Raw genomic sequence first — 56,845 nt, 5'->3', positions numbered from 1 at the left:
GTAATCACAACCCTTACGTCCAGCGGGCTTGCCAGGCGCAAAAGAGCTAACCTACACTAGCGGCAATTCGCTTACACCGCATGACATATGGAATTTCTGACTATGCGCATTCCTCGCATCTACCACCCTGAGCTGATTACCGTCGGCCGCGAAATTGCCCTCTCTGACGATGCCGCCAACCATGTTGGTCGCGTACTGCGCATGGGAGCAGGACAAGCTATTCAGCTGTTTGATGGTTCTAATCAGGTTTTCGACGCGGAAATTACGCGTGCTGATAAAAAAAGCGTGCATGTAACGATATTGCGCGGCGAAGTGGATGACCGTGAATCTCCGCTGCACATACACCTGGGACAGGTGATGTCGCGCGGAGAAAAGATGGAATTCACCATCCAGAAATCCATTGAACTGGGTGTAAGCCTCATTACGCCACTTTTTTCTGAGCGCTGTGGCGTTAAACTGGATGCGGAACGTCTGAATAAAAAGATCCAGCAGTGGCAGAAAATTGCCATTGCTGCCTGTGAACAGAGTGGCCGCAACCGTATTCCGGAGATCCGCCCGGCGATGGATCTGGAGGACTGGTGTGCTGAAGAGGAAAGCGGGCTGAAGCTCAATCTCCATCCACGCGCCAGCGCCAGCATCAATACGCTGCCGCTACCCGTTGAACGTGTTCGCCTGCTGATTGGTCCGGAAGGCGGCTTGTCCGCTGACGAAATTGCCATGACGGCGCGTTACCAGTTTACTGATATTCTGTTGGGACCTCGCGTTCTGCGTACTGAGACAACGGCACTCACAGCCATTACCGCGCTACAGGTGCGTTTTGGCGATCTGGGTTAACGCTAAGCCTGAGCCCTCAGGCTTTTAACGGAGATGAAAATGATCAAGCTCGGCATCGTGATGGATCCCATCGCAAACATTAACATCAAGAAAGATTCCAGCTTCGCGATGCTGCTGGAAGCGCAGCGTCGCGGCTATGAACTCCACTACATGGAGATGAACGATCTTTACCTGATCAACGGTGAAGCCCGCGCACGCACCCGCATCGTTAACGTCGAGCAGAATTACGACAAATGGTATGAATTCGGCACCGAGCAGGATATTGCCCTTGCCGACCTCAATGTCATTCTGATGCGTAAAGATCCTCCGTTCGACACCGAATACATCTACTGCACCTATATCCTTGAGCGCGCGGAAGAGAAAGGAACGCTGATCGTCAACAAACCGCAGAGCCTGCGCGACTGTAACGAGAAGCTCTACACTGCATGGTTCTCTGACCTGACGCCTGAAACGCTGGTGACCCGCAACAAGGCACAGCTGAAAGCGTTCTGGCAGAAACACGGCGACATCATCATGAAACCGCTGGACGGCATGGGTGGCGCATCTATTTTCCGCGTGAAAGAGAGCGACCCAAATATTGGGGTGATTGCCGAAACGCTGACCGAGCTGGGCACGCGTTACTGCATGGCACAGAACTACCTCCCGGCCATTAAAGATGGCGATAAACGCGTTCTGGTGGTGGATGGTGAACCGGTGCCGTATTGCCTCGCGCGTATCCCGCAGGGCGGCGAAACCCGCGGTAACCTGGCGGCCGGTGGCCGCGGTGAGCCGCGCCCGTTAAGTGAAAGCGACTGGGAAATTGCCCGCCGCGTTGGCCCGACACTGAAAGCCAAGGGCCTGATTTTTGTCGGCCTGGATATCATCGGCGATCGCCTGACCGAAGTGAACGTGACCAGCCCAACCTGTATTCGTGAAATCGAAGCGGAATTCCCGATTTCGATCACCGGAATGCTGATGGACGCCATCGAGAAACGTTTACAGAAATAACCTTTCAATACTATTAGTGACAGCACCCCGGTTTGTCCGCATACTGGGGCTGTCGCTTTTTAAACCAGGAAACAGTACCTCTGACAATGAATTTACAGCATCACTTTCTTATTGCCATGCCTGCTCTCCAGGATCCGATTTTTCGCCGCGCCGTGGTTTATATTTGTGAATACAATGAAGACGGCGCGATGGGCATTATCATCAACAAACCGCTGGAAAACCTGCAGGTTGAAGGGATTCTGGACAAGCTGAAAATTTCGGCTGAAGAGCGTCTGCCGGAAATCAGGCTTGATAAACCGGTGATGCTGGGCGGGCCACTCGCAGAGGATCGCGGTTTTATCCTGCATACGCCGCCGGTCTTCTCTTCCAGTATTCGCATCTCTGACAACACCGTCATTACAACCTCTCGCGACGTGCTCGAAACGCTGGGTACCGCTGAGCAGCCGTCGGAAGTGCTGGTGGCCCTGGGCTACTCCTCCTGGGAGAAAGGCCAGCTTGAGCAAGAGATCCTCGATAACGCCTGGCTGACCGCGCCTGCGGACATGAACATTCTGTTTAAAACCCCTATTGCCGATCGCTGGCGTGACGCCGCGAAACTGATCGGCATTGATATCCTGACTATGCCTGGCGTAGCGGGGCATGCCTGATGAGCGGAACACTTCTGGCCTTCGATTTTGGCACCAAAAGCATAGGCGTCGCCGTGGGTCAGCGAATCACGGGTACCGCACGTCCACTCACGGCCCTGAAGGCCAGTGATGGCACACCGGACTGGAACCTCATCGAGCGCCTGCTAAAAGAGTGGCAGCCGGATGACGTCATCGTTGGGTTACCGCTGAACATGGATGGCACTGAACAACCGCTTACCGCCCGAGCGCGTAAGTTCGCCAATAAAATCCATGGCCGCTTTGGCGTCTCCGTGAAGCTCCACGACGAGCGTCTGAGCACCGTTGAAGCACGTGCAGGTCTTTTTGAACACGGCGGCTTCAGGGCTCTCAACAAAGGCAGCGTTGACTCCGCGTCTGCTGTCATCATTCTCGAAAGCTATTTCGAACAGGGTTATTGAGCGCCGGGGCCTGGAGTTGCCCCTGCGCCCGTCTTTCAGCCAGGCTCTGGTCAAAGTTCTGCATCCCCGCCTGCTGGCCGGTTTGAATAATACCGGGCAATTGCCACGTTTTTCCTTCGCGAATGAGATTCGCCGCCGCCGGAGTATTCACCAGCAGCTCATAAAGCGCCACGCGCCCGCCCTGCGCATCGGGGAGGAGCTTTTGCGCCAGCACCGCCCGCAGGCTGCCGGCCAGCTGATTACGCACCGGATCTTTCTCCTGCGCCGGAAACGTATCGACCAGCCGCTCAATCGCCTGCGCTGCCCCGCGGGTATGCAGTGTCGCGAGCACCAGATGTCCGGTTTCCGCCGCCGTCAGCGCGAGGCGGATCGTTTCACTGTCGCGCAGCTCACCCAGCAGTATGACATCAGGATCCTGGCGTAACGCCCCGCGCAGCGCGTCGGCAAATGACGGGCTGTGTTGGCCAATCTCGCGCTGCTGGATCAGGCACCGTTCGCTCTGGTACAGAAACTCCACCGGGTCTTCGAGCGTCAGAATATGCCCGTCAGTATGGTGATTAAGAAAATCCACCATCGCTGCCAGCGTAGTGGACTTACCGCTGCCGGTTGCCCCGGTGACCAGAATTAGCCCGTTGTCACTGGATAACAGCTCAGGAACAACCCGTGGCACCCCCAACGCGGAGAGTTGCGGGCAGACCCCGGGTAACAGCCGCAGCGTCATTGAGACGCCGCTTGTCTGTTTAAACGCGCTTCCGCGCAGGCGCTGATTGCCCGCCAGGGTAACGGCAAAATCCACCTGTCCGTTCGCCCACCACGTTCCCTGCTGTTCATCGTTGAGCCACGCTTTTAATAGCGTATCGACTTCGGGAGGCGGAAACGGCGCGGGTTCAAGACGACCGGATCTGCGCCAGCGCGGTGGCGAATCACTGCACAGGTGTAGATCGGAGACATTATGCTTTACACTAAGGGCCACAATTTCTTCCACATCCATACAATACTCCTCGGAAAATGAACGACATTGCGCACAACCTGGCACAGGTCCGGGACAAAATCTCAGCTGCAGCAACACGTTGCGGCCGTGCTTCAGAAGAAATTACGTTACTTGCAGTGAGTAAAACCAAACCTGCGAGCGCCATCGCAGATGCGATTGAGGCGGGTCAGCATGCGTTTGGTGAAAACTACGTGCAGGAGGGCGTGGATAAAATTCGCTTCTTCCAGGAACAGGGGAAGACGGATCTGCAATGGCACTTTATTGGCCCCTTGCAGTCGAACAAAAGCCGTCTGGTCGCTGAACATTTCGACTGGTGCCATACCATTGACCGTTTGCGTATTGCTTCGCGCCTGAACGACCAGCGCCCTGAAGCGTTACCGCCGCTGAATGTGCTGATTCAGGTCAACATCAGTGACGAAAACAGCAAGTCCGGTATAGCGCTGGAAGAACTGGATGCGCTGGCAGCAGACGTCGCGGCACTGCCGCGCTTAACCCTGCGCGGGTTAATGGCCATCCCGGCACCGGAGTCAAGTTATGAAAGGCAGTTTGCCGTGGCACAGCAAATGGCTGTAGCATTTGAGGCGCTTAAAGCGCGCTATGAAACGGTAGACACGCTTTCTCTGGGCATGTCGGATGATATGGAAGCCGCCATCGCGGCAGGCAGCACTATGGTACGCATCGGCACGGCAATTTTCGGTGCGCGCGATTACACCCAATAATAAGGAAACCTGAGGAACGCCATGAAGACGTTGACTTTCCTGCTTTCAACGGTCATTGAGCTGTATACGATGGCGCTGTTACTGCGCGTCTGGATGCAGTGGGCCCGCTGTGATTTTTACAATCCGTTCTCGCAGTTTGTCGTGAAAATCACGCAACCTATCGTAGGACCGCTGCGTCGCGTCATTCCGGCGATGGGCCCCATTGACAGTGCTTCTCTGCTGGTCGCGTTTATTCTGAGCGTTATCAAAGCGATTGTGCTGTTTATGGTTATCACCTTCCAGCCGATAATCTGGATTGCCGCTGTTCTGATCCTGATAAAAACCGTCGGTCTGCTGATCTTCTGGGTACTGCTGGTCATGGCGATCATGAGCTGGGTGAGCCAGGGCCGTAGCCCGGTGGAGTACGCGTTAATTCAGCTGGCTGAACCGCTGCTGCGTCCAATCCGTAACCTGCTTCCATCTATGGGCGGCATCGATTTCTCTCCGATGATCCTGGTTCTGCTGCTGTACGTCGTGAATATGGGGATCGCTGAGCTGTTACAGTCCACGGGCGATATGCTGCTGCCGGGGCTGTGGATGGCGCTATGAGTGCAGTGAGCACCTGCGCTGACGGGCTGGTTTTACGGCTGTATATTCAGCCGAAAGCCAGCCGTGACAGTATTGTTGGACTGCATGGCGACGAGCTAAAAGTCGCCATCACTGCCCCACCGGTTGATGGCCAGGCGAATGCGCATCTGACCAAATATCTGGCAAAACAGTTTCGTGTCGCCAAAAGCCAGGTGATCATCGAGAAAGGTGAACTTGGGCGGCATAAACAGGTAAAAATTCTCAACCCGCAATCTATCCCGACGGAAGTCGCGGCGCTGACAGAGCAGGATTAAACCATGCAGAAAGTTGTTCTCGCTACCGGTAACGCCGGTAAAGTGCGCGAGCTGGCCTCGCTATTAAATGATTTTGGACTGGATGTCGTTGCACAGACCGAACTGGGTGTGGATTCCGCCGAAGAGACAGGGCTGACGTTTATCGAAAACGCGATCCTGAAAGCGCGCCATGCCGCACAGATTGCCGGTTTGCCCGCGATTGCCGACGACTCCGGTCTGGCGGTAGATGCCCTTGGCGGTGAGCCGGGTATCTACTCCGCACGCTATTCAGGTATCGATGCCACCGACCAGCAGAATCTGGAAAAGCTGCTTGTCGCGCTGAAAGACGTGCCAGATGATAAACGCCAGGCTCAGTTCCACTGCGTACTGGTCTATCTGCGTCATGCCGAAGACCCTACACCAGTCGTCTGCCACGGCAGCTGGCCGGGTGTGATTACCCGTGAAGCGGCAGGCAGTGGTGGCTTTGGCTACGACCCGGTTTTCTTTGTCCCGTCTGAGGGCAAAACCGCTGCGGAACTGTCCCGCGAAGAGAAAAGCGCGATTTCCCACCGTGGACGCGCCCTGAAACTGTTACTGGAAGCACTGCGTAATGGCTAATTTGCCGCCTCTGAGTCTTTATATTCACATCCCGTGGTGCGTGCAGAAATGCCCGTACTGCGATTTCAACTCGCACGCGCTGAAAGGTGAAGTGCCGCATGATGACTATGTTGCGCATCTGCTGGCCGACCTGGATGCCGATGTACCTTACGCACAGGGACGTGAAGTTAAGACCATTTTCATTGGTGGCGGTACGCCGAGCCTGCTTTCTGGCCCGGCGATGCAAACGCTGCTGGACGGCGTGCGTGCGCGCCTGAACCTGGCCGCGGATGCTGAAATAACAATGGAAGCCAACCCCGGCACCGTTGAAGCCGACCGTTTTGTCGATTATCAACGTGCAGGCGTAAACCGCATCTCGATCGGTGTCCAGAGCTTTAGCGAGCCGAAGCTGAAACGTCTGGGACGCATTCACGGCCCGGAAGAGGCAAAGCGCGCGGCAAACCTGGCCACTGGCTTAGGCCTGCGCAGCTTTAACCTGGATTTGATGCACGGTCTGCCGGACCAGTCGCTGGAGGAAGCGCTGGACGATCTGCGTCAGGCGATCGCGCTTAACCCACCGCATCTCTCATGGTATCAGCTGACTATTGAGCCAAACACGCTGTTTGGTTCCCGTCCGCCGGTGCTGCCGGATGATGACGCCCTGTGGGATATCTTTGAGCAAGGTCATCAGCTTTTGACCGCGGCAGGGTATCAGCAATACGAAACCTCCGCATACGCGAAGCCGGGTTACCAGTGTCAGCACAACCTGAACTACTGGCGCTTTGGTGATTATCTGGGGATTGGCTGTGGCGCACACGGTAAAGTGACCTTCCCTGACGGGCGCATCCTGCGTACCGCCAAAACGCGTCATCCGCGTGGTTACATGGAAGGCCGCTACCTTGAACGTCAGCATGATGTTGAGGCGGCGGATAAACCGTTTGAGTTCTTTATGAACCGCTTCCGCTTGCTGGAACCCGCACCACGTGCGGAGTTTGCGCGTTATACTGGATTGCCGGAAGCCACGATTCGTCCGCAGATTGACGAGGCGCTGGCGCAGGGATATCTCACCGAGTGTGAGGATTACTGGCAGATCACCGAGCACGGCAAACTGTTTTTAAACTCCCTGCTTGAGTTGTTCCTCGCAGAAGATTCCTGAAGGCTGATTCAGGATTTTGCACCCCATTCTGCCGGCTGAGGGAAAGGCTGGCAGAGTGTGGGGATGGATATTACTCGTACTGATGCAAAACAGCTCAGACGGGAGCTGACAAAAGAAGAAAGACGGCTTTGGTATCTACTGCGCAGCCGCCGCTTCGAAAATTATAAATTTCGTCGACCACATCCTGTAGATCACTACATTCTGCATTTCACCTGCTGTGCGGCTCATCTGGCTATTGAACTGGATGGCGGGCAACTTGATGAAAAGCAGGAATACGATCGTCAAAGAACGTGCTGGCTTAACGAGAAAGGCTGGTATGTCATTCGATTTTGGAACAACGAACTCTGTAATAACGAAGAAGCGGTGTTAGAAAAGATCCTTGAAACACTGCAAATGCTGCAACCCTCACCCCGGCCCTCTCTCTAAAAGGGAAAGGGAGCAAACCATCCCCTCGCCCCTTTGGGGAGAGGGTTAGGGTGAGGGGAAATTACTTCAGCGTTCCCACGAGCGCCTTACGGCTATCTTCCAGCGACACCACGCGTTTACAGACGTCTTTGCCGAACTGCTGGAAATCGTCTTCCTGGTTCTTCCACTCGTTCTGAATCGAGGTCTGCAGCCCACCCAGGCTACCGAGCACGCCCTGCAGTGGGTTACCGCCGCCTTTCAGCACCGCTTTAGCCCCCATCTCGTTAATGCTGTCCTGCAGGATGCCACCCATTGCCTGGTTCACCAGCTGCTGACCGTCGGCACGAACCTGATCGATTGCCTTGTAATGGAACGTCAGGCCGTCGGAGCGATGCTCAATAATGCGGTTCATCTGCTCTTTCAGCTGTTTGTCGAGCTTCGTCAGGCGGGTGCGCATGTTACTGCTCTCACCCACCTCTTTGGTGATGATCTTATCCAGCGCGACGCGGCTCTTCTCTACGCGCGTCAGGGCACCTTCATCAATCCACGGCAGCGCGGTACGCAAATCGGCCTGGTAGTCTTTCGCCTGCTCACGCTGAGCGGGGGTCAGGTTGTACTGTTTACCGTTAAATGTGACGTTCCCGTCCGGCGTAATCACCAGATGACCGTTCTCGCCTTTGACCTGCACGGTTTGCGGGCTTAACACCACGTCATCACGCGGGGTGACGCTACATTTATACTCCGCATGAGCGGTGAATCCGGTTGCCATTAAGGCAACAGCCAGCAACGTTTTGCGCATCTTAAACACTCCCTCAGACAAAATGGGCCAGCTAATGCTGGCCCCTTACTGCTTAATTAGTCCCACCAAACGTCAAAAAGTTCGCTGACGCGGACATCTTCCAGTTTGTGGTCTTCAAGCCATTTGCGCACAAGCGCCTGATGTTCTTCGGTGCATTTACCGACTTCCTGGGTGCAGATCAGACCCTCCCATGCCAGGTAACCGCTACCATCAAAGGCCAGCTTGTTTGGCTCGATCACTTCATTAATGAACGCATCTACGTCCTGATCGATCTGGTCTACGCTGGTGCCTTCCGGGAAACGCCACGCAACGGAGAAGCCCACTTCCTGGAATTCTTCGATGTGCATTTTTTTACGCAGACGACGGCTACGATTCTTTGCCATTATTTCACCCTCTCGAACATTAAGTCCCATACGCCGTGACCAAGACGATGGCCACGCTGTTCAAATTTTGTCACCGGACGTGAATCCGGACGCGGTACATAGTCGTTGCTTGCAGACTGGTTTTTATACCCGTCCAGAGACGACATGACTTCCAGCATATGTTCCGCATAAGGTTCCCAGTCGGTCGCCATATGGAAGACACCGCCCAGTTTCAGCTTACTTTTTACCAGCTCAGCAAACGGCGCCTGAACGATACGGCGTTTATTATGCCGTGCTTTGTGCCACGGGTCAGGGAAAAAGAGCTGAACCATCGTCAAAGAATTGTCAGGAATCATTTTGTGCAGCACTTCAACCGCGTCGTGACACATAACGCGCAGGTTCTCAACGCCCTCTTCATGAGCCGTTGCCAGACATGCGCCTACGCCTGGCGAGTGCACCTCAATACCGAGGAAATTTTGCTCCGGGCGCGCGTGGGCCATGGTAACCAGTGAAGACCCCATACCGAAGCCAATCTCCAGTGTTACCGGCGCGTCGCGACCAAACAGCTCGGTAAAGTCCAGAGGCTGCTCGCTGAACTCAACGCCCATCACCGGCCAGTAGTTGTCCAGCGCATGTTGCTGCCCTTTGGTCAGGCGACCCTGACGGCGGACAAAGCTGCGAATACGGCGCAGCGGGCGACCGTTTTCATCAAATTCCGGTGAAATGACGTCGTTTTTCATAAAAGAGTTGTCTGCTTGTGAGAATGTTCGGGAAACGGGCATTATCCAAAGTTAAGGCTTCTATGCAAGCATGGGAAAGATCCGGTTTACAGCAGATTGACGCTGTGCTGCAATCGGCGTCCCTGATTATGCGAATCGATGACCATGCAAGCCTCTCAATTTTCAGCCCAGGTGCTGGACTGGTACGACAAATACGGGCGTAAAACCCTGCCCTGGCAAATTGAAAAAACGCCTTACAAAGTATGGCTCTCCGAAGTGATGTTGCAACAAACGCAGGTCGCCACGGTGATTCCTTACTTCGAGCGCTTTATGGCACGTTTCCCAACGGTGACCGACCTGGCCAATGCGCCATTAGACGAGGTGCTGCACCTGTGGACCGGTCTCGGTTACTACGCCCGTGCGCGCAATTTGCATAAAGCCGCGCAGCAGGTGGCGACCCGACACCACGGCACATTTCCGGAAACCTTCGATGAAGTGGCTGATTTGCCCGGCGTCGGACGTTCAACCGCTGGCGCAATCCTCTCCCTGTCTTTAGGTAAACATTTCCCGATCCTCGACGGCAACGTGAAGCGCGTCCTCGCACGATGCTATGCCGTTGACGGCTGGCCGGGAAAAAAAGAGGTCGAAAAACGGCTGTGGGAGATCAGCGAAGCGGTTACCCCGGCAAAAGGCGTGGAGCGCTTTAACCAGGCGATGATGGACCTGGGGGCCATGGTCTGCACGCGATCAAAACCGAAATGCGAACTTTGCCCGGTCAATAATCTCTGCGTGGCTTATGCGAACCACGCATGGGCGCAGTATCCGGGCAAAAAGCCAAAGCAGACGCTGCCAGAGCGCACCGGCTACATGCTGTTGATGCAGCATGGCGATGGCGTCTTTCTGGCGCAGCGGCCGCCGAGCGGCCTGTGGGGTGGTCTATACTGCTTCCCACAGTTTGAAGATGAAGAATTGTTACGGGAATGGCTTAAACAGCGCGGCATCGCTGCCGATAACCTGACGCAGCTGACCGCGTTTCGTCATACCTTTAGCCATTTCCATCTGGATATTGTACCGATGTGGCTTCCCGTGTCCTCAATCACCGCCTGCATGGATGAAGGAACGGCTCTCTGGTATAACTTAGCGCAACCGCCATCAGTCGGGCTGGCGGCTCCCGTGGAGCGCCTGTTACAGCAATTACGTGCCGGTGCAATGGTTTAGCATCAGCCACCAACAGAGGAATGAGTATGGCCAGAACTATTTTTTGTACTTTCCTGCAGCGTGACGCTGAAGGCCAAGATTTCCAGCTTTATCCGGGCGAACTGGGTAAGCGCATCTATAACGAAATTTCCAAAGAAGCCTGGGGACAGTGGCAGAAAAAACAGACCATGCTGATCAACGAGAAGAAACTCAGCATGATGAACCCGGAGCACCGCAAACTGCTTGAACAGGAGATGGTGAACTTCCTGTTCGAAGGCAAAGACGTCCACATCGAAGGCTATACGCCGCCGGAAAAATAACAGCGTGCGGGGGCAACTCCGCCGTACAAGCAAACACAACACGCACTCCCGGAATGATGAAAAAATTTTTAGCGCTAGCCCTTGTTGCGCCGTTGCTTGTCTCTTGTTCTTCCAAAAAAGGCGATGATTACAACGAAGCCTGGATAAAGGACACCAACGGTTTTGACATTTTGATGGGGCAGTTTGCCCATAACATCGAAAATATATGGGGATTTAACGAAGTTCTTATTGCCGGACCTAAGGACTACGTTAAGTACACCGACGCCTATCAGACCCGTAGCCACATCAACTTTGATGAGGGGACTATCACGGTTGAAACCATCGCAGGCACCGAACCTGCCGCACGGTTACGTCAGGCGATCGTGAAAACCTTGCTGATGGGTGACGATCCAGGCTCAATCGATCTCTACTCCGACGCCGATGACATCACCATCTCCAAAGAACCGTTCCTGTACGGCCAGGTTGTCGATCAGACCGGACAGGCCATCCGCTGGGAAGGGCGTGCCACAAAATTCGCCGATTATCTGCTGCAGACGCGCCTGAAAAGCCGCTCTAACGGCCTGAAGATCATCTACAGCGTCACCATTAACCTCGTGCCGAACCACCTCGACAAACGTGCGCATAAGTACATTGGCATGGTGCGTCAGGCCTCGCGTAAGTACGGCGTGGATGAGTCGCTGATCCTGGCGATCATGCAGACCGAATCGTCGTTTAACCCGTACGCGGTAAGCCGTTCCGACGCACTGGGACTGATGCAGGTCGTGCAGCACAGCGCAGGTAAAGACGTCTTCCGCGCTCAGGGTAAATCCGGTACGCCGAGCCGCAGTTATCTGTTCGAGCCGCAAAGCAACATTGATACCGGTACCGCCTACCTGGCGATGCTCAACAATGTCTACCTGGGCGGGATTGATAACCCGACATCACGTCGCTATGCGGTGATCACCGCGTATAACGGCGGAGCGGGCAGCGTCCTGCGCGTCTTCTCGAGTGACAAAGTGCAGGCGGCGAATATCATCAACAGTATGGCGCCGGGGGATGTCTATTCCACGCTCACCACCCGACACCCGTCTGCGGAATCGCGTCGTTATCTGTATAAAGTGAACACGGCGCAAAAAAACTACCGTCGACGCTAAACCCTTTACCCTGCCCTCTTCCTGTGGGAGAGGGCCAGGGTGAGGGCATCAGACCGCACCTTCCCCGCTCCCACCCATACGAAAATGTTATTTGCATCACAATCCAAACTGCAAATTAATGTGGATTGCATTTTTTTGCGGGAGGTAACAAAACATAACCTCGCCTGCTGATAGAATTGCATCAAATAACAACCCTGAATGTTCCTATAACAACATATCTCCCGCTCACTTGTGAGGAAAGTAACATGAACCTTAAGCTGCAGCTTAAAATATTGTCGTTTCTGCAGTTCTGCCTGTGGGGTAGCTGGCTGACTACACTCGGCTCCTATATGTTTGTGACGCTCAAGTTCGATGGTGCGTCTATCGGTGCCGTCTACAGCTCGCTCGGCATTGCGGCTGTCTTTATGCCAACGCTGCTGGGTATCGTGGCGGATAAATGGTTAAGTGCGAAATGGCTGTACATGCTTTGCCATCTGGTGGGTGCGGGGACGCTGTTTATGGCAGCCCAGGTCACCACGCCGGGGGCGATGTTCATGGTGATCCTGTTTAACTCGCTGGCCTACATGCCAACGCTTGGCCTGATCAACACCATCTCCTACTACCGCCTGAAATCTGCCGGTATGGAAATCGTCACCGATTTCCCGCCAATCCGTATCTGGGGCACCATCGGCTTTATCATGGCAATGTGGGGCGTGAGCTTCGCAGGCTTCGAACTGAGCCATATGCAGCTCTACATCGGGGCGGCACTCTCCGTGGTGCTGGCGCTGTTTACCCTGACCCTGCCGCATATTCCGGTGTCTAACCAGCAGAAAAACCAGAGCTGGAGCACCATGCTCGGTCTGGACGCCTTTGCGCTGTTTAAAAACAAACGCATGGCGATCTTCTTTATCTTCTCCATGCTGCTGGGTGCGGAACTGCAGATCACCAACATGTTCGGCAACACCTTCCTGCACAGCTTCGACAATAACCCGCTGTTCTCTGGCAGCTTTATCGTTGAACATGCGTCAGTGATGATGTCCATCTCTCAGATCTCTGAGACGCTGTTCATCCTGACCATCCCGTTCTTCCTGAGCCGCTACGGCATCAAGAACGTCATGCTGATCAGTATCGCTGCATGGATGTTGCGCTTCGGTCTGTTTGCCTACGGCGACCCAAGCCCGTTCGGTACCGTGCTGCTGGTTCTGTCGATGATTGTTTACGGCTGCGCCTTCGACTTCTTCAACATCTCTGGTTCGGTGTTTGTGGAAAAAGAGGTGAAACCTGAAATTCGCGCCAGTGCTCAGGGTATGTTCCTGATGATGACCAACGGCTTCGGCTGTATTCTGGGCGGTGTGGTGAGCGGTAAAGTGGTTGAGATGTACACCACTAACGGCATCACCAACTGGCAGCCCGTGTGGCTTATCTTCGCCGCGTACTCATTGGTACTGTTCTTCGCGTTTATCGCACTGTTCAAGTACAAGCACGTACGCGAACCGCACGCTGCGCAGCCTATCGCGCATTAATGATGATCCCCTCTCCTTTCAGGAGAGGGGTAATTTCGCCAGCACCCATCCTACCGACAATAAATCCGCACTGCCGCCCGGGCTTAAATTCCGTTCAATGAGCGCATTGTCCATCTGTATTAATGCATCACGATCCCAGCCACGCGTCAGTAATGCCCGCGCATACCCCTGCACATAACGCAGCCCTTCCATACCGCCGCGCGACACCAGGTTACTGTCCTGATTTATCGCCATCAGGCGCAGCAGCAGGTCATGCAGCGCGTGCCCGTTCCATTGCGCCAGCACTGCACGCACCGTAGCAAAACCGCTTTCCGCTTCGCCCCGCGCGCCGGTTAACCCATACCGCTGAAACTGCCGCTCCCCTGCCGTCGCCTGTCCACTGCGCGCTGCCAGCTCACGCGCCACCAGCCCGCGACAGAGGTGACTCACCTCACTACAGAGGCTCTCAGCCGTGGCGTGTTTCACACGTCCGGCGGCAAAGCACAGCAAACCGAGGGCAAAAATGCCGCCTTTATGCGTGTTCACCCCGCACGTTGCAGCGTACATTGCCTGTTCACAGGCAATGCCCACCGGGCGAATGATCCGTATTTGTTCTGCCGCGGGTTTATCCGCATGGGTATGACCCAGCTCTGCAAAGCGCGCAAACCACGGGGTGATGGCTGCAATACTGCGGGCAAACAGCGCATGGTCCATATCGCGGTGTGCACCGTTGTTGAGCTTATCCACCAGACCCGGCTTGGGCGTCAACGCCAGCTCCTGCCATAACGCCTCTTCGGCGAGCCCTGGCACATCGCATGGCTGCGGGTTAGTCGCGAGCAAACCAGTCATCGATCATCTTCTCCACGCGAGCCACCACCTGCTCTACAGGATGCTTACGCGAACGGGAACAGGCGTGGGCAGGCTCATCACATACCAGACAGCGCCGGAGGTGTGCCCCTAAAGACTGGCGCCCCACATGCCCCTGTGCCGGGCAGATCACATCCAAATCCCACAGCCTGCCGAGCGGGTGAGTCTGCTCCAGATCCGTACAGTGCGCTTTGATTTCCGCCGCCGGATGCGCCACGCACCAGATTGCTTCTGGCCCGGTGGGCAGCCACAGCACCTGGCGGTCCAGCACCTGCCAGCGGTTTTCCCACAGCAGCTGGTCGCACATCTGCAATGCCACGCCCATCGTATTGCGATAGCGCAGGCTGTCTTTGATCTCCCCGGGGGTGACGAGCGTGAGAGAAATCACCGGTTGTTGATAGTGCGTGAGCCAGTCAGTCTGGCGTGCTGCACGGCGCTCTTTCGCCGCCAGCAGCTCCTCCAGGCTGACACCCGCCCGCACGGGTGTCGCTACAGTCATCATTACTCCTTCACCTGTCGAACGGTGTCGATGACGCTGCCGTCGCGGTAGCGGATCACACCAACGATTTTGTCGGTAAACTCAATGGGTTTTGGTACACCGGTCAGTGATATCGCCCGCTCGAAAAGCGCGTTGATATCGACAACGTTGAGGCCTGCGGCAAGCAGTCGTTCGCGGATTTCCGGGCGTGCCGGGTTAACCGCGATGCCGTGATCGGTAACCAGCACGTCGATGCTCTCCCCGGGCGTCAGCCGGGTGGTCACCCGCTTCACGACGGTTGGAATACGGCTACGCAGCAGGGGGGCGACCACGATGGTCAGGTTCGCCGCCGCGGCCACATCACAATGTCCGCCGGATGCCCCACGCATTACGCCGTCAGAGCCGGTAATAACATTGACGTTAAAATCGACGTCAATTTCCAGGGCGCTGAGGATCACCACATCAAGCTGGTCGCAGCTTGCTGCCTTGCTGCCGGGGTTGGCATAAACGTTGGTGGAGATCTCCACATGATTCGGATTTCGTGCCAGCGAGGCCGCGGCCTGGCCGTCGAAACACTGGGTATCAAGCAGCTTTTCGATCAGGCCTTTCTCGTGCAGATCCACCAGGCTGCCGGTAATGCCCCCGAGCGCGAAGCGCGCCTTCACGCCGCTGCGCTCCATTTTCTCCTCCATAAAGCGGGTACAGGCGGTAGCCGCCGCACCGGAGCCGGTCTGCATGGAAAAACCGGGTTTGAAATAGCCTGAATGTTCAATCACATCCGCCGCGTAGCGGGCAATCATCAGCTCACGCGGATTACTGGTCACGCGAGCCGCACCGACGCTGATTTTCGCCGGGTCACCCACGCTCTCCACCTGCACAATGTAATCCACCTGATCCTGCACCAGGCTGGCGGGCATATTCGGGAACGGCACCAGCGCTTCGGTCAGCAGCACCACCTTACGGGCGAAATGCGCATCCACCATTGCATAGCCAAGCGAGCCGCAGCACGATTTCCCGTGCGTGCCGTTGGCGTTGCCAAATTCATCGCTGCACGGCACGCCAAGAAACGCCACGTCGATATTCAGCTCACCGTCCTGCAACAGCTTCACGCGCCCGCCGTGGGAGTGAATTTGTACCGGCTCGGCCATCAACCCGTGTGAGATAGCGTCCGCCAGCTTGCCCCGCATACCGGAGGTATAAATCCGGGTGATAACACCGCTTTCGATGTGTTCGATCAGCGCGTCGTTACAGGTCATCAGCGAGCTGGAAGCCAGCGTCAGGTTTTTAAAGCCCATACGCGCAAGCAGCGCCACGACGGTATTGATCACCCGGTCGCCTTCGCGAAACGCATGGTGGAAGGAGACGGTCATCCCGTCCTGTAACCCGCTGCGTAACACCGCCTCTTCGACCGAAGCACAGAGCTTACGGGTGTGTTTTTCGTCAGGGCTGTTCAGCCATGGCGTTGCGCTGTGGGCGGCCTCAAACGGTTTTAAGTCCCGCAGATGGGGGAAATTCACATGGAGAAGTTCTGTCTGATTCATTGTGTAATCCTTAACGACGCACGCCGGAGGCCGCCGCGCGTTCCAGCACCATCTGCGCGTGGTTAATAATAGGGGCATCGACCATTTTGCCGTTGAGCGACACGACGCCCAGGCCGTTACGCTCCCCCTCTTCTGCCGCTTCAATCACCCGTTTCGCGTGATCCACTTCCTGCTGGGTTGGGGCATAGGCGTTATGTAACAGGTCAATCTGACGTGGGTTAATCAGCGATTTACCGTTAAAGCCCATCTTGCGGATCAAATCGACCTCGCGCAGGAAGCCAGCTTCATCGTTAACGTCCGACCACACCACGTCGAAAGCGTCGATACCCGCGGCGCGGGCGGCGTGCAGCACGGCACAGCGGGCATAAAATAGCTCAGTGCCATCCCCGCGTTCCGTCTGCATGTCCATCACATAGTCAAAGGCGGCCAGCGCGATCCCAATTAAGCGCGGAGAACTGCGGGCAATGGCCACGGCGTTAATCACTCCAATCGCCGATTCAATAGCCGCCATGACGCGGGTCGAGCCCGGCTCGCGCCCGCATTCACGCTCGATACGCGCCAGATGCCCTTCCAGCTCATCGATATCCTCTGGGGTGTCGGTTTTCGGCAATCGAATCACGTCCACCCCTGCCCGCACGGCGGCTTCCAGATCCAGCAAGCCAAACGGCGTGCTCAGCGGGTTAATGCGCACCACGGTTTCGATATCCTGATACATCGGGTGCTGCAGGGCATGAAACACCAGCATGCGCGCGGTATCCTTCTCGCGCAGGGCGACGGCGTCTTCAAGGTCAAACATGATGGAGTCCGGGCGGTAGATAAATGCCGTAGAGAGCATGGCGGCGTTTGCGCCCGGCAGGAACAGCATACTGCGGCGGAGTTTGCTCATTTCAGCGCTTCCCAGTTGAGTGTCGGCTCATCGGCCGCGCGCAGGAGCGCGCTTTGCAGGCGGGCGCGGATCACACAGTCCAGCGCCCCTTTGTCTTCAACAATAATTAATCCCTGGTGCACGTTCATGGCGCGCAATGTGTCGTTAACGACCTGGCGAATATGTTCGCCAAACTGCTTAATCACTTCACTGTGGATGATAATTTCCAGCTCACCCTGAGCGGGGGCAATTTTTACCATCAGGTCGCTGGACTCCTGCGTACCGGCCAGCGCCTCCCTTACAATTTTCATGATAAATTCCTGATAGTTATGCGACTTCCGCACTCGCACGGTAATGCGTTTCGAGGTGCGCGAAGGTGGAGTCCGGGACAATCTCCCGGATCCGGGAAAACTGCTGTGTCTTAAGCAAGCGGCGGACTTCCGACGCGGAAATAGCGTTGCCGGTGACCTTGATGCGCGGCATTTCCACCACGTCAATCTGCGAGGCCAGCAGGTCGTGCAGCGTCTGGTTGTATTGACGGGTGATATCGCAAAACGGCTCCGAACCGATAAAGCGATGCGTAATACCCAGCGCCGGGGCGATGAAGTCCCGGAAGATCAGCACATCGATTTCGCTCCACGCCTGCTGTACTTTGCCGGTCTCTTTCAGGAAGTAGGCCGGGAACGTGGCGCGGGAGATGATGTACTGCGATCCTTCATGCACAATCACGTTCGGCAGATGCGCCACGCCCGCCCGTACCATCTCTAGCCGGGCGCTGAACGGGAAGAACGAGGCATCCTCGCGCACCACAAACAGATGCAGCGCATCGCACTGCCCCGCGGCCTGCTCGACCAGATGCCGGTGGCCGAGGGTAAACGGATTCGCATTCATCACGATCGCGCCAATCTTCTTCCCGGCCTTGCGCTGACACTTGAGCGCGCGGCAGTAGCGCTGGATCCCCTGCGGGGTGTTCTCCATCAGCACCGCGTTGTTCCCGCTCTGGGCAATCGGCCAGAAACCGCTGCGGCCAAAGCGCTCCTTGTTGCACGGACGGGTGCAGAGGAAGAGGTGAAAATGGCCGCGCTCCAGCGCCGCGTTTTCCACCTCTGCCAGCAACCGTGCGCTGAGGTTCTCCCCACGAAGCTGCTCGTTTACCGCCACGCACTTGATGACGTTAGCGGCAAGCCCGGCACAACCCACCAGCTGCGTGCCGGACCAGGCTTCGACAAACAGCGTGATGTCGTTGTCCAGGCCAAGGCCGCTGTCTGCCAGCAGGTAACGGATCTGGCTTAAGCGTTCCGGGTGTTTCGCCACAAGGGTGTGGCGAAAATCGATAGTGGGTTGACTGTTCATGCCGTTTTACTCAGTGTGCTGCCGCAAGCCCGGTGGCGGGCGCTTCCATGATCACATTGCTCAGATGACCGATATGCTCGATCTCCACCTCAATGCGATCGCCCTCTTTCATGAACAGCGGCGGGTTGCGCTTTTTGCCCACGCCGCCAGGGGAGCCGGTGATGATCACATCGCCCGGGCTGAGGCGGGTAAAGGTGCTGATGTATTCGATAAGCTCCGCGACCTTGTGGATCATGCTGCTGGTGTTGTCTTCCTGCACCATACGGCCGTTAAGCCAGGTGCGGATCGCCAGCTGGTGCGGGTCCGGGATCTCATCAGCTGTCGCCATCCACGGGCCAAACGCTCCGGTCTGACGCCAGTTCTTGCCTGCCGTAAACCAGGTGTGCTGCCAGTCGCGGGCGGAGCCGTCCATATAGCAGCTGTAACCTGCCACATGGCGCAGCGCCTCATCACGGCTGATGTTCTCTCCGGCTTTGCCGATGATGACCGCCAGCTCTCCTTCGTAGTCGAATTCACTGGAGTGACGCGGCTTCAGCACCGGTTCGTTGTGGCCGGTCTGCGAATCCGGGAAGCGGACAAACAGCGTCGGCGCCGGGTTGTGCTGGTCAAACTCTTTGCGTTTGTCGGCGTAGTTCATGCCCACGCAGAGGATTTTTTCCGGCTGCTCAATCACCGGTAAGAAGGTGATGGCATTCAGAGGGACATCCACGGCGTCGTTGAGATAACGGGTGGCCTCAGCCAGCCCGTTGCCCTGCAGCAGCGCTTTGAGGTCGCTGTAGCGGTCGCCGAGACGGCGACCTAAATCAATCACACCTTCGGCCTGAACGATGCCGTAGCTGCGTGTTCCCTGGTATAAAAAGCTTGCGAGTTTCATTGTTCTTTCCTGAAGACTTAAACGAGGAAGTTGCCCAGTATCAGCAGAGAGATGGAGACGTTAATCGCACCGCCGATACGGGTAGCAATCTGGGCGAAGGGCATCAGGCTCATACGGTTGCCTGCGGTCAGAATCGCCACGTCACCGGTACCGCCCTGACCGCTCTGGCAGCAGGAGACGATGGCGACATCAATCGGGTGCATGCCAATCTTTTTGCCCACGAAGAAACCGGTCGCCACCAGCGCGGAGACGGTGCTGACAATCACCAGCAGGTTGGTCAGCGTGAATGCGGCGACCAGCTCATGCCAGGGGGTAATGGCCACGCCCACGGCGAAGAGAATGGGGTAGGTTACTGACGTCTGGAAGAATTTATACACCACCTGAGAGCCTTCCAGCAGACGTGGAGAAGCACCATTACAAAGCTTGACCAGCACCGCCATAAACAGCATGCCAACCGGCGCAGGCAGGCCAATCAGCTTGTGGCCGAGCATCCCCAGCATGTAGAGCAGAACGGCCAGCAGTGCGCCAGAAGCGATCGTTGTGACGTCTGCTTTACCGGAGAACGCAGGCTGTGCGGTGGTTTCATCGGTATTCGCACGGTTAGGCATCAGCTGGCCTTCGCCGGTCAGGTGCGGGTAACGTTTACCGAGCTGATTGAGGCAGCCGGAGATGATGATTGCCGTCAGGCCGCCGAGCATAACCATAGGCAGAACGCGACCGAGCGCCACGCCCTGGTCCATATGCAGCAGGGTGGCATAGCCGATGGAGAGCGGGATCGCCCCTTCCCCAACACCGCCCGCCATAATCGGCAGAATGATAAAGAAGAAGATCTGGAATGGCTCAAGGCCCAGCGCTATCCCTACGCCCATGCCAACAATCATGCCGACAATTTCGCCGCACAGCATCGGGAAGAAAATGCGCAGGAAGCCCTGAATCAGCACGGTGCGGTTCATGCTCATGATGCTGCCGACAATGATGCAGCAGATGTAGAGATACAGAATGTTGGTGGATTTGTAGAACTTCGTGGTGGACTCTACCACCACATCCGGCAGCAGACCGTAATAGACCAGTGCCGAAGGAATAAAGGTGGCGCAAATCGCCGCCGCACCGAGTTTACCGACAATCGGCAGGCGCTTGCCAAACTCACCGCAGGCAAAACCGAAGAACGCGAGCGTGGCGACCATCACCACGATATCGCTGGGCAGTTTGCCGCCGAGGCAATCAATGGCAATCAGCGCGCCGGCCAGGACAAACAGTGGCAGAGGGATAATTCCGATTTTCCACGTATCCATAATATGCCACCAGCGCTCTTTGAGTGATGGTCGCTGAATATCAATCGGGTCGTGGGTAACAGAGAAAGAATCGTCAGTTGTGCTCATAATAAGCCCCTTAGTTATTTTGTGCGTTCAGCTTAGAGTCACAAAGGCTTACTTTATGTGAGGGATGGCATATTAAAAGCGAAGTTTTTATGGCAGCTATGGTTTTAATGGTTTCTTTTATTTAATGTGATTTACGCCTTATTTATTGCCGTGGTTTTTATGGTTTCTTTTCTAAAACGAACAATCAAATAACATTTCTCCAGACGGCTTCAGGCGCATAGGCTATTCGGAAAATTCTTTTACAGGGCCTGCTGTGCAAGGGATCACAAGTTTTCGGCAAACCGGGCATCCGCGCGAAAAAAGATGATATATTGGCAACCTTTGCTGCTACCTCGCGTGATAGTTATGAAAGTATCGTTTCAGATTAAGCTGTTTATTTCGCTGGTCGCCTTTTTCTCAGTACTTTTTGCGTTACTGGGCGGATATTATTACGTCGATGTCGGCAAGCAGCTTTATCAGGAAATGAGCGCACGTGCCAAAATACAGGCGGAAGAGATCGCACTTATTCCCTCATTACGTGATGAGGTTGAACAAAAAGATATCAAAGCCATCCATGATTTTATGCAGAAAATTGCCGCTCACAGTGATGCCAGCTTTATTGTGATTGGGGATAATAAAGGTCTGCATCTTTTTCATTCGGTCTTTGCCGACAGAGTGGGCAAGACGCTTATCGGTGGAGACAATGAGGAGGTCCTGCAGGGAAAAAGCACCACCACCATCCGCAAAGGGGGGTTGGGTATTTCGCTGCGCAGCAAAGCGCCCATCTTCAACGATGCGGGGCAAGTGGTGGGGATTGTCTCGGTGGGTTATCTCACCAGCTACCTTGATACCATTACCGTCAGCAAAGTGGTCAATATTCTGCTGGCCGCCGTGCTGCTGTTGATTGCGCTCTTTATCTTCTCCTGGTTCTTTACCCGCAGTATCAAGAAGCAGATCTTCTCCCTGGAGCCACGGGAAATCGGCCTGCTGGTGCGCCAGCAAAAGGCGATGATGGAGTCTATCTATGAAGGGGTGATCGCCATTGATGATGAGCTGCGCATTGAGGTGATCAACCAGGCGGCGCGCAAGCTGCTTGGCCTGAGCCAGCCAGCCCGTGAACTGCGCGGGCAGCTGATTAGCCAGGTTATCGACCCTGTCCCGTTCTTCTCAACGCAGACGATGCTGGCGAAAGATACCCATGATGAAATTTGCCGTTTTAACACCCTCACGGTGATTGCCAGCCGGGTGCGTATCATGCTTGAGGATTCGCTGCAGGGCTGGGTGATCACTTTCCGCGATCGGAATGAAATAGACTCGCTTAGCGCCCAGCTCAGCCAGGTTAAACGCTATGTCGATAACCTGCGCATCATGCGTCATGAGCAGTTGAACCGCATGACCACTCTGTCCGGCCTGCTGCACATGGGCCGCTATGAAGAGGCGATTGGCTATATTCAGGCGCAGTCGGAACACGCTCAGGAGCTGCTGGACTTTATCTCTTCCCGCTTCAGCTCCCCGACCCTGTGTGGCCTGCTGCTGGGTAAAGCCGCCCGCGCGCGGGAGAAAGGGGTCGAGCTCAGTTTTGACCCGGCCTGCCGGCTGGACAGGCCGTTCCCGTCGCTGGCTGAAGAAGAGCTGATCTCAATCATCGGCAACCTGCTGGATAACGCCATCGAAGCGACGCAGCGCTCACCGCTCCCCCATGCACCGGTCGAAGTGCTGATCAAACTGAGCGAGCAGGAGCTGATTATCGAAGTGGCCGACCAGGGCGTTGGCATCAAACCGGAGATCCGTGACAGGATATTTGAACGCGGCATCACCACCAAAACACGCGGCGATCACGGGATTGGCCTGTATCTGATCGAAAGCTATGTTACGCAGGCTGGCGGCGCGATAGAAATTGCCGATAACACCCCGCGCGGCGCCATTTTCTCACTGTTTATTCCCGCCCGGCGTCCCGCCCAGCAACTGGAAGATACCGACTATGCAACATGAACTTATCGACGTATTGATTGTTGAAGACGAGAACGAACTGGCGCAACTGCACGCGGAACTTATCGGTAAACATCCGCGCCTGAGGCTGGTAGGGATCGCCTCGTCTCTCGCTGCCGCCCAGGTCCAGCTTGAAAGCAAGCAGCCGCAGCTTATGCTGCTGGATAACTATTTGCCGGACGGTAAAGGGATCACACTGATCAATGACCCCATGCTCACCCGCGCCAACTGTTCGGTGATTTTCATTACTGCTGCCAGCGACATGGACACCTGCAGCCAGGCCATCCGGAATGGCGCCTTTGATTACATCCTGAAGCCGGTCTCCTGGAAACGCCTCAGCCAGTCGCTTGAACGCTTTGTGCAGTTTGCCGAACAACAGCGGGTCTGGAAGATTGTCGACCAGCAGAACGTCGACTCGCTCTACCAGCTGCAGGCGAAAAACTACCGTCTGGATAACGGCAGCAAAGGCATTGAGGAGAATACGCTGGCACGGGTGCAGACGTTGTTTAACGACAAGGCGACACACTGTTTTTCCGTCGACGAGGTCGTGCAGGAGACAGGATTAAGTAAAACCACCACCCGACGCTATCTGGAGCACTGCGTGGAGGCGGGGTTTCTGAGCGTAGAGATGTTGTACGGGAAGATTGGGCATCCGCGGAGGATGTATAAGAGAAGTGCGGTGTGAGCCCTGACCCTCTCTTTAGGGGAGAGGGCCAGTATTACGGATGACGGCGACTATGACAATACATACCCGTACAGTCGCTTAATCCCGTCGGGATCCTTTTCGCTGTAAACGCCCTGCAGTTCCGGCGAGAAACCTGGCAGCAGGTTGATGCCCTCCTCCAGCGCCAGGAAGTAACGCTGTACCGCCCCACCCCAGATTTCACCCGGCACCACGCACAGTACGCCTGGGGGATACGGCAGCGCGCCCTCGGCGGCAATGCGTCCGCCGGCATCACGGATGCGCACCAACTCCACGTTCCCGCGAATATACGCCTGATTCGCATCCTGCGGATTCATCGCCCGTTCTGGCAGACTCTCTTTACGGAACATTGCCTTCTGCAGATCTTTCACGTCAAAGCTCACGTAGAGATCGTGCATCTCCTGGCAGAGCTGGCGAAGGGTGTAATCGCGATACCGTACCGGGTATTTCTGGTAGATGGTCGGCAGGACGTCAGCAAGCGGCGTATCGTCTTCAATATGCTGTTCAAACTGACCCAGCATCGCCACCAGCTGCGCCAGCTTCTCACTGCTTTCGGCAGGCGTCAGCAGGAAGAGGATCGAGTTGAGATCGCACTTCTCCGGCACAATGCCGTTTTCACGCAGGTAGTGCGCAAGAATGGTCGCCGGAATGCCAAACTCGGTATATTCCCCGGTTTCCGCATCAATACCCGGCGTGGTCAGCAGCAGCTTGCACGGATCGACGAAATACTGCTCGCTGGCATAGCCTTCAAACCCGTGCCATTTAGCCCCCGGCTCAAAGCTGAAGAAGCGGCGCTCGCTGGCGATGGCGTGTGTGGGATGATCCTGCCACGGACGCCCGGCCACCATTGGCGGAATAAACGGTTTGATCATATGGCAGTTGGCAATGATCGCCTTGCGGGCCTCAATGCCCAGCTCAACACACTCCGCCCAAAGCCGGCGCCCGCTCTCCCCTTCATGGATTTTCGCGTTCACATCAAGAGCCGCGAACAGCGGATAGAACGGACTGGTCGAGGCATGGAGCATGAACGCATTGTTGAGGCGCTTGTGCGGACAGAAACGCGCCTGGCCGCGAATGTGATTATCCTTTTTATGGATCTGCGAAGTCTGCGAGAACCCGGCCTGCTGTTTATGCACCGACTGCGTCACGAAAATGCCCGGATCGTTCTCGTTCAGATCCAGTAACAGCGGCGAGGTTTCCGCCATCATCGGAATAAACTGCTCGTAGCCCACCCAGGCCGAATCAAACAGGATGTAGTCACAAAGATGGCCGATCTTGTCGATCACCTGACGGGCGTTGTAGATCGTGCCATCGTAGGTACCAAGCTGAATGATCGCCAGACGAAACGGGCGTTTCTCCATGGCCTTTTCCGGCGCAACTTCACGGATCTGATTTCGCAGGTACGCGTCGTCAAAACACTGCGCGTCAATCCCGCCAATAAAACCAAACGGGTTACGCGCTGCTTCGAGATAAACCGGCGTGGCGCCCGCCTGGATCAGCGCACCGTGGTGGTTGGACTTATGGTTGTTGCGATCGAACAGCACCAGGTCACCGCGGGTCAGCAGCGCATTGGTGACCACCTTATTTGCAGCGGAGGTGCCGTTCAGCACAAAGTAGGTTTTATCAGCATTAAAGACTTTTGCTGCGAACTTCTGGGCATGCTTGGCGGAGCCTTCGTGGATCAGCAGATCGCCCAGTTTCACATCGGCATTGCACATATCGGCGCGAAATACGTTCTCACCGAAGAATTCATAGAACTGCCGTCCCGCAGGGTGTTTTTTAAAAAATGCACCGTGCTGGTGTCCCGGACAGGCAAAAGTACTGTTGCCCATCGCCACGTACTGGCTCAGGGTGTCAAAAAATGGCGGCAACAGATTCTCTTCATACCGGCTGGCCGCCGTCTCCAGTTCCAGAAACTCCTGAGCTTTACCTGATATCACTGCCGTTGCGCCATCAGGAACGTCTGACGGCTCTTGCGAGTAAATAAACACCGGAAGCTGAAAGCCCGTGCGTTTAAGCAATGCCAGAACGCCGCTGCAACTTTCCGCGGGGGTAATGACGACTGCCGCCACATCCGTAAAATCAGTGTTATCCAGCGTCACCTTTTCGCGGTGCGTAGACACAGTAGAGACCAGCTCGCGGCTGACGGCGATTTTCATGGTTTTCATAAGTGCAGTTACCCTCACCGAACGGTGAGACAGGAGTAGATAATATCGATACGGGTGAGCGTTCGCGCAGCGACAGACAACATCATCATTGGCGGCTCCGTACACAGGAAGGAGAAATTTCGCGCAATCATGTCACCTTTTATTTTGAGGTGCAAGAAGCAATCAGTATGCGTTAACCCGCCTAAACCTAAGCTTAACAGGCCCCTGGCGTGTCATAATCCTGCAATACCCATGATTAACTAACAGGAGTTCACGGTGGTTATCGGACCCTTTATCAATGCCGGTGCCGTATTGCTGGGCGGCGTACTTGGCGCCGTATTAAGTCAGCGGTTGCCGGAGCGTATTCGCTCTTCCATGCCCTCAATATTCGGCCTGGCCTCGTTAGGTATCGGCATTTTGCTGGTGATTAAGTGCGCCAACCTGCCGGTGATGGTGCTTGCTACCCTGCTCGGCGCGCTCATTGGCGAGTTCTGCTATCTGGAAAAGGGTATTAACAATGCGGTCAGCAAAGCCAAAAACCTGATTGCCCACCCGGGCAAGGCGAAAAACGGCACTCACGAGTCGTTTATTCAGAACTACGTCGCGATAATTATTCTTTTTTGCGCCAGCGGCACAGGCATTTTCGGTTCAATGCAGGAAGGCATGACTGGCGACCCCAGCATATTGATTGCGAAGGCGTTTCTTGATTTCTTCACGGCCACCATTTTCGCCACGACCCTCGGCATCGCCGTCGCCGCGATTTGCGTGCCCATGCTGCTTATCCAGCTGGCCCTCGCTACCTGCGCCACACTGATCCTTCCTCTCACCACGCCGGCAATGATGGCCGACTTCACCGCCGTCGGTGGCCTGCTGCTGCTGGCGACAGGGCTGCGGATATGCGGAATAAAGATGTTTGCGGTGGTGAATATGCTGCCCGCGTTGTTGATTGCAATGCCGCTATCCGCGCTCTGGACGCACTTTTTTGCTTAAGTTTACGGCGAACTGGTGAGAGAGTGTGCAGTCCGTTACGAAAACAACAAATTTCGTTGACGGCAGAGGGCATATCAGGTTTAATGCGCCCCGTTGCCCGGATAGCTCAGTCGGTAGAGCAGGGGATTGAAAATCCCCGTGTCCTTGGTTCGATTCCGAGTCCGGGCACCACTCTTCAGAAAACCCGCCCTCGTGGCGGGTTTTTGCTTTTGGGGTAAAGCAAAGCTAGGGATCGTTCCCATCCGAATCCAGCAGTTTATTTTTAAAGATAAACAAACAAGCCTCGTTGAAGTTCTCTGCCCCCAGCCGTTCTGAGAGCGCGGTCCGTTTACGATAGAGGCTTTTAATCGACGTATTCAGTTCCTGTGCCACCTCTTCCATCGCCATGCCAGCCCTGAGCAACCGCAGCATAATGGCTTCATGCGTGCTCAGCCGTAAGTTCAGCAGCCACTTTGTTGTCAGACGTTTGCCCTTCATGTTGAGCACCAGGTTGAATAACGACGCCATATCGGGTGCCGTGAGCGACGTGTTCATAAACAACTTCATGCTGAGCAGATTCTCCTCGCGATGCCGCATATCGAGCATAACGCAGCAGATTGTTTTTTTCGTTCTGGCCGGATGGCGTATCAGGTAATCATATAAACGCAGCGGTGCACGGCTATCAATCAATACAGAATATTCATCTGCGCCGTTATCAAATATCTTTCTGTCAATGGAGTCCAGCAGGATTATATCCGGAAAAAATATCCTCATCCCCCTGACAAGGTAGCGATCCTGTGTCACTAACACTATTGAAGTTGCCACTAACCATCCCTTTTAGATTAAAGCAAGAACGACCCTTCGGAAAGAAGTCCGCCTTCGTTTTATAGCGCTTTTATATTAACGATAAATGTATTCTGGCTTTGATTGACCCTCAATTCGCACATTCATTGATACGTCTTCCCATAGACTATCATTCAATGGCTGCCATTAATTATAAGTAAAAAACAATCTCAGAAAAGTCACTTTTATGGATATTAAGAATTTTTGTCATGAAACTTCCCAAACATGCACCGGAAAGTACTTTAATTCACACCAATAAGGCGCATTAAAAATATAAACAAATTTGTCACAATATAAATAAAAACCAACCAAATCATAAAGTTATAAATATAAATTCATTTCAAAATAATCGTTTAGGACAGCTCATTACAGAATTATCTCAAAACAACCACCCTGCTTTTCAACATATTTATCTGCCAACATATCGGGTGTACATTACCAGCCACTTAGCCCTGACCATAAGGACCCATAATTACCTTTAAGTAAGTACCCCATAACGTAACTGCATTCAGATTAAACGTTCTCATTTATGGCCTTTAACCCCGTGCTTAAAGGCAGCCGTGTTATGCAATGGATTTATGATAAACAAATGGCAAATAGATATGGAAAGATCACTTCGCTTCAATACGTTATTCTTTTACCGCACTCCCGCTTTATTGTTTCTGTTATTACTTTTCCCCTTTCTGGTTCAGGCAGCAGAATCAGTATATGAACAACAGATTCAGCAGGCGCGTAACGGTAATTACGCACCTTTTCTGCAATATCTTCAGCGTTATCAGCAGCAACATGCCCTGACGCCTGAGCAAGTTGCGGACTGGTTGCAGGTGGCGTCCTGGGCGGGTCGTGATGACGACGTTATTCAGGTCTGGCTGCGTTACAAGGTCTATATGCCTCTTCCTGCCCGTGGCGTAGCTGCTGCTGCTCAGGCAAGGCGAAACCAAAAGGCGTGGCAACCTGCGTTAATGCTCTGGAAGGAGGCGTGTAACCTTGCACCGGATAACGACGATTATCGCATCGGCTACATCAAAACCCTCGCCGACGCCCGCATGGATACACTGGCTCTGCAGGAAGCCCGGCAACGGGTGGCGGAAAAGCCCTCTCTGGCTCACCTCCAGACGCTCTCTTATGTCTATTCACGCCAGGGGAAAAACCAGGAGCGGCTTTTGGCAGACATCCGTGCGTTGAATAGTGTGCCAGCGGATGACGCCCTTCGTACTGAGTTGATTGATGCGCTAACAGACAACCGGGCCGACACGCCTGCCCTGCGGCTTTCACAAACGGTGACGCTGCCCCCCGCGCAACGCCGCCGTCTGGCACTCAACGCCGCCGCCGAAATGGTACGCCTCGCCGATGTGCCTGCCCGTACTGAAACAGAGCGTTTGCAGCTCGCGCAAGCGGCGCTGAACCGCTATGACGAGCTGCTGTCCCGCTGGCAAAACGAACCCCAGGCAGCGGAGGACGTTATCCGGGCCCGTGTCGATCGGCTTGGCGCGCTTCACGCCCACGGTGATTATCCACAGGTCATCAGGGAATATCAGGCGTTAACGTCAGCTCAGCATCCCGTGCCGACCTGGGCAATTGGCTGGGTTATCTCCGCGTATCTGGAGGAGAAAAATGCCGATGCCGCCCTCTCGCTTCTCAAACGTTATCCAGACTATGCGCCGGATCCGCAGGACGACGATCATGCGCTTTTCTACGCCTGGCTGGATACCGGGCAGTATCAGGCCGCTCGCCAGTATGTTGAGAAGATAAGCCGTAACACGCCCTGGACCCGCTACGATTTCGGTTCGCCAACCCCGCAACCCAACGATCAATGGCTCATCGGGCAATCGCTCACCTTTAACTATTTGCTGATGACCAATGCCCTTCCGCAAGCCGAAAAGCTGGCGCAACGTCTGGCTGCGTCAGCGCCGGGAAATCAGGGATTACAGATTGACTACGCCACCTTACTTCAGGCGCGGGGTCTGCCGCGGGCGGCGGAGCAAAAGCTCAAAATGGCCGAGACGCTGGAGCCATCCAATATCGAGCTGGAACGGCAGCAGGCCTACGTCGCAATGGATCTGCAGGAGTGGCGACAGATGGATTTACTGACCGATGACGTTATCGCCCGCGCGCCTGTCGACGGGAGCGCCCGACGTCTGGACAGGCTCAGAAACGTCCATCATCTGTCCGAACTGCGTCTGAACGCGGGCAAAGGACTGCACTCTGATAACCCCGTCAGCGGCACACACGATCTGAGCTGGGATGCCACGCTCTACGGTCCGCCCGTCGCGGATAACTGGCGGCTTTTTGGTGGAACCCGATTTGCGCAGGGCAATTTCGACGAAGGCAAAGGCAGCAGCCGCCACCTGTTTGCCGGCGTCGAATGGCGGCCTCGCGACCTTCTGGTCGAAGCAGAACTCTCCGGTAACCATTATCACGGTGCAAACAAGCCCGGTGCTCGCCTCTCGGCGGCGTACAGCCTGAACGATAGCTGGCAGGTGGGTGGAAACCTTGAACGTCTTTCACGCACGACGCCTTTACGGGCACTGCGTAATGGCGTCAGCGCAAACCGGGGAGAAGGCTGGGTCCGCTGGTATCAAAACGAACGCCGTGAGTACCAGTTTAACGCCTCTGCCAGCCACTTTTCCGACCATAACCGCCGCCAGGAGTTCGCCCTTACGGGTAAAGAGCGGCTGTGGCAGACACCCACCCTGACGCTGGATCTCGAACCGGGTATATCAGCGAGTACTAACACCCTGCGGGACACGCTCTATTACAACCCGGAGCGGGATCTGTCCGTAACGGCAGCCCTGTCCGTCGATCATCAGATGTACCGCCATTACGACACGCTCTGGAGCCAGCAGGTCGTTCTCGGCGGCGGGGAATACTGGCAGAAAAATCAGCCTGCTGGTGCCATCGCCCTGCTGGGTTACGGGCAGCGCATTCAATGGAACAACGTCATTGATAGCGGCGTGATGCTGAACTGGGACAAGCGCCCTTTCGACGGTAAACGAGAAAGCAATCTCTCCGTCACGTTTGATGCGAATTTACGCTTTTAAGGATGAATATGCTGAACAAACGTTTTTCTGTGAGCCTGATAATTATCGGCTGGTTATGCCTCAGCGCGAGCGTCTGCGCTCAGGCCCTCTCGTTTATGTCCCCCCAGGAACGGCCACAGCCTGAGGCGAGTAAACCCTGGCCAAAAAACCATTTTCTGGTTCTGGCCTACCATGACGTTGAAGATGATGCAGCCGATCAGCGCTACCTGTCCGTTCGTACCAGCGCCCTAAACGAGCAGATCGGCTGGCTTGTGCATCACGGTTATCACGCCATTAGCGTGCAGGATATTCTGGATGCGCATGAGGGCAAAAAAACGCTGCCGCCCAGAGCCTATTTACTCAGTTTTGATGATGGCTACAGCAGTTTCTACACCCGCGTCTGGCCACTTCTTCAGGCCTGGAACGTCCCTGCGCTGTGGGCACCGGTGGGCAGTTGGGTAGATACGCCAGCGAATCAGCAGGTCAATTTCGGCGGACTGATGACGCCCCGCGAGCGCTTTGCAACCTGGGATATGGTGCGGGAGCTAAGCCAGTCTCCGCTGGTTGAGATTGGCTCGCATACCTGGGCTTCGCATTACGGCATACCGGCTAACCCACAGGGAAGCCGTGAACCCGCCATCGCCAACCGCTTTTACGATAAAGCGACGGGGCGTTATGAAACCGATCGGCAGTTCAACCAGCGGATCGCTGATGACGTGCGCAAAGTTACCGACAAAATTACCCGGGTGACAGGAAAAGCGCCCCGCGCCTGGGTCTGGCCCTATGGCGCCGCGAACGGCACATCGCTCGCCATCGCCAGAAAGCAGGGTTATCAACTGGCCTTTACCCTTGAGGATGGGCTGGCGGATGTGCGCGATCTCGGCAATATTCCGCGTCTTTTGATTTCCGGAAATCCCTCGCTCAAATCCTTTGCCAGCACGGTCAACCAGATTCAGGAGGCCGATCCCGTGCGCGTCATGCATGTCGATCTCGATTATGTCTACGATCCCGATCCGGCCCAGCAAACCAACAACATCAATAAACTTGTCCAGCGGGTTTACGACATGAAAATCAGTCATGTTTTCCTGCAGGCGTTTTCCGATCCGCTGGGCGATGGCACGATCAAAGCGCTCTACTTCCCTAACAGCCGGCTTCCGGTGCGCGCCGATCTGTTTAATTTTGTCGCCTGGCAGCTGCAAACCCGTGCAGGCGTAAAAGTCTATGCGTGGATGCCGGTGCTCTCTTTCGATCTCTCACCCGCACTCCCGCGGGTACAGCGCTGGGATCGTCAAACGGGCCAATTGCACGAGGCTACCGACCCCTACATCCGCCTCTCCCCGTGGAACCCCGAGGTTCGTCAGCAGGTCACGGAAATCTATGAAGATCTTGCCCGCTACGCCAGCTTCAATGGGATCTTATTTCACGACGATGCGGTGCTGACAGACTTTGAAGATGCCGGCCCGGATGCCCTGCGCGCCTGGAATAACCGCAGTATCGCCGCAATGCAACACGATCCGGCCACCCTTCACGCCTGGAGTCGCTTTAAAAGTCAGACGCTCATCGGCTTTACCCGCAGCCTTAGCCTGGCGGTGAAAAACATACGCGGCCCGCAGATTAAAACCGCGCGGAATATGTTCGCCCTGCCCATCCTGCAGCCCGAGAGCGAAGCGTGGTTTGCACAAAATCTGGATGATTTTCTGATGACCTACGACTGGACGGTTCCGATGGCTATGCCGCTGATGGAATCCGTTCCGGCCGAGGAAAGCGATGCCTGGCTCACGCGGTTGATCGCCGCCGTTGCCGCACGGCCCGGTGCGCTCAATAAAACCATTTTCGAGCTACAGGCCCGGGACTGGGAGCAGAAACCTCAACGTGCCGTGCCCGACACGCGTCTGGCGCAGTGGATGCGCGTTCTCCAGCTGAACGGCATCAAAAATTATGGTTACTACCCCGACGATTTCATCAACAACCAACCTGATATTTCACGCATCAGGCCTGAATTTTCTTCGTACTGGTACCCTGACAATGACTGATCGCATTATCGCATTCTCTATTTTATGCCTGGTATTCGGGTTGCCTCTGGGCGTGGCTGCCCTCTTTACCGGAGAACTGATTCTGGATTTTGTCTTCTTCTGGCCACTGTTCATGTCCGTGCTCTGGATAACCGGGGGGCTCTATTTCTGGTTTCAGCTTGAACGGCACTGGTCATGGGATAAGCAGACGCCCGCTCCCACGTTAGACGGCGATCCGTTAATTTCAATCCTGATCCCGTGTTTCAACGAGGAAAGAAATGCCCGGGAGACCATTAGCGCCGCGCTGGATCAGCGCTACCCCCATATCGAAGTTATCGCGATCAACGATGGTTCTTCCGACAACACCGCAGAGGTGCTGCAGCAGCTGGCGCAGGAACAGCCGCGCCTGCGCGTCATTCACCTCGCAGAAAATCAGGGAAAGGCGGTGGCGCTTAAGGCCGGTGCGGCGGCGGCGCGCGGCGATCTGCTGGTCTGTATTGATGGCGACGCCCTGCTCGATCGTGATACCGCAGCCTATCTGGTAGAGCCGCTGATTAAGTATCCCCACGTCGGGGCCGTCACCGGGAATCCGCGTATTCGCACACGATCAACGCTGATTGGCCGTATTCAGGTAGGCGAGTTCTCGTCGATTATTGGTCTCATCAAACGGACGCAGCGGATCTACGGCAGGGTCTTTACCGTCTCCGGGGTTATTGCGGCCTTTCGCCGACAGGCGCTGGCAGATGTGGGGTACTGGAGCCCGGATATGATCACCGAAGATATCGACATCAGCTGGAAGCTTCAGCTTCGACACTGGGATATCTTTTTTGAGCCGCGGGCGCTGTGCTGGATCCTGATGCCAGAGACGTTAAAAGGTCTGTGGAAACAGCGTTTACGCTGGGCGCAGGGCGGTGCAGAGGTCTTTCTGGTTAACCTTCGCAAGATCGTGCGCTGGGAACATCATCGCATGTGGCCGCTGTTTTTAGAGTACGCGTTGTCAACGCTGTGGGCATTCGCCTATGCGGTGACCGTGTTGCTGTTCATTGTCAGCCATATCATTAGGTTACCCACAAACCTGACCGTCGAGAGCCTGTTTCCTCCTGAATTTACCGGGTTGCTTCTGGGGGTCATGTGTCTGATGCAATTCCTCGTCAGTTTGTATATCGAGCGGCGCTATGAAAGAAACGTGGCGAGTTCGCTTTTCTGGGTGATCTGGTTCCCGATGGTGTACTGGATGATTGGTCTGTTCACCACCCTCGTCGCCTTTCCAAAAGTCATGCTTAAACGCCAACGTGCACGTGCGCGCTGGATCAGTCCGGACCGGGGAAAAGGAAGCATTCAATGAACGAAAATACGCTAATTCTGACTGAACATCGGCTATTGCCCCGTCTTTTTGATGCGGTGCTGACGCTGCTGGCATGGGGAGGTTTTCTGTTTTTCCTCTATGCCAATCTGTGGATGCAGGTAACCGAGGAGAGCAACTACCGCTGGGGCATTATTATTGCCTCGTTTAATACGGTGCTGATCTATTTGCTGATCGCCGCGCTTAACGGCTGGTTGCTCATTCTGTGGTATCAGTACAATCGCCGTCGCGCTCAGGTAAGGCGGCGGCGTCCCGATACCTGGCGTCACGATGAGCTGGCGAGAAGCTTTAACGTCCCCCCGCAAATCATTTCAGAGATGAGTCAGTACAATTTGCTGACGGTCTATCATGACCAGATCGGCCGCATCATTGACCTGAAGATAAGTCAGCAGCACGACGAGCATCCCTGAGCCGCCAGAAAACGAAAAACACCCGCAAGGAACACTGCGGGTGTGTGTTGACAGCCGGAACAGCTTACTTGTCTTTCACCACAATCAACGGTTCGATGTCGCTCTCTTTCTTCACCACCAGCGAATCATCCCCGCGCAGACAGGTGCCGCCGTAGTTACCGCCCACGGTAAACGTACAGACCTGGATATGCTTGCCATCCACCTTCGGCAGGCACCACAGCTGCTGGTAGATATTTTTGCGATCGACAAACTTGCCGCTCGACTTGTCCAGCACTTCATCCCCGGCGCTAATCAGATCGATATTGCTGCCGCAGCGTCCGGCAATCGGTTTGATGGCGTAACCGGTCTGTTTCAGCAGGTCGTTAACCTCGAAATCGGTATCGAGCAGATAACGGTGATTCGGGAACAGCTGCCAGAGCACCGGGAGGATCGCCTTGTTGCCGGGAATAACCGTCCACAGCGGTTCGAACACCAGCACTTCCGGACGCAGCAGGACGTCAATCAGCCGTACGTCACCTGCCGGATACCCGGTGCGGATCGGCACGGCGGCGTATTCGGTTTCGCTCACCTCGCGGATCTGCTCTATCGCCGTCTCCCACGCCCAGGTTTTCCACACGCAGTTAACGTGACGGCCTTCGTCGTCAATCAGTTGCCCGGCCGCATCCCAGCTGAGAGCGTTAAGCCCATGCAGAATTTTGGTTTCAAACCCGGCCTGCAGCAGAGAGCGCTGAATAAAGAGCGCGTGATAATCCTCTTCGACGTCATTGTCCTGCATGATGTGCACGAACGGACGCGCATGGCTGTGCTTCCACGCGCCGGTAAGTTCTTCCAGCAAACCTTCCGCCGGATTGTGGCCGTTACCGCGATAACCGTTCTTCACCCACTCTTCGAGGATTAATCCCCCTTCCGTGTGGCAGGAGGCGGAATCGGCGTTGTACTCGTAAACCTTGATGCCACGCTCATCCATACAGAAATCCATACGACCGGTGATCATATGGTGACGACGCCACTGCCATGAGAGGCGCAGACGCGGCCAGAGGATTTTAGGGATGTCAAAAAGCGCCAGTAAGTTATCGTCTTTCAGCACTTTGTCGGTCGCGTGCAGGTACATCAGGTGCAGTTCATTGGTCGCTTTGATCAGCTCCTGCTCGGCACTTTCGGTGATGGTAAAATACTGGCAGGGATCTTTATTGATAAAGTGGCCGTTTGCGCGGACATATGCCTGCTGCAGGGCGTCGTTTTCGTTGAGCCATTTCCCGTCAAACTGACGTTTATTCTTCAGCCGCGCACCGCTGATTTTGAGCAGTTCACCGTCGAGTTCCGGCTGCGGGATGCTGTGCTCCGTGTCGTCCGTCTGGATCATCCAGCCGAGAATTTCGGTATCGTTAAAGGTGTCATGCAGCGTGTAAGTACCGTTCTCAACGGTCATTCGCAGCTCGCGCGTCCACTGCTGCCCGAGCGGGAGCGGAGAGTGAATAACGTTCTGCTCGGCAATGCGCACCTTATCGTCCAACAGTTGCGTGATCACAGCAACGTGGCCGGTCTCATGAAACTCCCCGCCCTTTTGCCAGATAAGCAACGCCCCGGCCTGCGGCGCGCGTTTCGACCCATTGGCAAAGGCCTGAAGCGGCAGGATGTTATCGTTCACGACCTGGCGCAAAAAGCGCAGAGAGAAGATCTCCCACGCCATACCGACGTCGGTGAAAACACATCCATAATTGAGGAACAGAAAACGGCGGGCGAACTCAACACACTGCCACTTGTGGCCCATGTATTCATTGCCAATATAGCTGCGAAAATCCGCGTCTTCCGGATAACGACGCGGATCGAGACTGCCGTAGTTTGAAGAGTAAATCGCCACGCCACCCGGCGCATAACCTAATAACGTCCCGAATGGCGCGTCACTGCTTAACTTTCCTTTACGCATGTATCCAACCTAAGACGGGCAGGCGGCAATGTTGAAAGGGTTGTCGTCGTCTGCACGTTGTAATTAACCTGACAGAGGTGGGATTTATCATACACCCGTTCCGCTGTCTGTGTAGCGTGGCGCGAAGGGGAAATGTATTGCGCTCAGTTCGCTAAACCCTCCCATGAACTCCTGCTACACTCCCTCAACACATCACAAAAAAGGCAGGCCAACATGTCAGACGAAAATACCTATCAGCCACCCAAAGTGTGGGAATGGAAAAAGAACGGTGGCGGCGCGTTCGCCAATATTAACCGTCCGATCTCCGGTGCGACGCATGAGAAAGAGTTACCCGTGGGTTCGCATCCGCTGCAGCTCTATTCTCTGGGCACACCAAACGGGCAGAAAGTGACCATCATGCTGGAAGAGCTTCTGGCGCTTGGCGTGACGGGTGCCGAGTACGATGCATGGTTGATTCGCATTGGTGAAGGCGACCAGTTCTCCAGCGGCTTTGTTGAAGTGAACCCGAACTCGAAAATACCGGCGCTGCGTGACCACTCCACGACACCGCCCACGCGCGTATTTGAATCCGGCAGCATCCTGCTCTATCTGGCAGAGAAGTTCGGCCATTTCCTGCCAAAAGATCCGGCGGGACGTACAGAAACCCTGAACTGGCTGTTCTGGCTGCAGGGCGCGGCCCCGTTCCTCGGCGGCGGTTTCGGCCACTTCTATAACTACGCACCGGTGAAGATTGAGTACGCGATTGACCGCTTCACGATGGAAGCCAAACGCCTGTTCGACGTGCTGGATAAACAGCTGGCGCGTAGCCGCTACGTGGCCGGTGAAGAGTACACCATCGCCGATATGGCGGTCTGGCCGTGGTTCGGCTGCGTGGCGCTGGGTAGCGTGTATAACGCCGCCGAGTTCCTCGACGCTGAGAAGTACACCAACGTTCAGCGCTGGGCGAAAGATGTGGCACACCGCCCTGCCGTGAAGCGCGGGCGTATCGTTAACCGCACCAGCGGCGAGCTCAACGAGCAGCTCCACGAACGCCACGCGGCGAGCGACTTCGAGACCAATACGGAAGACAAGCGTCAGGCGTAATGCTCTGCCGGGCGGACCACCGCCCGGCAACAGGGATCCCTGCAAGGGGCATGATTTGCTTAAGGGTTGAGCCGGTATTACTGGCACTATGCGGACGTTTTTCTCAGATCAGATGACGAGAAAAGCGGACTCAACCGACAGCAGTCACAAAGGATTTGTTATGAAATTGATGAAAACAGCGCTGATTATCAGCACCCTGATCTTTTCCACTTCTGGTATGGCGATAGATAAAACCGCCGCCGGTGCAGTGGCCGGTGCGGCAATTGGCGCAGCCACGGGCAAAGATTTGAAATCCACGGTAGGCGGTGCGGTCGTTGGCGCGGGTACCGGTGCGATGTTCAAAAACGGCGACAAAGGTAAAGCTGCGCGTAAAGGCGGTGCGGTGGGTGCCGTGGTGGGTGCAGGTGCTGCGGCGGTGACAGGCAACAGCGTACTGAAAGGGGCCGCCGTCGGGGCCGGCTCTGGCGCACTGATTGGTGAAGCCACTCACTGATAAACGGCGGGCGGCGCTCCGTTTGGCTCGCCTGCATTTAACCGAAAAAAAGGCCGCACACGGCGGCCTTTTAGCAGCGATTATGCCGAGAGACGGAACTTCTGTACCGACCGCTGGAGCTCTTCGGTCTGACGTTCAAGCGCGGAGGCCGCTGCCGAGACCTCTTCCACAAGCGAGGCGTTTTGCTGTGTCACGCCATCCATTTGCGTGATAGCAATACCCACCTGCGAAATCCCCTTACTTTGCTCCTCAGAGGCAGACGCGATTTGCTTCATGATGGTCGTCACTTCCGTCACATCACGCAAAATGGCATCCATGGTGGTGCCCGTGTCGCCCACCAGCTTTGCGCCCTGCTCTACGCGGGAAACGGAATCGGTAATCAATCCCTCAATTTCTTTTGCCGCGTTGGCGCTGCGGCTTGCCAGGTTACGCACCTCGCCGGCCACGACGGCAAACCCACGTCCCTGCTCGCCCGCGCGCGCCGCTTCCACGGCAGCGTTGAGCGCCAGGATATTGGTCTGGAAGGCAATGCTGTTGATCACATTGGTGATTTCAGCAATCTTCTTCGAGCTCTCAGAAATACCGCTCATGGTGGTCACCACCTCTTCCACCAGCGAGCCGCCGCGGCTGGCCGTTGTTGACGCCACATCCGCCAGCTGGCTGGCCTGACGCGCGCTTTCCGCATTCAGCTTCACGGTGGCGGTCAGCTGTTCCATGCTGGCCGCCGTCTCTTCCAGTGCGGCGGCCTGCTCTTCGGTACGGGACGAGAGATCGTTATTACCGCTGGAGATCTCCGTCGCGCCGCGCCAGATATTCTCGCTGCCGGAGCGAATAGAGCTCACCGCTTCTCGCAGGCTATCCTGCATCGCGCTCAGCAGGGGAACCAGTTGCCCCACGCAGTTGCGACCGAACGGTTCAATCGGTTGACTGAGATCGCCCTGGGCAATCTGGCGGAACTGCTGGCGAATGCGAGCCAGCGGTTTTACCAGCATCGCCACCAGGTAACGGTCGGTGAAGAGCAGGATTAACAGGCCAATAATCGTGGCGGTGATAATCACCGTGCGGGTCATGCTGGTCAGGCTGTCTACGACGACTCGGGTGCTGTCGAGTGCCCGGGCGGCCGCGTTGTTAAAGTTCTCCGCAGCAGCACCAAACGCACGACTCAGCGGAGGGGTGATGTTATTCGCCTGCTGACGGTAGCCCTCCAGAGAGGACTGCTTCGCCTGCTGCATTTGCGGCGTTACGCCCTGCTCAAGCAAAGCCTGCCAGCTACCGATCACCTGAGCTGAAACTTGCTCATCCATCGGTCCTGGTGAGATTGCCTTCATCTCAGCCAGTTTCTTCCCCATATTGTCCAGCGCCTGCTGGGCAGGGGCCAGGTCCGGTGTGCCACCCGCGGCTTTCACTTCCATCGCGCGACTCAACCGGGTTACAAAGCGAAAATACTGATCGTTACCCTGACTGAGTATGGTCATCTGTTTGACCAGCTGGCGATCCACCTCATTGCCCTCTGATACCCGTGACAGAGACCAGGTGCTGTAAAGCCCCACGCCCGCCCACATTAAACAAAAGATCCCGAGAATCGTCAGCATGACGAAACGGATCGTGAAATTACGCAACATATTCATAAGTCTTCCTTGCCGTGAGGGTGAATTCGCCCAGAGGCGAGTCTTACCCTCGTTATCGGCAGGAATGAGCAAATTCATCACCTTTCACGCATTATTTTTATTAAAATTTTTACTGCCCCTGCGTTCATTCAGAAAAAAGAGACATTTTAGAAGGGGAAAATTACCCTGCTAAGAATGTGTTTTACTTTGTCAGTGGATAAATAAATGTAAAACTGCAGCGCATTAAATTAACGGCCATACCTCCTGAGGAGTACATCATCAACAGGTTGCGTCAATCAATAGCGCTACCCTTTCGCGAAAACCCGCTTAATTTGCAGGGTAACTATTCAGTTCTATTTATCACACAAATATATTAACACCTAATTATCAGATCTCCTGATTTAAATACCCCAATAACTTACTCCTTATCTTTTAAATTTCATTACATCCTTTACTTATGAGAAATTCCTTAAATTAAATAAATTCCTTTACAAGGATGTCGACGATTTTTTATTAACGGAGTTTCAGATGCGTAAATTTATGAACCGCACATTGCTTTCGCAGTGTGTCTTAATGGCTTTAACCTCTTTCGGTACCCAGGCAGCAATGACGACAGCGACACCGTGTGAGGATGGCGTGACGACGCAAACCTGTGGATTAACGAAATATACCGATGACAGCTTTTATCAAAATCCCGGTGTAACAAATGCGGTTATGGCCGACGCCACGGCGAATAATATTTTCATGGATGGTCATCGAGGGGATGGCGACACGCAGTCATTAACGGTATCCGGAACGGATATGTCAGGCCACTATATCCAGGGAAGCAACGGCGGTATCGCGAATATCACCCTGAATAACGGCGCTACGGCCGATATGATTGAAGTCGGTAGCGGAGGCGCGACCACCAATACCACCGTGACGGTTGATGGCGCGACGCTGAACGGTGAAAACAGCACAGGCAATTACCAGGGTGATAAAACCTATATGATGGGCTCAGCGATTTATCTCGATCCACTGGATAAAGGCTACCACACCGTCAATATTGAGAACGGGAGCGCGCTGCACGGCAGCATTGTAAGCGCCGGCGCTGGCGAACAGGATATTACCCTCAGCAACAGTACAATGGATAAGGGCGGTATTTATGCAGGGAGCGATCAATCAAATACCCGCATTACGCTGACCGGAGCCACCGTCGATGCCTCGCAGAGTGAAATCGCGCAGAACATGGAACATTTGGCCGAAAAACTCAGCGAGTATAAGCCGTTCAGTGACATCAACCTGGATGGCGTGGGCGATCTTGCCATCGCTATGTACGGCACCCAGGCCGATTCCCTGGCCCTGAATAACAGTACCGTCACTGGCGATATTGGCGTTATTAATGAAAAGGGGTCGACATCACTTACGTTTACTAATAAGAGCGTCGTGAATGGCAATATTACCCTGAACGGCAGTTCAGCGAATTCTGTTCTGGTGGATAACAGCACCATTAATGGCGCGGTAAATACCGATCAAAACAGCGGCAATACCACCATCACGCTGCAAAACAATACCACCGTAAATGGTGATATTACAACCGGTGCGGGCGATGATACGGTCGTGCTGACCAATAATTCTCATGTTAACGGCAATGTTGATGGCGGTGACGGTAGCGACACGCTGTCAATGGATGCCGGCAGTTCTGTTTCTGGTGAAATTAGTCAGTTCGAGACGGTGAACACGACCAGCAATAACAGCATCGCCATTGATAAAATTAACGATGCCACCAGCTGGAGTTTGCAAAATGGCTCAACGCTTGTCGCTACTACCACCGGCAGTAATGCGATGGTAAATATGAGCACCGACAGCTTTGTTGATTTCGGCAATATCACCGGGGTTAATAACGCCGTTGTCGTCAACAGCATTACTCCCTCGGCACAAAATCAGCAGAACGTGATTCTGGGTACGTTCACCACTTCAGGCACCAGCACCCCGCAAAATTATGCGGCGGCCACCTTCACAAATGGCCAACAGAATGTTGAAAACCGTAGCGGCGCTTATAACTATGACAACAGTCTGAATATTGTGGCCGCAGATACCGCGCCGCAGACACGCCTTACCGCCGATAATACGCAGTCGTGGAATATCGAATTTAACAGCCAGAAGGGCAGCCTCGCGAGCGACGTTCAGGGCCTTGTTGCCGGTCTGGACGCTGCCGAGCAGGCCGGACATCAGGTGGCTGATGATATCAGCAACCATATGAATCAGGTGCATCTGGCTAACCTGCTCGGCAAGCAGGAGGAAGGTGCGCAGGTCTGGGGTGATTTCCTCTATCAGAATGGCAATTTCAGCAATGATGTTGACTATAAGAGCATCACCCAGGGCGCTCAGGGTGGCGTGGACTGGACGGCGCATCTGGACAACGGTGATAGCGTCACTGGCGGTATTGCACTGGCATGGACACGCAGCCGCGTGCAGGATACCCATGACGGCGCTGATAGCTTTAATGACAGCGTCTACGGTAATTACTACAGCCTGTACGGTGGCTGGCAGCAGGCGCTTAACGGCAGAACATGGGGTATGTTTGCCGACGGTAGCTTCAGCTATGGCGATATGCGGTACACCCTGTCTGCGAATAACGTGACGGGGAATACCAGCGGCATGACCGAAGCACTGCACGGTTCGACGGATGGCACCCTGTATATGGCGCAGGCGCGTACCGGTGTGAACGTGTTGCTGCCAGGTGAAACCCTGCTGCAACCTTACGCCACCTTAGGCTGGGATCAAACCAAAGCAAACGGCTTCTCCGACAGTGAAGTGACCTTCGCCGACAGTCAGGTCTCTTCCTGGAACAGTGGGGTCGGGTTGAGACTCACCACAACGCTTCGCGATCTGAACAAGAACGTGCAGATGATGCCGTGGATCGACGCACGCTTCCAGAAAGAGTTCAGCGACGATACTGATATTCAGGCGGCGGATTACCACACCACCTCCGGCCATAACAACACGATGGGGATCTTCGGAGCAGGCATCAATGCAACCATCGCGCATAACTTCACGCTCAATACCGGGGTGTATGTCGGCACCGGTGACGTGGACAACGATGCCAGCGTGCAGGCGGGGATGAGTTACAGCTTCTGACGAGTGAACGCCCGGTCAGTCTGATGCTGCCGGGCTTTAATCATTCAGGGTGGTCAGGCATGTCATCGCTTATCAACAGGATTTGTGATTTGATAAGCACAGAATGAAAACGTTGTTTCGAAAATTCATCGACAAGAAAGGAGACATCATGTCCTGGCACCCTTACCCCGCCCGCTACGAAAATATGCAGTACCGCTACTGTGGAAAAAGCGGCCTGCGCCTGCCGGCGCTGTCGCTTGGTCTGTGGCATAGTTTCGGCCACGTACAGCCTCTCGACTCTCAGCGGGCGCTGTTGCATAAAGCCTTCGACCTCGGCATTACCCATTTCGATCTTGCCAACAACTACGGCCCGCCGGCGGGAAGCGCGGAAGAAAACATGGGTCGTCTGCTGCGGGAAGATTTTGCTGCGTATCGCGATGAACTGATCATCTCAACCAAAGCAGGCTATGACATGTGGCCGGGGCCGTATGGGTCGGGCGGGTCGCGCAAATACCTGCTCGCCAGCCTCGATCAGAGCCTCAAGCGCATGGGGCTGGAGTATGTGGATATTTTCTATTCTCACCGCGTGGATGAAAATACGCCGATGGAAGAGACCGCCGCTGCGCTGGCCCAGGCCGTGCAGAGCGGTAAAGCGCTGTATGTCGGTATCTCCTCCTACTCCACGGAGCGCACCCAGAAAATGGCGGACCTGTTACGTGAGTGGAAGATCCCGCTGCTTATCCACCAGCCGTCCTACAACCTGCTCAACCGCTGGGTCGATCACACCGGCCTGCTGGATACGCTTGAGAAAAACGGGGCGGGTTGCATTGCGTTTACGCCGCTGGCGCAGGGTCTGCTGACCGGAAAATACCTGAACGGTATTCCTGAAGATTCTCGTATGCAGCGTGAAGGCAAGAAGGTGCGCGGTCTGACGGAAAACATGCTGACTGAAGCCAACCTGAACAGCCTGCGTTTACTGAATGAGATGGCACAGGCCCGTGGTCAGACGATGGCGCAAATGGCACTGAGCTGGCTGCTGAAGGATGAACGCGTGACATCCGTGCTGATTGGTGCGAGCCGTCCGGAGCAGATCGAAGAGAACGTGCAGGCCCTGAATAACCTGCGCTTTAGCGACGATGAGCTGAAAAGGATTGACCAGCATGTTGCGGATGGGGAATTGAATTTGTGGCAGGCATCGTCGGATAAATAGCGCGGTCTGTCGCACTCACGCCCCCCCTCTCCCCTGGGAAGAGGGGGGGGGAAATTACTTCTTACTGATCTTATCCAGATACCCCATCACGAACGCAGACAGCACAAACGTCAGATGGATAATCACATACCACATCAGTTTGTTGTCCGGGACATTCTTGGCGTCCATGAATACGCGTAGCAGGTGGATAGATGAGATCGCCACAATCGACGCGGCCACTTTATTCTTCAGCGACGAGGCATCCATTTTGCCCAGCCAGTTGAGCTTCTCTTTGCGCTCGTCGATATCGAGCTGAGAGACAAAGTTCTCATAGCCGGAGAACATCACCATCACCAGTAATCCGCCCACCAGCGTCATATCCACCAGCGAGAGCAGAACCAGAATCAAATCTGCTTCGGCAATGGAAAAGATGTTCGGCAGAACATGCAAGATTTCCTGGAAAAACTTAATCGTCAGCGCAATCAGCGCCAGCGAAAGGCCAAAATAGACGGGTGCCAGTATCCAGCGAGAGGCGTACATCGCGTTTTCAAAGAAGCGTTCCATAAAGTCCTGTCTGCAAACGAAACCAGCGCCCAGTATATCTCAACGGCGCTGACTGTTTGCAACAACTCACTCGTTGTACGTTCAGACATTGTCAGGATTGACGTCCGGGCGCGCATACTCCGGCCAGACCAGCACCACCAGTTCCGGATACGCCTCCAGGCTGAACTCACGAAAACACTGGCGCAGGTTTAATACGTCCAGATCGGAACAGGAGACCTTCTCACCGTTAAGGCAACGCTTTTTGATATTGTCATAATATTTATACACTGCGGAATTCAGGTCGCTGCAGCGGCGCTGCGCTTCAAACAACCCAGGCGTGTCATTAATTTCCGACATTTTCATTCGCTTAATTGTCGCGTGCAAAAAGTCGATATATTCATGGTTCACCCGCCAGTACCAAACCGGTGTAACCGAGTTCATCAATACGGAGAAATGGTCTTCACCTTCCTCTTTTGTCATCAGTTCAGGTAGCGGAGGTTCACTGGCGTCTTTCGACACTTGCGTTTTATTGAACTCCTGCATCAATAAAAGAACACCAGCGGTCAGTAATAGTAATGTGATGACCGTAAAAAAAATGCTGTTCATGGGTAGGCTCCATTTTTTTTGATTTTAAAATTGCCTCATGATATTGTCAACGAATCTCACGCCTTTACCAACCCCACCCTGTTGTAATTAAAGGAAATTAAAATGCTGCCCGACTACCTCGTCCCGGCTAAGTACCACATTGCGCCTGTGGAACAGCAAACGACGGAAGCAGAAAAAGAGGCTAATTTCACTCAGGGGAAAAGAAAGCTCTCTGATTACGAGTCTGACATATTAATAGGCGTTTCTCGCACCGGTAAATCCCGTAATATGTTACTGGAAGAGCACGACCGTCATATAAAGGACCGGTTATTTCGCGCCGTTAAAATAGAAGCCTTTGTCCACCTACTGAATGACCTGCAGGCCGAAGGTGAAATAGATGCTCAGAAACTAAGTCAAATAATCGCGGAAAAAACCAAAGAAATAAACGAAGCCGGCAATGAAATTTGGCTTAATCTAATTACGCGTGAAACCAACAACCCTATTTTTTATAAGCTGGGGGAAGAGTAACGTGAAAGAAATTAAAGATAACGACGTTTATTTGGCTTTAGATAACAAAAAAAGTGATGAATTTATCTTAAAGCAAAATCTCGATGCACTGCGAAACACAAAAAATGCCGAGATGACGCGAATAACTCAGGACCTGGTATCGATCCCGGCGACGCTGGTACGCCTGAAATGGCATAATCGCCGCGAGATTTATCCTCTGCAGGTGAAGGAAGAGATATACGGCGCGGTGATGAATACCCTCATCGAACAGCGGCCTGAGCTGAAAGAGAAGCTTCTCGGGCGTCTGGAGGCCAATTATCAGTATCTGCTCGCCAGAGAAGTGGCCACCCTGCGTCTGACGCGCAAACTATCCGACGGCGAGTACCGCACGTCAAACGTCACCTGCGTTGCGCTTGATGAAGACGCGCTGGCGTCCCACGCGCCTGCGCCCACTGAGACAAAAAACTGATCGCCCGACACGCATAAAAAAAGCCGGCTTTCGCCAGCTTCTTTGTTATTTCGCGGCCGCTTTCTCTTCGCCGACCAGCCCAATCTTGAGATAACCCGCCTGATGCAGCGTGTCCATTACCTTCATCATGGTTTCGTAATCGACGGTTTTATCCGCGCGGAAGAAAACCGTGGTGTCTTTCTTGCCGCCGGTGAGCTGATCCAGCGCCGGGATAACAGACTGCTCCGTCACCGGGTCATTGCCGAGGAACATCGATTTATCCGCTTTCACCGACAAATAGACAGGTTTCTCAGGACGCGGCTGCGGCTGGCTGGAAGAGGCAGGCAGATTCACCTTCACGTCGACCGTCGCCAGCGGCGCAGCCACCATGAAGATAATCAGCAGAACCAGCATGACGTCGATAAACGGCGTCACGTTGATTTCATGCATTTCGCCGTTATCGTCCAGATTTTCGTTAAGACGCATCGCCATACAATCAACCTACGCGCAGTTTAGACGCCGCATGCACCGGTTTAACGGAGCTGGCATTAAGGTCAAGATCGCGGCTTTGCAGCAACAGCACCTGCGCGGCGACGTCACCGAGCGTGGCTTTATAGTTGCCAATCATACGCGCGAAGATGTTATAGATGACGACCGCCGGAATGGCCGCGACCAGACCGATTGCGGTCGCCAGCAGCGCTTCGGCAATCCCCGGCGCAACCACCGCCAGGTTGGTGGTCTGCGTCTGCGCAATGCCGATAAAGCTGTTCATGATGCCCCAGACCGTACCGAACAGACCGATGAACGGTGAGATCGCCCCGATAGTGGCCAGATAACCGTTACCGCGGCCCATATGACGGCCAACGGCAGCAACGCGACGCTCCAGGCGGAAGCCGGTACGTTCTTTAATGCCTTCGTTATCTTCACTGCCTGCGGAGAGTTCCAGCTCGTTCTGTGCTTCGTTGACTAACAGGGTGGTCAGGCTTTTTCCATGGAAGGATGAGGTCATGTCTAAGGCCTGATCCAGGGAGCGGGCTTCAGCCAGTTGCTGTTGCTCCCGCTTGAGGCGACGCTTCTGCGACAGCAGTTCGACGCTCTTACTGAAGAAGATAGCCCAGGTGATCACGGACGCCAGAACCAGGCCGATCATCACAATCTTAACCACGATGTCAGCATGATGATACATGCCCCAGACGGAGAGATCCGTCTGCATCAAATTATTACCCACTCTGTATCTCCAGGACGCAAATCACAAAATCTGACCGTAATAATATCAAAACGTCGTCGAATTGATAGTAGTTCTCATTAGTATTTACATACTGCCGTAATTTTCGTTCACTTTCCTTGCGCTTACGCAGTAAAAATTTCTTATGCGTATTTTTGCTAATATTTTCTGCTTATTCGATAAGCCCCCGGGTGCAGATTTTTACAATCGTGGTAGTCTGGACGTCCAGACGTATAAAAACAGGGTTAGCGAACATGACAAAGAAGCATCTTGATACCACGCTGGTACAGGCAGGACGCAGCAAAAAATACACTCAGGGATCGGTCAACAGCGTGATTCAACGCGCCTCCTCACTGGTATTTGATACCGTCGAGGATAAAAAAATCGCCACGCGCAACCGCGCCAAAGGCGGGCTGTTCTATGGCCGTCGTGGCACGCTAACCCATTTTTCACTTCAGGAAGCCATGTCCGAACTGGAAGGCGGCGTGGGCTGCGCCCTGTTCCCCTGTGGTGCGGCGGCAGTCGCCAATACCATTCTGGCGTTTGTGGAACAGGGCGACCATATCCTGATGACCAATACCGCTTATGAACCAAGCCAGGATTTTTGCACCAAAATCCTCAGCAAGCTCGGCGTGACCACCAGCTGGTTCGATCCGCTGATTGGCGAAGGTATCGCTGAACTTATCCAGCCGAACACGCGCATTGTGTTTCTGGAATCCCCAGGCTCTATCACCATGGAAGTGCACGACGTCCCGGCTATTGTGAAAGCAGTGCGCAGCAAAGCCCCCGAGGCAATCATCATGATCGACAACACCTGGGCGGCGGGCGTCCTGTTCAGGGCGCTGGAATTCGACATTGATATCTCTATTCAGGCCGCGACCAAATATCTGATTGGCCACTCTGATGGCATGATCGGTACTGCGGTATCCAACGCGCGCTGCTGGGATCAACTTCGGGAGAATGCCTACCTGATGGGCCAGATGGTGGATGCGGATACGGCCTACATGACCAGCCGCGGTATCCGTACGCTGGGGGTGCGCCTGCGTCAGCACCATGAAAGCAGTCTGAAGGTGGCCGAATGGCTGGCCCGGCAGCCGCAGGTCGAGCGCGTTAATCATCCGGCGCTTCCGGGCAGCAAAGGCCATGAATTCTGGCAACGTGACTTTACGGGCAGTAGCGGGTTGTTCTCATTTGTTCTTAAAAAACGGCTCAGTAACGACGAACTGGCGAACTACCTGGATCATTTTACCCTTTTCAGCATGGCTTACTCCTGGGGCGGGTTTGAATCCCTGATCCTGCCTAACCAGCCGGAGCAAATTGCGGCCCTGCGCCCCGGTGGAGAAGTGGATTTCAGCGGCACGCTGATCCGACTGCATATTGGTTTAGAAGATGTTGACGATTTAATTGCGGATTTAGCGGCAGGGTTTGAACGTATCGTGTAGAGTGCATGCTGAAAATGTACTCCCTGGACGCTTTTGTGAACACTGCCACCAGAAAAGTCTGCATTAGTTGCGCCCGCGATCAAACCCCACGGGCGAATTAGGGAGTACAATAGCGCTATATCTGCATCTGCTGTTCCACAGGAAAGTCCATGGCTGTTATTCAAGATATTATTGCGGCGCTCTGGCAACACGATTTTGCCGCGCTGGCGGACCCTCACGTTGTAGGTATCGTCTATTTCGTGATGTTCGCAACCCTGTTTCTGGAAAATGGATTACTGCCAGCCTCATTTTTACCCGGTGACAGCCTGCTTTTACTGGCCGGGGCGTTAATCGGTAAAGGCGTCATGGACTTCACGCCGACGATGGTCATACTTACCTCCGCTGCCAGCCTCGGTTGCTGGCTGAGCTATCTGCAGGGCCGCTGGCTCGGCAATACGCGCGTCGTGAAAGGCTGGCTGGCGCAGTTACCGCATAAATATCATCAACGTGCGACCTGCATGTTTGACCGCCACGGTCTGCTGGCGCTGCTGGCCGGGCGTTTTCTGGCGTTTGTTCGCACGCTGCTGCCGACCATGGCAGGCATTTCCGGGCTGTCAAACCGCCGCTTCCAGTTCTTCAACTGGTTGAGCGCCCTGCTGTGGGTAGGCGTGGTGACCACGCTTGGCTACGCGCTGAATATGATCCCCTTTGTGAAACACCACGAAGACCAGGTAATGACCTTCCTGATGATTCTCCCGCTTTTCCTGCTGGTCGCGGGACTGCTCGGGACGATTGCGGTCGTGATTAAGAAGAAATACTGCAGCGCGTGATATAAAAAAGCCGGGTGACGTTACGCTTACCCGGCTGGACTCTCCCCTCAGGTCCCCTGCATCATTCTGATGCGCGACGCATCTTCCCCCGGCGTGACGCCGAAGTAACGCTTAAACTCCCGACTAAACTGCGACGCACTTTCATAGCCCACCCGCATCGCCGCCGCGCTGGCCTTCATGCCATCGTGGATCATCAGCATACGAGCCTTATGCAGCCGATAGGTTTTGAGATACTGCAGCGGCGAGGTGCTGGTCACCGACTTAAAATTATGATGAAACGCCGAGACGCTCATGTTTGCTTCCGCCGCCAGCTGGTCAACGCTCAGGTTTTCCGTGTACTGGCTTTCGATACGCTTGAGCACGCGGCTAATCAGGCTGAAGTGTGTCTGGCGGCTGACCAGCGCGAGTAATGCCCCACCGCCCGGCCCCAGCAGCACATGGTAAAGAATTTCGCGGATAATCTGTTTGCCCAGGATGCGTGCATCCAGTGGCCGTTCCATAACGTCGAGCAGACGCTCAATGGCGCAGAGGATCTCCTCGGATAACGTCGCGGAGTTAATCCCGCTCGCGGGCATCGACGGCCGGAACAATGCGTCCTCGCCAATCTCCATCAGCAGCTCCTGCAGCTGAAGGATATCGACATTTAAACGAATGCCCGCCAGCGGTACCGCTTCTGTCGCGAAAGTTTCACATTCGAAGGGTAAAGGTACTGTGAGCAGCAGATATTCATTGGTGTCATACCGGAACACGCGCTCATTGATATAGCCAATTTTATGGCCTGAAAAGAGAAAAACGATGCCCGGCTGGTACATGACCGGTGTGCGTGTCCCTGGCTGCGTCCCATACAGAAGACGAATGTCAGGCAACATGTCACCGACGCCATTTTCTTTATCAATCAGTCTTTTAATCTGCGCAGTAAGCTGGAGGCAGATCGCTTCACGGTTCATTTTACGTTACTCCGGCTACGGTTTCCGACGTTGACAGTGTGCGCAGTTTACCGTGTTTTCTCCAGCGCTCTGTAGAAATGGGCAAGACATCGGCAGGAATGTGCATTGAGAGGATAGCCCCGGACGGCCACAATGTGCAGCATCAGGTAGCCTTCAGCGCCACCACGGTTTTTCACCCACATAAGGGAACGAGCAATGAATAATTTTAATCTCCACACCCCAACCCGCATTCTGTTTGGTAAAGGCGCTATCGCCGACCTGCGCGCACAGATCCCCGCTGACGCCCGCGTACTGATCACCTACGGTGGCGGCAGCGTGAAAAAAACCGGCGTACTGGATCAGGTTTACAGCGCGCTGGAAGGTCTGGACGTGCGTGAGTTCGGCGGTATCGAGCCTAACCCGTCTTATGAAACACTGATGAACGCGGTCAAGATCGCCCGTGATGAAAAAGTCACCTTCCTGCTGGCAGTCGGCGGCGGCTCAGTCCTGGATGGCACCAAATTCATCGCCGCTGCGGCGCACTACGCGGACGGTATTGACCCGTGGCACATTCTGGAAACCCGCGGCAGCGATATCAAAAGCGCGATCCCAATGGGTTCCGTGCTGACCCTGCCCGCGACCGGTTCTGAATCCAACAAAGGTGCCGTTATCTCCCGTAAAACCACGGGTGATAAGCAGGCCTTTATGAACGATCACGTTCAGCCTGTATTCGCCATCCTCGATCCGGTTTACACCTACACCCTGCCTGCACGTCAGGTCGCGAACGGTGTGGTCGATGCGTTTGTGCACACCGTTGAGCAGTACGTTACCTACCCGGTAGATGCCAAAATTCAGGATCGCTTCGCGGAAGGCATTCTGCTGACGCTGATTGAAGACGGCCCGACAGCGCTGAAAGAGCCGGAAAACTACGATGTGCGCGCCAACGTGATGTGGGCGGCAACCCAGGCGCTGAACGGTCTGATCGGTGCCGGCGTGCCGCAGGACTGGGCAACCCATATGCTGGGCCACGAACTGACGGCCATGCACGGTCTGGATCACGCGCAAACGCTGGCCGTCGTCCTGCCTGCACTGTGGAACGAAAAACGTGATACCAAACGCGCCAAACTGCTGCAGTACGCTGAGCGCGTGTGGAACATCACCGAAGGTTCTGACGATGTGCGTATCGACGCGGCTATCGAAGCAACCCGCAGCTTCTTTGAAGGTCTGGGCGTGCCAACGCGTCTGTCCGGCTATGGTCTGGATGGCAGCTCCATCCCTGCCCTGCTGGCGAAACTTGAAGAACACGGTATGACCCAGTTGGGCGAGCACGGCGACATTACGCTGGAAGTGAGCCGTCGTATCTACGAAGCGGCACGCTAAGCGTTTTTGACATCCCGCCTTTCGTTTTTTGACATTTCGTCCAGACTTAATGCACATCACATCGTCGGGGGTTCCCTCCGACGATGAGCACCTGAAGGAGGAAAAATGGCAAACCAAACCGTAATCAAGCTGCAGGATGGCAACGTGATGCCCCAACTGGGGCTAGGTGTATGGAAAGCCGGTAACGACGAGGTCGTCTCCGCCATTCATAAAGCACTGGAAGTCGGCTATCGGTCGATTGATACCGCCGCCGCGTACAAAAATGAGGACGGCGTGGGTAAGGCACTGGCCAGCGCTGGCATGTCCCGCGACGACCTTTTCATTACCACCAAACTGTGGAACGACGATCAAAAACGCCCCCGCGAAGCCTTGCAGGAGAGTCTGGACAAACTCCAGCTCGATTTCGTCGATCTCTATCTGATGCACTGGCCAGTCCCGGCTATCGATCACTATGTTGACGCCTGGCAAGGGATGATTGAGCTGCAGCAGGCAGGGCTGGTGAAAAGCATCGGCGTGTGTAATTTCCAGGTTCACCACCTGCAGCGCCTGATTGACGAGACGGGTGTCGCGCCGGTTATCAACCAGATTGAGCTGCACCCGCTGATGCAGCAGCGTCAGCTTCACGCCTGGAACGCCACGCACAAGATCCAGACCGAGTCCTGGAGCCCGCTGGCACAGGGCGGTGAAGGGGTGTTCGACCAGAAAATTATTCGCGATCTCGCGGATAAATACGGCAAGACGCCGGCGCAAATCGTTATTCGCTGGCATCTGGATAACGGCCTGGTGGTGATCCCGAAATCGGTCACGCCATCGCGTATCGCTGAGAACTTCGACGTCTGGGATTTCCGCCTGGATAAAGATGAACTGAGTGAAATTGCGAAGCTGGACAAGGGCAAGCGTTTAGGCCCGGATCCCGATCAGTTTGGCGGGTGAATAAAAAAACCCCGGCTCGCCGGGGTTTTTATTTTTTACGCTTTACGTTTCACGGGTTTCTTCGCACTGGCGTTACCGTTTGAACGCTGATGCACAATCGGCGTGTGCTTGGTCAATGCCGGGCGCGTATGGCGGTTCTGGCGGCGCGCTTCACGCATCTCGTCAAGCGTAGGCGCAGGCACCAGGCAGTCGCGGCGCGAGCCGATCAGGTGCTTTTTACCCATATCTTCCAGCGCCTGACGGATCAGCGGCCAGTTAGCCGGATCGTGGTAGCGCAGCAGTGCTTTATGCAGACGGCGCTGTTTATCCCCTTTCGGCACCACTACATCTTCACTCTTATAGCCAATTTTACCCAGCGGGTTCTTGCCGGTGTAATACATGGTCGTTGAGTTTGCGAGCGGTGATGGATAGAAGTTCTGCACCTGATCCAGACGGAAGCGACGCTGTTTCAGCCACAGCGCCAGGTTCACCATGTCCTCATCGCGCGTGCCAGGGTGCGCGGAGATGAAGTATGGGATCAGATACTGCTCTTTACCCGCCTGCTTCGAGTAGGTGTCAAACAGCTCTTTAAAGCGATCGTAGCTGCCCATACCCGGCTTCATCATCTTGGACAGCGGGCCTTCTTCGGTATGCTCAGGGGCAATCTTCAGGTAGCCACCCACGTGATGCGTCGCCAGCTCTTTAATGTAGCGCGGATCTTCCACGGCGATATCGTAACGTACCCCGGAGGCGATCAGGATCTTCTTGATCCCTTTCAGGTCACGCGCACGACGATAAAGGTTGATCGTCGGTTCATGGTTGGTATCCATGTGCTGACAGATATCCGGATACACGCACGACAGACGACGGCAGGTCTGTTCCGCGCGCGGTGACTTACAGCGCAGCATGTACATGTTCGCAGTCGGGCCGCCCAGATCGGAGATCACCCCGGTGAAGCCAGGCACGGTATCGCGAATGGCTTCGATCTCATTGATGATCGAATCTTCGGAGCGACTCTGAATAATGCGCCCTTCGTGCTCGGTAATGGAGCAGAAGGAGCAGCCGCCGAAGCAGCCGCGCATGATGTTTATTGAGAAACGGATCATCTCATACGCCGGGATTCGGCTCTCGCCGTATGCCGGATGCGGCACGCGTTTGTACGGCAGCGCGAAGACGCTGTCCATCTCTTCGGTGGAAAGCGGGATTGCCGGCGGGTTGATCCAGATAAAGCGCTCGCCGTGCTTTTGCATCAGCGCACGCGCGCAGCCCGGGTTGGTTTCGTGGTGCAAAATACGGGACGCATGCGCGTAGAGCACTTTATCGGCTTTGACCTTCTCAAAGGAAGGCAGCAGCACGTAGGTTTTTTCCCACGGTTTCGGGCGCGGCGGCTGAACAACGATAGCTTTCGTTTCAGCTTTCTTTGGCTCTACCGGTTTGTTATCCGCACACGGCAGATCGTCGCCGTACGGGTGCGGGATCGGGTCGATTTTACCCGGCATATCAATGATACGGGAATCCACCCCGCTCCAGCCCGGCAGCGCCTCTTTCACCATGATCGCGGTGTTGCGCACGTCGCGGATGCTGCTCACCGGCTCACCCTGTGAGAGACGGTGCGCCACTTCCACCAGCGGACGTTCACCGTTACCGTAAATCAGCATATCGGCTTTGGAATCCACCAGCACCGAACGGCGCACGGTGTCTGACCAGTAGTCGTAGTGCGCGGTACGGCGCAGACTCGCCTCGATGCCGCCCAGGATAACCGGCACGTCTTTCCAGGCTTCTTTGCAGCGTTGGGTGTAGACCAGCGTCGCACGGTCAGGACGTTTACCCGCGACGTTATCCGGCGTGTAGGCATCGTCATGACGCAGCTTACGGTCGGCGGTATAGCGGTTGATCATCGAGTCCATGTTGCCTGCGGTCACGCCGAAGAACAGGTTGGGTTTCCCCAGACGCATAAAGTCGTCTTTGCTGTTCCAGTCAGGCTGGGCGATGATCCCCACACGGAAGCCCTGCGCTTCAAGCATACGGCCACAGATAGCCATGCCAAAGCTCGGGTGGTCGACATAGGCATCGCCCGTCACCAGAATGATATCGCAGCTGTCCCAGCCCAGTTGGTCCATCTCTTCCCGGGACATCGGCAGGAACGGTGCCGGTCCAAAGCAGGCCGCCCAGTACTGGGGCCAGGAGAAGAGGTCACGATCCGGCTGGATCAGGGAAATTGCGCTCATAGTGCTTCCGAAGAAAAAATAGACAAAAGGAGCGGGATTATACGCTGTTAGTCCGCCGGATTTGAAGAAAAGGATGCAAGAAGTAAACAGAAAATCCTGGAAGCCGTTAAAATACAGCGCACTGTTAATTTTGGATCATAATATCCACTATATCTTGCGGTAATCAGTTACCGGGATGCATTCTGGCACGGAGTTTCTTTGTGAAGTTCAACGATTCGTTACATGTGTCCCAGCTGCGGGTTGTGCTTCACCTCTGCGGTTTTCTGGTTCTTCTGTACAGCCTGTCCATGCTGCCGCCGATGGTTATCGCCCTGCTGAATAAAGAGCGAACCTACTTTGCTTTTTTAACCACCTTTTTGACCTTTTTTACCCTTGGCGGACTTACCTGGCGGGCAACACGTCATTCCGGTATACAGCTGCGCACCCGTGACGGTTTCGTGATTATCGTTCTGTTCTGGCTGCTGTTTTCATTGATTAGCGCCATGCCGTTATGGATGGATGACGGTCTGCAACTCTCCTTTTCCGATGCGCTCTTTGAAGGGGTCTCAGGGATCACCACCACCGGGGCGACGGTGATTGGGGACGTCAGTGCCCTGCCGAAGTCGTACCTTTATTACCGCGCTCAGCTCAATTTCATTGGCGGATTAGGGGTCATCGTACTGGCCGTCGCGGTCCTGCCGCTGCTCGGTATCGGTGGCATGAAGCTGTATCAGTCGGAAATGCCTGGGCCGTTCAAGGAGGAGCGCCTGACGCCCCGACTCGCCGATACCGCGCGTACGCTGTGGGTAACCTATCTGGCGCTGGGACTGGTCTGCACGCTGGCGTACTGGCTGGCGGGCATGCCCTTTTTTGACGCCGTCTGTCACGGGCTTTCCACCGTCTCATTGGGTGGGTTTTCAACCCGAAGTGAGAGCATCGGGTTTTACGACAGCCACGCGATTGAGCTTGTCGCCGGGGCTTTTTCACTGCTTTCCGCGTTTAACTTTACCCTCTGGTATGTCGTCATCGCGCGCCGCACGCTGAAACCGATTCGGCGCAGCCCGGAGGTGAAATTCTTTCTCGGTGCCGCCACCGTCATTATCGCCATTACCGCCTGGCAGGTGTGGCACGCGGGGATGTACAACGGTACCGACAGCCTGGTACATGCCTTCTTTCTGGCCAGCTCCATGATGACCGACAACGGTCTTTCGACGGCCGATTACGCTCACTGGCCTCCCCACACCATTTTCCTGCTGCTGAGCGCCAGTTTTTTTGGCGGCTGCGTCGGCTCTACCTGCGGCGGGATCAAAGCGCTGCGTTTTCTCATCATGTTTAAGCAGTGTATTCAGGAGATGAATCAACTCGCGCATCCGCGCGCGCTGCTGAGCATTAAGGTCGGCAAAAGCGTCGTGAATGAGCGCGTTCTGCGCTCGGTGTGGAGCTTCTTTTTTCTCTACGTGATGATAACGGGCTTTTTCGTCTGGGCGCTGAACCTGCTGGGATACGATCTGTTCACGTCATTTGCCACCGTTGCGGCCTGTATTAACAATATGGGGCTGGGGTTCGGCGAAACGGCGTCAACCTTCGGAACGCTAAAAGACGAGGCCAAGCTGTTGATGTGTGCGGCGATGATTATGGGGCGTCTGGAAATTTATCCGGTACTGATCCTGTGCTCACGCTTTTTCTGGCGGGCATAAACATTCCCGGCGAACCGGGAATCGTATCGTGGTTTAGGGTGCCGGGTTGACCAGCATCTGGCCGACGGATCCCCTGTCCATCATCTCCAGCGTCTGGCTGTGGAACAGGAACGGGAAGTGCGGCCACGAAGGCTGTCCGTAGTAGACCAGCAGTTCAACCTGCCCATCCACCCAGACGGTATCCTTCCAGCCCCTGTCTTCGGGGAACGGCATCGCGCCATTGACGTTGCGGATCAGGAAACTCACCCCTTCGATATGGAACGACTGCGGCATGTCCGAGCGAACCGTCCAGCGCTCCCAGGTACCCTGCTGCGCGGTAATATCGATACGATTAACGTCCCACAGCGTACC

56 protein-coding genes and 1 tRNA gene (2 of these 57 only partly in view) are annotated in these 56,845 nt (G+C 55.0%); 34 read left to right on the top strand and 23 right to left on the bottom strand.

Translation table 11 applies throughout. The features are described 5' to 3' along the window. From endA to ruvX, 5 genes are all read left to right on the top strand, one after another. On the top strand, nucleotides 1-50 hold the 3' portion of the coding sequence (gene endA / locus L466_RS17110; RefSeq protein ID WP_020883698.1) for a deoxyribonuclease I. It extends 658 nt beyond the left edge of the window; only the last 50 of its 708 coding nucleotides appear in the window; the start codon falls outside the window, past its left edge; it ends in the stop codon at nucleotides 48-50. 52 nt (nucleotides 51-102) lie between these two features. Continuing rightward, a complete protein-coding gene (gene rsmE / locus L466_RS17115; protein ID WP_020883697.1) occupies nucleotides 103-834 on the top strand; it encodes a 16S rRNA (uracil(1498)-N(3))-methyltransferase in 732 nt (243 codons plus the stop codon). Nucleotides 835-873: 39 nt separating this feature from the next. Further along, the gene (gene gshB / locus L466_RS17120) at nucleotides 874-1,821 is read left to right on the top strand and encodes a glutathione synthase (protein ID WP_020883696.1); all 948 of its coding nucleotides are present in this window, start codon (nucleotides 874-876) and stop codon (nucleotides 1,819-1,821) included. Between the two features lie 86 nt (nucleotides 1,822-1,907). After that, on the top strand, nucleotides 1,908-2,468 hold the full coding sequence (locus L466_RS17125) for a YqgE/AlgH family protein (RefSeq protein WP_020883695.1): 561 nt from the start codon (nucleotides 1,908-1,910) through the stop codon (nucleotides 2,466-2,468). Next, entirely contained in the window at nucleotides 2,468-2,884 is a 417-nt protein-coding gene (gene ruvX / locus L466_RS17130) for a Holliday junction resolvase RuvX (RefSeq protein WP_014171567.1), read from the top strand. Before L466_RS17125 ends, ruvX begins: the two co-directional genes overlap by 1 nt. Here ruvX and L466_RS17135 read toward each other — a convergent pair. Further along, nucleotides 2,850-3,875 carry a type IV pilus twitching motility protein PilT gene (locus L466_RS17135; RefSeq protein WP_032678947.1) on the bottom strand — a complete coding sequence of 342 codons (1,026 nt, stop codon included), beginning with the start codon at nucleotides 3,873-3,875 and terminating at the stop codon, nucleotides 2,850-2,852. The two genes, ruvX and L466_RS17135, sit on opposite strands and share 35 nt — an antisense overlap. Before the next feature lie 17 nt (nucleotides 3,876-3,892). On the opposite strand from L466_RS17135, the gene L466_RS17140 reads away from it, so the two are divergent. The 6 genes from L466_RS17140 (at nucleotide 3,893) to L466_RS17165 (ending at nucleotide 7,633) form a co-directional block, all read left to right on the top strand. Then, nucleotides 3,893-4,594, top strand: coding sequence for a YggS family pyridoxal phosphate-dependent enzyme (locus L466_RS17140; protein ID WP_014171569.1), 702 nt, complete (start codon nucleotides 3,893-3,895; stop codon nucleotides 4,592-4,594). Between the two features lie 21 nt (nucleotides 4,595-4,615). Beyond that, nucleotides 4,616-5,182, top strand: coding sequence for a YggT family protein (locus tag L466_RS17145; RefSeq protein WP_014171570.1), 567 nt, complete (start codon nucleotides 4,616-4,618; stop codon nucleotides 5,180-5,182). After that, nucleotides 5,179-5,475, top strand: a complete 297-nt coding sequence (yggU, locus tag L466_RS17150) for a DUF167 family protein YggU (protein ID WP_014885193.1) — start codon at nucleotides 5,179-5,181, stop codon at nucleotides 5,473-5,475. Before L466_RS17145 ends, yggU begins: the two co-directional genes overlap by 4 nt. A gap of 3 nt (nucleotides 5,476-5,478) precedes the next feature. Further along, entirely contained in the window at nucleotides 5,479-6,072 is a 594-nt protein-coding gene (locus L466_RS17155; protein WP_032680319.1) for an XTP/dITP diphosphatase, read from the top strand. Next, nucleotides 6,065-7,207, top strand: coding sequence for a radical SAM family heme chaperone HemW (hemW, locus tag L466_RS17160; protein ID WP_014171573.1), 1,143 nt, complete (start codon nucleotides 6,065-6,067; stop codon nucleotides 7,205-7,207). The genes L466_RS17155 and hemW overlap by 8 nt, the downstream gene beginning before the upstream one ends. A 63-nt stretch (nucleotides 7,208-7,270) precedes the next feature. Continuing rightward, the gene (locus L466_RS17165; RefSeq protein ID WP_032678948.1) at nucleotides 7,271-7,633 is read left to right on the top strand and encodes a DUF559 domain-containing protein; all 363 of its coding nucleotides are present in this window, start codon (nucleotides 7,271-7,273) and stop codon (nucleotides 7,631-7,633) included. Nucleotides 7,634-7,694: 61 nt separating this feature from the next. Here L466_RS17165 and L466_RS17170 read toward each other — a convergent pair whose 3' ends face one another. The 3 genes from L466_RS17170 to trmB are packed head-to-tail and all read right to left on the bottom strand — an operon-like array spanning nucleotide 7,695 to nucleotide 9,513. Then, nucleotides 7,695-8,411 (bottom strand): YggN family protein, encoded by a 717-nt coding sequence (locus tag L466_RS17170; protein ID WP_020883689.1) that lies wholly within the window; start codon nucleotides 8,409-8,411, stop codon nucleotides 7,695-7,697. A gap of 56 nt (nucleotides 8,412-8,467) precedes the next feature. After that, nucleotides 8,468-8,794, bottom strand: coding sequence for a YggL family protein (locus L466_RS17175; protein ID WP_020883688.1), 327 nt, complete (start codon nucleotides 8,792-8,794; stop codon nucleotides 8,468-8,470). Next, nucleotides 8,794-9,513: a tRNA (guanosine(46)-N7)-methyltransferase TrmB gene (trmB, locus tag L466_RS17180; RefSeq protein ID WP_020883687.1), complete on the bottom strand. Its 720-nt coding sequence runs from the start codon at nucleotides 9,511-9,513 to the stop codon at nucleotides 8,794-8,796. Before trmB ends, L466_RS17175 begins: the two co-directional genes overlap by 1 nt. Before the next feature lie 144 nt (nucleotides 9,514-9,657). Between trmB and mutY the strand changes: the two genes are divergently transcribed. From mutY to L466_RS17200, 4 genes are all read left to right on the top strand, one after another. Next, nucleotides 9,658-10,710, top strand: coding sequence for an A/G-specific adenine glycosylase (gene mutY, locus L466_RS17185; RefSeq protein WP_169809773.1), 1,053 nt, complete (start codon nucleotides 9,658-9,660; stop codon nucleotides 10,708-10,710). A gap of 26 nt (nucleotides 10,711-10,736) precedes the next feature. Next, complete coding sequence (locus L466_RS17190) at nucleotides 10,737-11,009, top strand: oxidative damage protection protein (RefSeq protein ID WP_013098674.1); 273 nt, start codon at nucleotides 10,737-10,739, stop codon at nucleotides 11,007-11,009. Nucleotides 11,010-11,065: 56 nt separating this feature from the next. Next, nucleotides 11,066-12,142, top strand: a complete 1,077-nt coding sequence (mltC, locus tag L466_RS17195; RefSeq protein ID WP_032680316.1) for a membrane-bound lytic murein transglycosylase MltC — start codon at nucleotides 11,066-11,068, stop codon at nucleotides 12,140-12,142. Nucleotides 12,143-12,387: 245 nt separating this feature from the next. Further along, on the top strand, nucleotides 12,388-13,644 hold the full coding sequence (locus tag L466_RS17200; RefSeq protein WP_020883685.1) for a nucleoside permease: 1,257 nt from the start codon (nucleotides 12,388-12,390) through the stop codon (nucleotides 13,642-13,644). Between the two features lie 18 nt (nucleotides 13,645-13,662). Here L466_RS17200 and citG read toward each other — a convergent pair whose 3' ends face one another. Genes citG through L466_RS17240 form a run of 8 tightly spaced genes read right to left on the bottom strand, consistent with a single transcriptional unit; the run spans nucleotide 13,663 to nucleotide 20,980 of the window. Beyond that, nucleotides 13,663-14,472 (bottom strand): triphosphoribosyl-dephospho-CoA synthase CitG, encoded by an 810-nt coding sequence (citG, locus tag L466_RS17205; protein WP_032680314.1) that lies wholly within the window; start codon nucleotides 14,470-14,472, stop codon nucleotides 13,663-13,665. Next, on the bottom strand, nucleotides 14,450-14,989 hold the full coding sequence (gene citX, locus L466_RS17210) for a citrate lyase holo-[acyl-carrier protein] synthase (protein WP_032680312.1): 540 nt from the start codon (nucleotides 14,987-14,989) through the stop codon (nucleotides 14,450-14,452). The genes citG and citX overlap by 23 nt, the downstream gene beginning before the upstream one ends. A 2-nt stretch (nucleotides 14,990-14,991) precedes the next feature. Beyond that, nucleotides 14,992-16,509: a citrate lyase subunit alpha gene (gene citF, locus L466_RS17215; RefSeq protein ID WP_032680311.1), complete on the bottom strand. Its 1,518-nt coding sequence runs from the start codon at nucleotides 16,507-16,509 to the stop codon at nucleotides 14,992-14,994. Between the two features lie 10 nt (nucleotides 16,510-16,519). After that, nucleotides 16,520-17,395, bottom strand: a complete 876-nt coding sequence (gene citE, locus L466_RS17220) for a citrate (pro-3S)-lyase subunit beta (RefSeq protein ID WP_014171585.1) — start codon at nucleotides 17,393-17,395, stop codon at nucleotides 16,520-16,522. Continuing rightward, complete coding sequence (citD, locus tag L466_RS17225; RefSeq protein WP_032680309.1) at nucleotides 17,392-17,685, bottom strand: citrate lyase acyl carrier protein; 294 nt, start codon at nucleotides 17,683-17,685, stop codon at nucleotides 17,392-17,394. The genes citE and citD overlap by 4 nt, the downstream gene beginning before the upstream one ends. Nucleotides 17,686-17,701: 16 nt before the next feature. Then, nucleotides 17,702-18,727, bottom strand: coding sequence for a [citrate (pro-3S)-lyase] ligase (citC, locus tag L466_RS17230; protein ID WP_014171587.1), 1,026 nt, complete (start codon nucleotides 18,725-18,727; stop codon nucleotides 17,702-17,704). 10 nt (nucleotides 18,728-18,737) lie between these two features. Beyond that, entirely contained in the window at nucleotides 18,738-19,601 is an 864-nt protein-coding gene (locus L466_RS17235; RefSeq protein ID WP_014171588.1) for a fumarylacetoacetate hydrolase family protein, read from the bottom strand. A gap of 17 nt (nucleotides 19,602-19,618) precedes the next feature. After that, entirely contained in the window at nucleotides 19,619-20,980 is a 1,362-nt protein-coding gene (locus L466_RS17240) for a 2-hydroxycarboxylate transporter family protein (RefSeq protein ID WP_014171589.1), read from the bottom strand. Between the two features lie 345 nt (nucleotides 20,981-21,325). On the opposite strand from L466_RS17240, the gene L466_RS17245 reads away from it, so the two are divergent. Next, complete coding sequence (locus L466_RS17245; RefSeq protein ID WP_025203246.1) at nucleotides 21,326-22,951, top strand: ATP-binding protein; 1,626 nt, start codon at nucleotides 21,326-21,328, stop codon at nucleotides 22,949-22,951. Further along, a complete protein-coding gene (locus tag L466_RS17250; protein ID WP_032680308.1) occupies nucleotides 22,941-23,633 on the top strand; it encodes a response regulator in 693 nt (230 codons plus the stop codon). The genes L466_RS17245 and L466_RS17250 overlap by 11 nt, the downstream gene beginning before the upstream one ends. Before the next feature lie 50 nt (nucleotides 23,634-23,683). Here the strand turns inward: L466_RS17250 and L466_RS17255 are convergent, their stop codons facing one another. Continuing rightward, the gene (locus tag L466_RS17255) at nucleotides 23,684-25,819 is read right to left on the bottom strand and encodes an ornithine decarboxylase (protein WP_032680307.1); all 2,136 of its coding nucleotides are present in this window, start codon (nucleotides 25,817-25,819) and stop codon (nucleotides 23,684-23,686) included. Nucleotides 25,820-26,074: 255 nt separating this feature from the next. On the opposite strand from L466_RS17255, the gene L466_RS17260 reads away from it, so the two are divergent. Together L466_RS17260 and L466_RS17265 are read left to right on the top strand one after the other, a co-directional pair. After that, nucleotides 26,075-26,788 carry a DUF554 domain-containing protein gene (locus L466_RS17260; protein ID WP_025203244.1) on the top strand — a complete coding sequence of 238 codons (714 nt, stop codon included), beginning with the start codon at nucleotides 26,075-26,077 and terminating at the stop codon, nucleotides 26,786-26,788. 95 nt (nucleotides 26,789-26,883) lie between these two features. Continuing rightward, a tRNA-Phe gene (locus L466_RS17265) sits at nucleotides 26,884-26,959 on the top strand. 54 nt (nucleotides 26,960-27,013) lie between these two features. Here the strand turns inward: L466_RS17265 and L466_RS17270 are convergent. Then, nucleotides 27,014-27,541 carry a helix-turn-helix transcriptional regulator gene (locus L466_RS17270; RefSeq protein ID WP_044857798.1) on the bottom strand — a complete coding sequence of 176 codons (528 nt, stop codon included), beginning with the start codon at nucleotides 27,539-27,541 and terminating at the stop codon, nucleotides 27,014-27,016. Nucleotides 27,542-28,212: 671 nt separating this feature from the next. On the opposite strand from L466_RS17270, the gene pgaA reads away from it, so the two are divergent. From pgaA to pgaD, 4 genes are read left to right on the top strand one after another with little or no spacing between them, the layout of a single operon-like run. After that, complete coding sequence (gene pgaA / locus L466_RS17275; protein ID WP_032680306.1) at nucleotides 28,213-30,651, top strand: poly-beta-1,6 N-acetyl-D-glucosamine export porin PgaA; 2,439 nt, start codon at nucleotides 28,213-28,215, stop codon at nucleotides 30,649-30,651. A gap of 8 nt (nucleotides 30,652-30,659) precedes the next feature. Then, nucleotides 30,660-32,663, top strand: coding sequence for a poly-beta-1,6-N-acetyl-D-glucosamine N-deacetylase PgaB (pgaB, locus tag L466_RS17280; RefSeq protein ID WP_032680305.1), 2,004 nt, complete (start codon nucleotides 30,660-30,662; stop codon nucleotides 32,661-32,663). Then, a complete protein-coding gene (gene pgaC, locus L466_RS17285) occupies nucleotides 32,656-33,987 on the top strand; it encodes a poly-beta-1,6-N-acetyl-D-glucosamine synthase (RefSeq protein WP_032680304.1) in 1,332 nt (443 codons plus the stop codon). The genes pgaB and pgaC overlap by 8 nt, the downstream gene beginning before the upstream one ends. Beyond that, on the top strand, nucleotides 33,984-34,415 hold the full coding sequence (gene pgaD / locus L466_RS17290; protein ID WP_020883670.1) for a poly-beta-1,6-N-acetyl-D-glucosamine biosynthesis protein PgaD: 432 nt from the start codon (nucleotides 33,984-33,986) through the stop codon (nucleotides 34,413-34,415). Before pgaC ends, pgaD begins: the two co-directional genes overlap by 4 nt. A 64-nt stretch (nucleotides 34,416-34,479) precedes the next feature. Here pgaD and gss read toward each other — a convergent pair whose 3' ends face one another. Next, nucleotides 34,480-36,342 (bottom strand): bifunctional glutathionylspermidine amidase/synthase, encoded by a 1,863-nt coding sequence (gss, locus tag L466_RS17295; protein ID WP_032680303.1) that lies wholly within the window; start codon nucleotides 36,340-36,342, stop codon nucleotides 34,480-34,482. A 213-nt stretch (nucleotides 36,343-36,555) separates the two neighbouring features. Here gss and yghU point away from each other — a divergent pair, with 213 nt between their 5' ends. Then, the gene (gene yghU, locus L466_RS17300; RefSeq protein ID WP_020883668.1) at nucleotides 36,556-37,425 is read left to right on the top strand and encodes a glutathione-dependent disulfide-bond oxidoreductase; all 870 of its coding nucleotides are present in this window, start codon (nucleotides 36,556-36,558) and stop codon (nucleotides 37,423-37,425) included. A gap of 160 nt (nucleotides 37,426-37,585) precedes the next feature. Then, nucleotides 37,586-37,918 (top strand): glycine zipper domain-containing protein, encoded by a 333-nt coding sequence (locus L466_RS17305; RefSeq protein WP_020883667.1) that lies wholly within the window; start codon nucleotides 37,586-37,588, stop codon nucleotides 37,916-37,918. An 80-nt stretch (nucleotides 37,919-37,998) separates the two neighbouring features. Here the strand turns inward: L466_RS17305 and L466_RS17310 are convergent, their stop codons facing one another. Continuing rightward, a complete protein-coding gene (locus L466_RS17310; RefSeq protein ID WP_032678967.1) occupies nucleotides 37,999-39,546 on the bottom strand; it encodes a methyl-accepting chemotaxis protein in 1,548 nt (515 codons plus the stop codon). 507 nt (nucleotides 39,547-40,053) lie between these two features. Between L466_RS17310 and L466_RS17315 the strand changes: the two genes are divergently transcribed. Together L466_RS17315 and L466_RS17320 are read left to right on the top strand one after the other, a co-directional pair. Beyond that, nucleotides 40,054-42,645 carry an autotransporter outer membrane beta-barrel domain-containing protein gene (locus L466_RS17315; RefSeq protein ID WP_032680302.1) on the top strand — a complete coding sequence of 864 codons (2,592 nt, stop codon included), beginning with the start codon at nucleotides 40,054-40,056 and terminating at the stop codon, nucleotides 42,643-42,645. A gap of 148 nt (nucleotides 42,646-42,793) precedes the next feature. Then, on the top strand, nucleotides 42,794-43,834 hold the full coding sequence (locus L466_RS17320; RefSeq protein WP_032680300.1) for an aldo/keto reductase: 1,041 nt from the start codon (nucleotides 42,794-42,796) through the stop codon (nucleotides 43,832-43,834). 54 nt (nucleotides 43,835-43,888) lie between these two features. On the opposite strand, the gene L466_RS17325 is transcribed toward L466_RS17320, so the two are convergent. Both L466_RS17325 and L466_RS17330 read right to left on the bottom strand, forming a co-directional pair. Further along, nucleotides 43,889-44,377, bottom strand: coding sequence for a TIGR00645 family protein (locus L466_RS17325; protein ID WP_014171606.1), 489 nt, complete (start codon nucleotides 44,375-44,377; stop codon nucleotides 43,889-43,891). Nucleotides 44,378-44,458: 81 nt separating this feature from the next. Then, on the bottom strand, nucleotides 44,459-44,962 hold the full coding sequence (locus tag L466_RS17330) for an ESA_00282 family adhesion-associated protein (RefSeq protein WP_020883663.1): 504 nt from the start codon (nucleotides 44,960-44,962) through the stop codon (nucleotides 44,459-44,461). A 102-nt stretch (nucleotides 44,963-45,064) separates the two neighbouring features. On the opposite strand from L466_RS17330, the gene L466_RS17335 reads away from it, so the two are divergent. After that, entirely contained in the window at nucleotides 45,065-45,469 is a 405-nt protein-coding gene (locus L466_RS17335) for a hypothetical protein (protein ID WP_032680298.1), read from the top strand. Between the two features lies 1 nt (nucleotide 45,470). Beyond that, complete coding sequence (locus L466_RS17340) at nucleotides 45,471-45,917, top strand: hypothetical protein (RefSeq protein ID WP_032680296.1); 447 nt, start codon at nucleotides 45,471-45,473, stop codon at nucleotides 45,915-45,917. A 45-nt stretch (nucleotides 45,918-45,962) separates the two neighbouring features. Here the strand turns inward: L466_RS17340 and exbD are convergent, their stop codons facing one another. Together exbD and exbB are read right to left on the bottom strand one after the other, a co-directional pair. Continuing rightward, on the bottom strand, nucleotides 45,963-46,388 hold the full coding sequence (gene exbD / locus L466_RS17345) for a TonB system transport protein ExbD (RefSeq protein WP_032680295.1): 426 nt from the start codon (nucleotides 46,386-46,388) through the stop codon (nucleotides 45,963-45,965). Between the two features lie 4 nt (nucleotides 46,389-46,392). Next, complete coding sequence (gene exbB, locus L466_RS17350) at nucleotides 46,393-47,124, bottom strand: tol-pal system-associated acyl-CoA thioesterase (protein WP_014171611.1); 732 nt, start codon at nucleotides 47,122-47,124, stop codon at nucleotides 46,393-46,395. 251 nt (nucleotides 47,125-47,375) lie between these two features. Between exbB and metC the strand changes: the two genes are divergently transcribed. Continuing rightward, nucleotides 47,376-48,563, top strand: coding sequence for a cystathionine beta-lyase (gene metC, locus L466_RS17355; RefSeq protein ID WP_032680294.1), 1,188 nt, complete (start codon nucleotides 47,376-47,378; stop codon nucleotides 48,561-48,563). A gap of 149 nt (nucleotides 48,564-48,712) precedes the next feature. Next, on the top strand, nucleotides 48,713-49,372 hold the full coding sequence (gene yghB, locus L466_RS17360; RefSeq protein ID WP_014171613.1) for a DedA family general envelope maintenance protein YghB: 660 nt from the start codon (nucleotides 48,713-48,715) through the stop codon (nucleotides 49,370-49,372). A 47-nt stretch (nucleotides 49,373-49,419) separates the two neighbouring features. Here the strand turns inward: yghB and L466_RS17365 are convergent, their stop codons facing one another. Next, a complete protein-coding gene (locus tag L466_RS17365) occupies nucleotides 49,420-50,319 on the bottom strand; it encodes an AraC family transcriptional regulator (RefSeq protein ID WP_020883659.1) in 900 nt (299 codons plus the stop codon). Nucleotides 50,320-50,514: 195 nt separating this feature from the next. On the opposite strand from L466_RS17365, the gene yqhD reads away from it, so the two are divergent. After that, entirely contained in the window at nucleotides 50,515-51,678 is a 1,164-nt protein-coding gene (gene yqhD, locus L466_RS17370; protein ID WP_032680292.1) for an alcohol dehydrogenase, read from the top strand. A gap of 105 nt (nucleotides 51,679-51,783) precedes the next feature. Beyond that, entirely contained in the window at nucleotides 51,784-52,611 is an 828-nt protein-coding gene (dkgA, locus tag L466_RS17375; protein ID WP_032680290.1) for a 2,5-didehydrogluconate reductase DkgA, read from the top strand. A gap of 35 nt (nucleotides 52,612-52,646) precedes the next feature. On the opposite strand, the gene L466_RS17380 is transcribed toward dkgA, so the two are convergent. Beyond that, entirely contained in the window at nucleotides 52,647-54,818 is a 2,172-nt protein-coding gene (locus L466_RS17380; RefSeq protein ID WP_020883656.1) for a YgiQ family radical SAM protein, read from the bottom strand. Between the two features lie 200 nt (nucleotides 54,819-55,018). Between L466_RS17380 and L466_RS17385 the strand changes: the two genes are divergently transcribed. Then, nucleotides 55,019-56,494: a TrkH family potassium uptake protein gene (locus L466_RS17385; protein ID WP_014171619.1), complete on the top strand. Its 1,476-nt coding sequence runs from the start codon at nucleotides 55,019-55,021 to the stop codon at nucleotides 56,492-56,494. A 33-nt stretch (nucleotides 56,495-56,527) separates the two neighbouring features. Here L466_RS17385 and ftsP read toward each other — a convergent pair whose 3' ends face one another. Beyond that, nucleotides 56,528-56,845: the 3' end of a cell division protein FtsP gene (ftsP, locus tag L466_RS17390; protein WP_020883655.1), read on the bottom strand. Its footprint extends 1,095 nt past the window's final position; 318 of the gene's 1,413 nt are visible here — the last part of the coding sequence; the start codon falls outside the window, past its right edge; its stop codon occupies nucleotides 56,528-56,530.

Source organism: Enterobacter sp. BIDMC 30 (assembly GCF_000534355.1).
In the GTDB taxonomy this organism is placed as follows: Bacteria; Pseudomonadota; Gammaproteobacteria; order Enterobacterales; family Enterobacteriaceae; genus Enterobacter; species Enterobacter ludwigii.
This window is presented reverse-complemented; position numbering and strand designations above follow the sequence as displayed.

Bases quoted from the DNA above. Each gene is read 5' to 3' on its own strand.
- L466_RS17175 (WP_020883688.1), bottom strand. From the start codon at position 8,794: ATGGCAAAGAATCGTAGCCGTCGTCTGCGTAAAAAAATGCACATCGAA.
- L466_RS17305 (WP_020883667.1), top strand. From the start codon at position 37,586: ATGAAATTGATGAAAACAGCGCTGATTATCAGCACCCTGATCTTTTCC.
- rsmE (WP_020883697.1), top strand. From the start codon at position 103: ATGCGCATTCCTCGCATCTACCACCCTGAGCTGATTACCGTCGGCCGC.
- exbD (WP_032680295.1), bottom strand. From the start codon at position 46,388: ATGGCGATGCGTCTTAACGAAAATCTGGACGATAACGGCGAAATGCAT.
- mutY (WP_169809773.1), top strand. From the start codon at position 9,658: ATGCAAGCCTCTCAATTTTCAGCCCAGGTGCTGGACTGGTACGACAAA.
- citD (WP_032680309.1), bottom strand. From the start codon at position 17,685: ATGAAAATTGTAAGGGAGGCGCTGGCCGGTACGCAGGAGTCCAGCGAC.
- mltC (WP_032680316.1), top strand. From the start codon at position 11,066: ATGAAAAAATTTTTAGCGCTAGCCCTTGTTGCGCCGTTGCTTGTCTCT.
- L466_RS17250 (WP_032680308.1), top strand. From the start codon at position 22,941: ATGCAACATGAACTTATCGACGTATTGATTGTTGAAGACGAGAACGAA.
- L466_RS17330 (WP_020883663.1), bottom strand. From the start codon at position 44,962: ATGAACAGCATTTTTTTTACGGTCATCACATTACTATTACTGACCGCT.
- L466_RS17125 (WP_020883695.1), top strand. From the start codon at position 1,908: ATGAATTTACAGCATCACTTTCTTATTGCCATGCCTGCTCTCCAGGAT.
- L466_RS17315 (WP_032680302.1), top strand. From the start codon at position 40,054: ATGCGTAAATTTATGAACCGCACATTGCTTTCGCAGTGTGTCTTAATG.
- ruvX (WP_014171567.1), top strand. From the start codon at position 2,468: ATGAGCGGAACACTTCTGGCCTTCGATTTTGGCACCAAAAGCATAGGC.
- L466_RS17245 (WP_025203246.1), top strand. From the start codon at position 21,326: ATGAAAGTATCGTTTCAGATTAAGCTGTTTATTTCGCTGGTCGCCTTT.
- L466_RS17190 (WP_013098674.1), top strand. From the start codon at position 10,737: ATGGCCAGAACTATTTTTTGTACTTTCCTGCAGCGTGACGCTGAAGGC.
- L466_RS17255 (WP_032680307.1), bottom strand. From the start codon at position 25,819: ATGAAAACCATGAAAATCGCCGTCAGCCGCGAGCTGGTCTCTACTGTG.
- L466_RS17335 (WP_032680298.1), top strand. From the start codon at position 45,065: ATGCTGCCCGACTACCTCGTCCCGGCTAAGTACCACATTGCGCCTGTG.
- citF (WP_032680311.1), bottom strand. From the start codon at position 16,509: ATGAATCAGACAGAACTTCTCCATGTGAATTTCCCCCATCTGCGGGAC.
- pgaD (WP_020883670.1), top strand. From the start codon at position 33,984: ATGAACGAAAATACGCTAATTCTGACTGAACATCGGCTATTGCCCCGT.
- citC (WP_014171587.1), bottom strand. From the start codon at position 18,727: ATGAACAGTCAACCCACTATCGATTTTCGCCACACCCTTGTGGCGAAA.
- L466_RS17270 (WP_044857798.1), bottom strand. From the start codon at position 27,541: ATGAGGATATTTTTTCCGGATATAATCCTGCTGGACTCCATTGACAGA.
- L466_RS17135 (WP_032678947.1), bottom strand. From the start codon at position 3,875: ATGGATGTGGAAGAAATTGTGGCCCTTAGTGTAAAGCATAATGTCTCC.
- citX (WP_032680312.1), bottom strand. From the start codon at position 14,989: ATGACTGTAGCGACACCCGTGCGGGCGGGTGTCAGCCTGGAGGAGCTG.
- trmB (WP_020883687.1), bottom strand. From the start codon at position 9,513: ATGAAAAACGACGTCATTTCACCGGAATTTGATGAAAACGGTCGCCCG.
- L466_RS17320 (WP_032680300.1), top strand. From the start codon at position 42,794: ATGTCCTGGCACCCTTACCCCGCCCGCTACGAAAATATGCAGTACCGC.
- gshB (WP_020883696.1), top strand. From the start codon at position 874: ATGATCAAGCTCGGCATCGTGATGGATCCCATCGCAAACATTAACATC.
- L466_RS17200 (WP_020883685.1), top strand. From the start codon at position 12,388: ATGAACCTTAAGCTGCAGCTTAAAATATTGTCGTTTCTGCAGTTCTGC.
- L466_RS17140 (WP_014171569.1), top strand. From the start codon at position 3,893: ATGAACGACATTGCGCACAACCTGGCACAGGTCCGGGACAAAATCTCA.
- yggU (WP_014885193.1), top strand. From the start codon at position 5,179: ATGAGTGCAGTGAGCACCTGCGCTGACGGGCTGGTTTTACGGCTGTAT.
- citG (WP_032680314.1), bottom strand. From the start codon at position 14,472: ATGACTGGTTTGCTCGCGACTAACCCGCAGCCATGCGATGTGCCAGGG.
- L466_RS17155 (WP_032680319.1), top strand. From the start codon at position 5,479: ATGCAGAAAGTTGTTCTCGCTACCGGTAACGCCGGTAAAGTGCGCGAG.
- L466_RS17145 (WP_014171570.1), top strand. From the start codon at position 4,616: ATGAAGACGTTGACTTTCCTGCTTTCAACGGTCATTGAGCTGTATACG.
- L466_RS17325 (WP_014171606.1), bottom strand. From the start codon at position 44,377: ATGGAACGCTTCTTTGAAAACGCGATGTACGCCTCTCGCTGGATACTG.
- pgaC (WP_032680304.1), top strand. From the start codon at position 32,656: ATGACTGATCGCATTATCGCATTCTCTATTTTATGCCTGGTATTCGGG.
- hemW (WP_014171573.1), top strand. From the start codon at position 6,065: ATGGCTAATTTGCCGCCTCTGAGTCTTTATATTCACATCCCGTGGTGC.
- L466_RS17235 (WP_014171588.1), bottom strand. From the start codon at position 19,601: ATGAAACTCGCAAGCTTTTTATACCAGGGAACACGCAGCTACGGCATC.
- L466_RS17240 (WP_014171589.1), bottom strand. From the start codon at position 20,980: ATGAGCACAACTGACGATTCTTTCTCTGTTACCCACGACCCGATTGAT.
- yghB (WP_014171613.1), top strand. From the start codon at position 48,713: ATGGCTGTTATTCAAGATATTATTGCGGCGCTCTGGCAACACGATTTT.
- gss (WP_032680303.1), bottom strand. From the start codon at position 36,342: ATGCGTAAAGGAAAGTTAAGCAGTGACGCGCCATTCGGGACGTTATTA.
- citE (WP_014171585.1), bottom strand. From the start codon at position 17,395: ATGAGCAAACTCCGCCGCAGTATGCTGTTCCTGCCGGGCGCAAACGCC.
- L466_RS17170 (WP_020883689.1), bottom strand. From the start codon at position 8,411: ATGCGCAAAACGTTGCTGGCTGTTGCCTTAATGGCAACCGGATTCACC.
- yghU (WP_020883668.1), top strand. From the start codon at position 36,556: ATGTCAGACGAAAATACCTATCAGCCACCCAAAGTGTGGGAATGGAAA.
- pgaB (WP_032680305.1), top strand. From the start codon at position 30,660: ATGCTGAACAAACGTTTTTCTGTGAGCCTGATAATTATCGGCTGGTTA.
- dkgA (WP_032680290.1), top strand. From the start codon at position 51,784: ATGGCAAACCAAACCGTAATCAAGCTGCAGGATGGCAACGTGATGCCC.
- L466_RS17365 (WP_020883659.1), bottom strand. From the start codon at position 50,319: ATGAACCGTGAAGCGATCTGCCTCCAGCTTACTGCGCAGATTAAAAGA.
- pgaA (WP_032680306.1), top strand. From the start codon at position 28,213: ATGGAAAGATCACTTCGCTTCAATACGTTATTCTTTTACCGCACTCCC.
- yqhD (WP_032680292.1), top strand. From the start codon at position 50,515: ATGAATAATTTTAATCTCCACACCCCAACCCGCATTCTGTTTGGTAAA.
- L466_RS17310 (WP_032678967.1), bottom strand. From the start codon at position 39,546: ATGAATATGTTGCGTAATTTCACGATCCGTTTCGTCATGCTGACGATT.
- L466_RS17165 (WP_032678948.1), top strand. From the start codon at position 7,271: ATGGATATTACTCGTACTGATGCAAAACAGCTCAGACGGGAGCTGACA.
- metC (WP_032680294.1), top strand. From the start codon at position 47,376: ATGACAAAGAAGCATCTTGATACCACGCTGGTACAGGCAGGACGCAGC.
- L466_RS17380 (WP_020883656.1), bottom strand. From the start codon at position 54,818: ATGAGCGCAATTTCCCTGATCCAGCCGGATCGTGACCTCTTCTCCTGG.